Annotated in this window: 52 protein-coding genes, 1 pseudogene and 1 CRISPR repeat array (2 of these 54 running past the window's edge); of the genes and pseudogenes, 32 read left to right on the top strand and 21 right to left on the bottom strand. The window is 66.2% G+C overall.

Annotated elements, in window-relative coordinates; genetic code table 11:
- The 5 genes from cas1e to RQP53_RS09570 all read left to right on the top strand — a co-directional run.
- Nucleotides 1-108: the 3' end of a type I-E CRISPR-associated endonuclease Cas1e gene (cas1e, locus tag RQP53_RS09590; protein WP_315650352.1), read on the top strand. 807 nt of this gene lie to the left of the window's left edge; 108 of the gene's 915 nt are visible here — the last part of the coding sequence; its start codon lies beyond the left edge, outside the window; it ends in the stop codon at nucleotides 106-108.
- Nucleotides 89-388, top strand: coding sequence for a type I-E CRISPR-associated endoribonuclease Cas2e (gene cas2e, locus RQP53_RS09585; RefSeq protein WP_315650081.1), 300 nt, complete (start codon nucleotides 89-91; stop codon nucleotides 386-388). The genes cas1e and cas2e overlap by 20 nt, the downstream gene beginning before the upstream one ends.
- Before the next feature lie 83 nt (nucleotides 389-471).
- Nucleotides 472-5323: direct repeats of the CRISPR family, unit length 29 nt; unit sequence GCGTTCCCCACGTGCGTGGGGATGAACCG.
- A 175-nt stretch (nucleotides 5324-5498) separates the two neighbouring features.
- Nucleotides 5499-6767: a cytochrome-c peroxidase gene (locus RQP53_RS09580; protein WP_315650080.1), complete on the top strand. Its 1269-nt coding sequence runs from the start codon at nucleotides 5499-5501 to the stop codon at nucleotides 6765-6767.
- A complete protein-coding gene (locus tag RQP53_RS09575; RefSeq protein ID WP_315650079.1) occupies nucleotides 6764-7819 on the top strand; it encodes a glycoside hydrolase family 5 protein in 1056 nt (351 codons plus the stop codon). Before RQP53_RS09580 ends, RQP53_RS09575 begins: the two co-directional genes overlap by 4 nt.
- 140 nt (nucleotides 7820-7959) lie before the next feature.
- Nucleotides 7960-8613, top strand: a complete 654-nt coding sequence (locus tag RQP53_RS09570; protein WP_315650078.1) for a DUF2306 domain-containing protein — start codon at nucleotides 7960-7962, stop codon at nucleotides 8611-8613.
- Here the strand turns inward: RQP53_RS09570 and RQP53_RS09565 are convergent.
- The 3 genes from RQP53_RS09565 to RQP53_RS09555 form a co-directional block, all read right to left on the bottom strand.
- On the bottom strand, nucleotides 8607-9176 hold the full coding sequence (locus RQP53_RS09565) for a hypothetical protein (protein ID WP_315650077.1): 570 nt from the start codon (nucleotides 9174-9176) through the stop codon (nucleotides 8607-8609). The two genes, RQP53_RS09570 and RQP53_RS09565, sit on opposite strands and share 7 nt — an antisense overlap.
- Before the next feature lie 78 nt (nucleotides 9177-9254).
- Nucleotides 9255-10085 carry a carbon-nitrogen hydrolase family protein gene (locus RQP53_RS09560; RefSeq protein ID WP_315650076.1) on the bottom strand — a complete coding sequence of 277 codons (831 nt, stop codon included), beginning with the start codon at nucleotides 10083-10085 and terminating at the stop codon, nucleotides 9255-9257.
- 30 nt (nucleotides 10086-10115) lie between these two features.
- Complete coding sequence (locus RQP53_RS09555) at nucleotides 10116-14219, bottom strand: YhdP family protein (RefSeq protein WP_315650075.1); 4104 nt, start codon at nucleotides 14217-14219, stop codon at nucleotides 10116-10118.
- A gap of 141 nt (nucleotides 14220-14360) precedes the next feature.
- Between RQP53_RS09555 and glnE the strand changes: the two genes are divergently transcribed.
- Nucleotides 14361-17159: a bifunctional [glutamate--ammonia ligase]-adenylyl-L-tyrosine phosphorylase/[glutamate--ammonia-ligase] adenylyltransferase gene (glnE, locus tag RQP53_RS09550; RefSeq protein WP_315650074.1), complete on the top strand. Its 2799-nt coding sequence runs from the start codon at nucleotides 14361-14363 to the stop codon at nucleotides 17157-17159.
- Entirely contained in the window at nucleotides 17156-17743 is a 588-nt protein-coding gene (rrtA, locus tag RQP53_RS09545; protein WP_315650073.1) for a rhombosortase, read from the top strand. The genes glnE and rrtA overlap by 4 nt, the downstream gene beginning before the upstream one ends.
- Nucleotides 17744-17751: 8 nt before the next feature.
- Here the strand turns inward: rrtA and RQP53_RS09540 are convergent, their stop codons facing one another.
- Entirely contained in the window at nucleotides 17752-18696 is a 945-nt protein-coding gene (locus RQP53_RS09540) for a DMT family transporter (protein WP_315650072.1), read from the bottom strand.
- Nucleotides 18697-18798: 102 nt separating this feature from the next.
- Nucleotides 18799-19293, bottom strand: coding sequence for a GNAT family N-acetyltransferase (locus RQP53_RS09535; RefSeq protein WP_315650071.1), 495 nt, complete (start codon nucleotides 19291-19293; stop codon nucleotides 18799-18801).
- Between the two features lie 211 nt (nucleotides 19294-19504).
- Between RQP53_RS09535 and RQP53_RS09530 the strand changes: the two genes are divergently transcribed.
- The 7 genes from RQP53_RS09530 to RQP53_RS09500 all read left to right on the top strand — a co-directional run bounded on the left by RQP53_RS09530 (nucleotide 19505) and on the right by RQP53_RS09500 (nucleotide 24794).
- Complete coding sequence (locus RQP53_RS09530) at nucleotides 19505-20398, top strand: DMT family transporter (RefSeq protein ID WP_315650070.1); 894 nt, start codon at nucleotides 19505-19507, stop codon at nucleotides 20396-20398.
- Between the two features lie 301 nt (nucleotides 20399-20699).
- A complete protein-coding gene (locus RQP53_RS09525) occupies nucleotides 20700-21209 on the top strand; it encodes a hypothetical protein (protein ID WP_315650069.1) in 510 nt (169 codons plus the stop codon).
- Between the two features lie 27 nt (nucleotides 21210-21236).
- On the top strand, nucleotides 21237-21761 hold the full coding sequence (locus tag RQP53_RS09520; RefSeq protein WP_315650068.1) for a GFA family protein: 525 nt from the start codon (nucleotides 21237-21239) through the stop codon (nucleotides 21759-21761).
- A gap of 239 nt (nucleotides 21762-22000) precedes the next feature.
- Nucleotides 22001-22474, top strand: a complete 474-nt coding sequence (locus RQP53_RS09515) for a hypothetical protein (RefSeq protein ID WP_315650067.1) — start codon at nucleotides 22001-22003, stop codon at nucleotides 22472-22474.
- Between the two features lie 106 nt (nucleotides 22475-22580).
- Complete coding sequence (locus RQP53_RS09510) at nucleotides 22581-23153, top strand: hypothetical protein (protein WP_315650066.1); 573 nt, start codon at nucleotides 22581-22583, stop codon at nucleotides 23151-23153.
- Nucleotides 23154-23232: 79 nt separating this feature from the next.
- Nucleotides 23233-24009 (top strand): hypothetical protein, encoded by a 777-nt coding sequence (locus RQP53_RS09505; protein WP_315650065.1) that lies wholly within the window; start codon nucleotides 23233-23235, stop codon nucleotides 24007-24009.
- A gap of 119 nt (nucleotides 24010-24128) precedes the next feature.
- Entirely contained in the window at nucleotides 24129-24794 is a 666-nt protein-coding gene (locus RQP53_RS09500) for a glutathione S-transferase family protein (RefSeq protein WP_315650064.1), read from the top strand.
- 8 nt (nucleotides 24795-24802) lie between these two features.
- Here the strand turns inward: RQP53_RS09500 and RQP53_RS09495 are convergent, their stop codons facing one another.
- A complete protein-coding gene (locus tag RQP53_RS09495) occupies nucleotides 24803-25297 on the bottom strand; it encodes a GNAT family N-acetyltransferase (protein ID WP_315650063.1) in 495 nt (164 codons plus the stop codon).
- Between the two features lie 213 nt (nucleotides 25298-25510).
- Here RQP53_RS09495 and RQP53_RS09490 point away from each other — a divergent pair, with 213 nt between their 5' ends.
- Nucleotides 25511-25786 (top strand): HU family DNA-binding protein, encoded by a 276-nt coding sequence (locus RQP53_RS09490; protein ID WP_315650062.1) that lies wholly within the window; start codon nucleotides 25511-25513, stop codon nucleotides 25784-25786.
- Between the two features lie 22 nt (nucleotides 25787-25808).
- Here RQP53_RS09490 and RQP53_RS09485 read toward each other — a convergent pair whose 3' ends face one another.
- From RQP53_RS09485 to RQP53_RS09470, 4 genes are all read right to left on the bottom strand, one after another.
- On the bottom strand, nucleotides 25809-27833 hold the full coding sequence (locus RQP53_RS09485; RefSeq protein WP_315650061.1) for a DEAD/DEAH box helicase: 2025 nt from the start codon (nucleotides 27831-27833) through the stop codon (nucleotides 25809-25811).
- Nucleotides 27834-27885: 52 nt separating this feature from the next.
- Nucleotides 27886-28383: a NuoB/complex I 20 kDa subunit family protein gene (locus RQP53_RS09480; protein ID WP_315650060.1), complete on the bottom strand. Its 498-nt coding sequence runs from the start codon at nucleotides 28381-28383 to the stop codon at nucleotides 27886-27888.
- A gap of 90 nt (nucleotides 28384-28473) precedes the next feature.
- Complete coding sequence (locus RQP53_RS09475; protein WP_315650059.1) at nucleotides 28474-28839, bottom strand: GFA family protein; 366 nt, start codon at nucleotides 28837-28839, stop codon at nucleotides 28474-28476.
- Between the two features lie 43 nt (nucleotides 28840-28882).
- A complete protein-coding gene (locus RQP53_RS09470; RefSeq protein WP_315650058.1) occupies nucleotides 28883-29788 on the bottom strand; it encodes a LysR family transcriptional regulator in 906 nt (301 codons plus the stop codon).
- 73 nt (nucleotides 29789-29861) lie between these two features.
- Here RQP53_RS09470 and RQP53_RS09465 point away from each other — a divergent pair, with 73 nt between their 5' ends.
- Entirely contained in the window at nucleotides 29862-30878 is a 1017-nt protein-coding gene (locus tag RQP53_RS09465; RefSeq protein ID WP_315650057.1) for a sodium-dependent bicarbonate transport family permease, read from the top strand.
- Nucleotides 30879-30899: 21 nt separating this feature from the next.
- Here RQP53_RS09465 and RQP53_RS09460 read toward each other — a convergent pair whose 3' ends face one another.
- Nucleotides 30900-31364: a hypothetical protein gene (locus RQP53_RS09460; RefSeq protein ID WP_315650056.1), complete on the bottom strand. Its 465-nt coding sequence runs from the start codon at nucleotides 31362-31364 to the stop codon at nucleotides 30900-30902.
- Nucleotides 31361-32350 carry a class I SAM-dependent methyltransferase gene (locus tag RQP53_RS09455; protein WP_315650055.1) on the bottom strand — a complete coding sequence of 330 codons (990 nt, stop codon included), beginning with the start codon at nucleotides 32348-32350 and terminating at the stop codon, nucleotides 31361-31363. Before RQP53_RS09455 ends, RQP53_RS09460 begins: the two co-directional genes overlap by 4 nt.
- Nucleotides 32351-32637: 287 nt before the next feature.
- Between RQP53_RS09455 and RQP53_RS09450 the strand changes: the two genes are divergently transcribed.
- The 3 genes from RQP53_RS09450 to RQP53_RS09440 all read left to right on the top strand — a co-directional run bounded on the left by RQP53_RS09450 (nucleotide 32638) and on the right by RQP53_RS09440 (nucleotide 35469).
- Nucleotides 32638-33591: a CysB family HTH-type transcriptional regulator gene (locus RQP53_RS09450; protein ID WP_315650054.1), complete on the top strand. Its 954-nt coding sequence runs from the start codon at nucleotides 32638-32640 to the stop codon at nucleotides 33589-33591.
- 216 nt (nucleotides 33592-33807) lie between these two features.
- Nucleotides 33808-34617 (top strand): Crp/Fnr family transcriptional regulator, encoded by an 810-nt coding sequence (locus tag RQP53_RS09445; protein WP_315650053.1) that lies wholly within the window; start codon nucleotides 33808-33810, stop codon nucleotides 34615-34617.
- Nucleotides 34618-34728: 111 nt separating this feature from the next.
- Nucleotides 34729-35469, top strand: a complete 741-nt coding sequence (locus RQP53_RS09440) for a Crp/Fnr family transcriptional regulator (protein ID WP_315650052.1) — start codon at nucleotides 34729-34731, stop codon at nucleotides 35467-35469.
- 120 nt (nucleotides 35470-35589) lie between these two features.
- On the opposite strand, the gene RQP53_RS09435 is transcribed toward RQP53_RS09440, so the two are convergent.
- The 4 genes from RQP53_RS09435 to RQP53_RS09420 all read right to left on the bottom strand — a co-directional run bounded on the left by RQP53_RS09435 (nucleotide 35590) and on the right by RQP53_RS09420 (nucleotide 37849).
- A complete protein-coding gene (locus tag RQP53_RS09435; RefSeq protein WP_315650051.1) occupies nucleotides 35590-35772 on the bottom strand; it encodes a CsbD family protein in 183 nt (60 codons plus the stop codon).
- A gap of 48 nt (nucleotides 35773-35820) precedes the next feature.
- Complete coding sequence (locus tag RQP53_RS09430) at nucleotides 35821-36231, bottom strand: PRC-barrel domain-containing protein (RefSeq protein WP_315650050.1); 411 nt, start codon at nucleotides 36229-36231, stop codon at nucleotides 35821-35823.
- A gap of 228 nt (nucleotides 36232-36459) precedes the next feature.
- Complete coding sequence (locus tag RQP53_RS09425; RefSeq protein ID WP_315650049.1) at nucleotides 36460-37290, bottom strand: helix-turn-helix domain-containing protein; 831 nt, start codon at nucleotides 37288-37290, stop codon at nucleotides 36460-36462.
- 64 nt (nucleotides 37291-37354) lie between these two features.
- Complete coding sequence (locus RQP53_RS09420; protein ID WP_315650048.1) at nucleotides 37355-37849, bottom strand: cupin domain-containing protein; 495 nt, start codon at nucleotides 37847-37849, stop codon at nucleotides 37355-37357.
- Nucleotides 37850-38224: 375 nt separating this feature from the next.
- On the opposite strand from RQP53_RS09420, the gene RQP53_RS09415 reads away from it, so the two are divergent.
- From RQP53_RS09415 to RQP53_RS09380, 8 genes are all read left to right on the top strand, one after another.
- Nucleotides 38225-39199, top strand: coding sequence for a hypothetical protein (locus RQP53_RS09415; protein ID WP_315650047.1), 975 nt, complete (start codon nucleotides 38225-38227; stop codon nucleotides 39197-39199).
- A gap of 149 nt (nucleotides 39200-39348) precedes the next feature.
- Nucleotides 39349-39843 carry a hemerythrin domain-containing protein gene (locus RQP53_RS09410; RefSeq protein ID WP_315650046.1) on the top strand — a complete coding sequence of 165 codons (495 nt, stop codon included), beginning with the start codon at nucleotides 39349-39351 and terminating at the stop codon, nucleotides 39841-39843.
- Nucleotides 39840-40037, top strand: a complete 198-nt coding sequence (locus RQP53_RS09405; RefSeq protein WP_315650045.1) for a hypothetical protein — start codon at nucleotides 39840-39842, stop codon at nucleotides 40035-40037. The genes RQP53_RS09410 and RQP53_RS09405 overlap by 4 nt, the downstream gene beginning before the upstream one ends.
- Before the next feature lie 126 nt (nucleotides 40038-40163).
- A complete protein-coding gene (locus tag RQP53_RS09400; protein ID WP_315650044.1) occupies nucleotides 40164-40910 on the top strand; it encodes an alpha/beta fold hydrolase in 747 nt (248 codons plus the stop codon).
- 90 nt (nucleotides 40911-41000) lie between these two features.
- Complete coding sequence (locus RQP53_RS09395) at nucleotides 41001-41318, top strand: hypothetical protein (RefSeq protein ID WP_315650043.1); 318 nt, start codon at nucleotides 41001-41003, stop codon at nucleotides 41316-41318.
- Nucleotides 41319-41377: 59 nt separating this feature from the next.
- Nucleotides 41378-43717 carry a catalase gene (locus RQP53_RS09390; protein WP_315650042.1) on the top strand — a complete coding sequence of 780 codons (2340 nt, stop codon included), beginning with the start codon at nucleotides 41378-41380 and terminating at the stop codon, nucleotides 43715-43717.
- Between the two features lie 484 nt (nucleotides 43718-44201).
- The gene (gene truD, locus RQP53_RS09385; RefSeq protein ID WP_315650041.1) at nucleotides 44202-45227 is read left to right on the top strand and encodes a tRNA pseudouridine(13) synthase TruD; all 1026 of its coding nucleotides are present in this window, start codon (nucleotides 44202-44204) and stop codon (nucleotides 45225-45227) included.
- A gap of 258 nt (nucleotides 45228-45485) precedes the next feature.
- Entirely contained in the window at nucleotides 45486-45692 is a 207-nt protein-coding gene (locus RQP53_RS09380; RefSeq protein WP_315650040.1) for a cold-shock protein, read from the top strand.
- 459 nt (nucleotides 45693-46151) lie between these two features.
- Here RQP53_RS09380 and RQP53_RS09375 read toward each other — a convergent pair whose 3' ends face one another.
- From RQP53_RS09375 to RQP53_RS09365, 3 genes and pseudogenes are all read right to left on the bottom strand, one after another.
- A complete protein-coding gene (locus RQP53_RS09375; RefSeq protein WP_315650039.1) occupies nucleotides 46152-46862 on the bottom strand; it encodes a TIGR02391 family protein in 711 nt (236 codons plus the stop codon).
- 205 nt (nucleotides 46863-47067) lie between these two features.
- A pseudogene (locus RQP53_RS09370) lies at nucleotides 47068-47421 on the bottom strand (integrase core domain-containing protein); the annotation flags it as partial.
- Nucleotides 47422-47715: 294 nt separating this feature from the next.
- The gene (locus tag RQP53_RS09365; RefSeq protein WP_315650038.1) at nucleotides 47716-48909 is read right to left on the bottom strand and encodes a hypothetical protein; all 1194 of its coding nucleotides are present in this window, start codon (nucleotides 48907-48909) and stop codon (nucleotides 47716-47718) included.
- A 580-nt stretch (nucleotides 48910-49489) separates the two neighbouring features.
- On the opposite strand from RQP53_RS09365, the gene RQP53_RS09360 reads away from it, so the two are divergent.
- The 3 genes from RQP53_RS09360 to RQP53_RS09350 are packed head-to-tail and all read left to right on the top strand — an operon-like array spanning nucleotide 49490 to nucleotide 51655.
- Nucleotides 49490-49840, top strand: coding sequence for a GntR family transcriptional regulator (locus tag RQP53_RS09360; protein WP_315650037.1), 351 nt, complete (start codon nucleotides 49490-49492; stop codon nucleotides 49838-49840).
- The gene (locus tag RQP53_RS09355; RefSeq protein WP_315650036.1) at nucleotides 49837-50736 is read left to right on the top strand and encodes an ABC transporter ATP-binding protein; all 900 of its coding nucleotides are present in this window, start codon (nucleotides 49837-49839) and stop codon (nucleotides 50734-50736) included. Before RQP53_RS09360 ends, RQP53_RS09355 begins: the two co-directional genes overlap by 4 nt.
- A 19-nt stretch (nucleotides 50737-50755) precedes the next feature.
- Entirely contained in the window at nucleotides 50756-51655 is a 900-nt protein-coding gene (locus RQP53_RS09350) for a hypothetical protein (protein WP_315650035.1), read from the top strand.
- Between the two features lie 94 nt (nucleotides 51656-51749).
- On the opposite strand, the gene RQP53_RS09345 is transcribed toward RQP53_RS09350, so the two are convergent.
- A complete protein-coding gene (locus RQP53_RS09345) occupies nucleotides 51750-52619 on the bottom strand; it encodes a ferritin family protein (RefSeq protein ID WP_315650034.1) in 870 nt (289 codons plus the stop codon).
- Nucleotides 52620-52706: 87 nt separating this feature from the next.
- Entirely contained in the window at nucleotides 52707-53654 is a 948-nt protein-coding gene (locus RQP53_RS09340; RefSeq protein WP_315650033.1) for a MerR family transcriptional regulator, read from the bottom strand.
- A 50-nt stretch (nucleotides 53655-53704) separates the two neighbouring features.
- On the opposite strand from RQP53_RS09340, the gene RQP53_RS09335 reads away from it, so the two are divergent.
- On the top strand, nucleotides 53705-53980 hold the full coding sequence (locus RQP53_RS09335; RefSeq protein WP_315650032.1) for a hypothetical protein: 276 nt from the start codon (nucleotides 53705-53707) through the stop codon (nucleotides 53978-53980).
- Between the two features lie 389 nt (nucleotides 53981-54369).
- On the top strand, nucleotides 54370-54800 hold the start of the coding sequence (locus RQP53_RS09330) for an NAD(P)/FAD-dependent oxidoreductase (RefSeq protein ID WP_315650351.1). Its footprint extends 874 nt past the window's final position; 431 of the gene's 1305 nt are visible here — the first part of the coding sequence; the start codon lies at nucleotides 54370-54372; its stop codon lies beyond the right edge, outside the window.

Genomic DNA, 54800 nt, shown 5'->3' with positions numbered 1-54800 from the left:
GACATCTTGGCTGCTGGCGAGATCCCGCGCCCCGAAGCGCCCGCAGATGCCGTCGGCCCTGCACTCCCCAACCCGACGAGCCTGGGCGATGCTGGTCATCGTGCTTGAAAATGCCCCGCCACGGCTGCGCGGCCGTCTGGCCATCTGGCTGCTGGAAGTGCGCGCCGGCGTTTATGTCGGCAACTACGGCCGGCGCGTCCGCGAACAGATTTGGGCGCAGGTAGAAGATGGGCTGGACGAGGGCAACGCGGTGCTCATCTGGCGGAGCAAGGCAGAGGCCGGGTATGAGTTCCTCACAGCCGGTATGAATCGCCGCTTGCCAGCAGACTTTGACGGCGTACAACTGGTGCAGTTCTTGCCATCACGAGGGCAGGACGACGTTCTTTAACAAGCCGCAGCAGTTTGGCTTTTTTGATCGGTAGCTTCTTCCGATCGAAAAAAAGCCTTTCAAATTAACGAGATAGAGTTGGTGCGTTCCCCACGTGCGTGGGGATGAACCGAAATTTGCCACCGCAAAGATGGTCATTCAGATGCGTTCCCCACGTGCGTGGGGATGAACCGTCGCTCAGCGGTGCGCATTCCGAGCGCGAAACGCGTTCCCCACGTGCGTGGGGATGAACCGACTAACGATCAGAATGTGCCGGCTGGCTATGTGCGTTCCCCACGTGCGTGGGGATGAACCGACGAACACCGCGATCAGCGGTAGCAGGTTTTTGCGTTCCCCACGTGCGTGGGGATGAACCGACGGTCAGGTTTCCGCAGATACCTGATGCCGAGCGTTCCCCACGTGCGTGGGGATGAACCAGGGGCCAAGGGGCTCGCCGGTGCGGTGCTGCCAGCGTTCCCCACGTGCGTGGGGATGAACCGGCAGAGCGCTACAGCTGCGCCGTCGCTGCAAAGCGTTCCCCACGTGCGTGGGGATGAACCGCCATGGCGATGATCCTTTGACAGATCGAGAAGGCGTTCCCCACGTGCGTGGGGATGAACCGCGTGCAGCACAGTGCCGCAGCCATTGCCAGTTGCGTTCCCCACGTGCGTGGGGATGAACCGGCCATTGGCGGCGATGTGAAACAGCTGGTGCTGCGTTCCCCACGTGCGTGGGGATGAACCGCCCGGTTCATCATCTTTGGCACCTACGTGCAGGCGTTCCCCACGTGCGTGGGGATGAACCGTGGTCGGCGTGCGCTTGCAGCCGTGGGAAATGGCGTTCCCCACGTGCGTGGGGATGAACCGAACTTGACCAGGTCGCCGGCGTGAGGGATCACGCGTTCCCCACGTGCGTGGGGATGAACCGACGGCGGTGCCGACGAATTAGCTTTTCGCGCAGCGTTCCCCACGTGCGTGGGGATGAACCGCACTACTTGGCCACGGCCCGGCGCGTGGAGAGGCGTTCCCCACGTGCGTGGGGATGAACCGAACTTGTTAGCCCAGCGCTGCGGGTCAATCATGGCGTTCCCCACGTGCGTGGGGATGAACCGCAGACCGCCGACGGTTTGGTCATCACGAACTGGCGTTCCCCACGTGCGTGGGGATGAACCGCTGAGCCTTGCCCTGCCAACTACCCGCGAGGGGCGTTCCCCACGTGCGTGGGGATGAACCGCCCAGCCTTTGAACAAAGTTAAGCCCGAGTGGGCGTTCCCCACGTGCGTGGGGATGAACCGACACCGTGCCGTCGCGCCAATTCGGGGCCGGCGCGTTCCCCACGTGCGTGGGGATGAACCGGAGCAAGGAATGATTGACCTAGAAGCACTGGTGCGTTCCCCACGTGCGTGGGGATGAACCGCCCTGATGCAAGCCGGTCGCGGTTTGATCTAAGCGTTCCCCACGTGCGTGGGGATGAACCGCCTCAGGTTGTCATCATGCAGATGCCTGGCATGCGTTCCCCACGTGCGTGGGGATGAACCGCGCTGACGCCTGAGCAGGACAAGGAAGATGCGGCGTTCCCCACGTGCGTGGGGATGAACCGGAATACCAGTTTGCCAAGCAGCAGGGCTACCCGCGTTCCCCACGTGCGTGGGGATGAACCGTTCATATGGATCCAAAAACCTGGGGATACCACGCGTTCCCCACGTGCGTGGGGATGAACCGCCGGTGAACGGTGCGAGACCGGACAGGTACTGGCGTTCCCCACGTGCGTGGGGATGAACCGCCAATGGTGATGCCGGGGCCAGTCGGGAACGAGCGTTCCCCACGTGCGTGGGGATGAACCGCCTTGATGACGCTGATTTCATCGAGCAGATGAGCGTTCCCCACGTGCGTGGGGATGAACCGCGTGTCATGGGAACTTGAGGAAACCTACTGATGCGTTCCCCACGTGCGTGGGGATGAACCGGCCCTTCAGTCGGACCAGCCTCCAGCGCTTCCGCGTTCCCCACGTGCGTGGGGATGAACCGCTCCCCAACAACTTGACGCAGAAGATCAGCCAGCGTTCCCCACGTGCGTGGGGATGAACCGCATCTAGCGAACTGCTAGAGGATCAGACGCAGGCGTTCCCCACGTGCGTGGGGATGAACCGTTCCGTGACTGGTGCTGGGTGCTCACCCATTAGCGTTCCCCACGTGCGTGGGGATGAACCGACGAAACGCTGACTTGGGCTGGCAAGCCTTCCGCGTTCCCCACGTGCGTGGGGATGAACCGTCCGTGCCGAGCGGAATGTCGGGCTTGCCCTCGCGTTCCCCACGTGCGTGGGGATGAACCGAATCGCGCGAAATCTTCGGGGTGATTCTGCTAGCGTTCCCCACGTGCGTGGGGATGAACCGCCCCTAGGCTCTAATCGGCGTTTATGCTCGGCGCGTTCCCCACGTGCGTGGGGATGAACCGCGAGGCTCTGCCTTGTGGCCAGTCTCAAACAGGCGTTCCCCACGTGCGTGGGGATGAACCGACAACGCGATGCCATTCGGTTTCCTCTTGCTGGCGTTCCCCACGTGCGTGGGGATGAACCGTCAAAACCGGCAAGCATGCGCTACGTGTCGAGGCGTTCCCCACGTGCGTGGGGATGAACCGGCCGGCTTATTGACGGTGAGCTAGTCTTTCCCGCGTTCCCCACGTGCGTGGGGATGAACCGTAGTAGCCGGCGTCGTTCAGGGCTTTGCGAATGCGTTCCCCACGTGCGTGGGGATGAACCGGCGACCGCCGAGAGCATCGAGGGGCCTCTGGTGCGTTCCCCACGTGCGTGGGGATGAACCGGCTGCCGCCTGAACAACGGGGCGCGCCGGGCGGCGTTCCCCACGTGCGTGGGGATGAACCGGATTCCTTGACAACTGAGCAGACACAGGCTGGGCGTTCCCCACGTGCGTGGGGATGAACCGCCAATGCCGCTGATTTGGCGGGGATGGACGCCGCGTTCCCCACGTGCGTGGGGATGAACCGCTGGCCTTCGCATTCCTGTTCGGCCTGGTCGGGCGTTCCCCACGTGCGTGGGGATGAACCGATCCATGATCGAAGCGGCGCTGCTGTTACGGTGCGTTCCCCACGTGCGTGGGGATGAACCGGCGCGCGTGACCGGCTTGGCCTCCAGCCTCGGGCGTTCCCCACGTGCGTGGGGATGAACCGCTAGATGCAGATCCACACACTCACACGGAGCAGCGTTCCCCACGTGCGTGGGGATGAACCGCCTTTCCCGCTGTCCAGGCCGAGCATTTCGTTGGCGTTCCCCACGTGCGTGGGGATGAACCGCTCCAGATGTGTTTTGAATGAAGGGGTCAGCCGCGTTCCCCACGTGCGTGGGGATGAACCGCTACTCGCGAACACGGCCCAATCCCCCGCCGCGCGTTCCCCACGTGCGTGGGGATGAACCGGCTCCACGGTAGACCGCGACCTAAACCTGTTGGCGTTCCCCACGTGCGTGGGGATGAACCGCATCAGCCCGACACCCCGGCTGTGTGGCCTTTGCGTTCCCCACGTGCGTGGGGATGAACCGGAGTCAGTGACCGGTAGCACCTCGCCCAGACCGCGTTCCCCACGTGCGTGGGGATGAACCGTCTTCGTCTTGCTCCAGCCAATCCATGACAGTGCGTTCCCCACGTGCGTGGGGATGAACCGGATCTGATGCCAGAGCCATGGTCAATACACGAGCGTTCCCCACGTGCGTGGGGATGAACCGCCGTGGCAGTGCGCTACGTCCTTCGAGGGCTAGCGTTCCCCACGTGCGTGGGGATGAACCGGCTTCAGGCTCAGGCGCTGAGGTGTACCGCAAGCGTTCCCCACGTGCGTGGGGATGAACCGGAACTGCCGCAGCTTCCGGGCTGGGCCACACCGCGTTCCCCACGTGCGTGGGGATGAACCGCGCAAGGAACTGAAGGCGCCGGCCGTCGAGTTGCGTTCCCCATGTGCGTGGGGATGAACCGGCCTTGACCGTGGCATCTGCGCTCGAAAGCACGCGTTCCCCACGTGCGTGGGGATGAACCGCTCGACGCGCAGCTGCTCGACGCGACGGACAGGCGTTCCCCACGTGCGTGGGGATGAACCGGCACGGAGGCCTTCCCCTACGTCTTCAGCGCTGCGTTCCCCACGTGCGTGGGGATGAACCGTGGATTACCCGCGCTCTGTAAGCGCAGGCCCGGCGTTCCCCACGTGCGTGGGGATGAACCGAACCTTTTGCCGGGCTGCCAAACAGCACCGCAGCGTTCCCCACGTGCGTGGGGATGAACCGCTGGACAAGCAGCGCGCCATCACCGCCGAGTCGCGTTCCCCACGTGCGTGGGGATGAACCGTGCGCATCCTTGAAGTGCTTGCGCAGCCGCTTGCGTTCCCCACGTGCGTGGGGATGAACCGATCGGCTTCCTGCGTGGCGATAGCCTGGCGGAGCGTTCCCCACGTGCGTGAGGATGAACCGCCTGATGTCAGCAGCGAAACTCGTACTCGAGCGCGTTCCCCACGTGCGTGGGGATGAACCGGCTGTCTTCTTTCTGTCCATCGTTTGCCATCAGCGTTCCCCACGTGCGTGGGGATGAACCGCCCGGGGCGAATGAGGAGTGGCCGACGCTGGTGCGTTCCCCACGTGCGTGGGGATGAACCGATCGCAGACGATGCCCTGATCGCCGCCCGCCGGCGTTCCCCACGTGCGTGGGGATGAACCGAACTCTTCGAGGTCTTCGCCCTGCTCCGCAAGAGCGTTCCCCACGTGCGTGGGGATGAACCGGCTTGGCGAACTTGGGCGGTGGTGGGCATGGTGCGTTCCCCACGTGCGTGGGGATGAACCGTGTCATGGTGACGCGGACAAGGCGCCGGCTGTGCGTTCCCCGCGTGCGTGAGGATGAACCAATATGCGCGCATAGCGATTAGCTGCCACGCTGGCGTTCCCCGCGTGCGTGAGGATGAACCGGACTTGGGCCCGATGGAATCACATAGCAACAAGCATTCCACAGGCGCGTCCGTAGCGCCCGTAACCTCCTTGTACTTGCCGCCCCCACGTCGCGCTTGCATACTCCACGACCACTGCGTGGCCATCGCATTAACCGACAAATTACTGGGCTCGCAATACTCAAACGGGAGGGCGCATGGTGCCGCTTCGAGGGAATACGGGTCTGGGGGCCGCGCTGGTGCCCTTGCTGGCGTCGGCCCTGCTGGCGCTGACTGGCTGTGGTGGTGGCAGCGGTGGTGGAGGCTCGGCAGCAGCGGCCGTCGATCCGGCCTCGCCAGCGGCTTCGACGCCAACGCCAAGTACGCCTCCATCGCCACCGCTGAGCGCCCTGGCCCAGCTTGGCGCCCTGGTCTATGTGGACAAGACGCTCAGCGCCTCGGGCCAGCAGTCCTGCGCCAGCTGCCATGATCCGGCCGCCTTTCATGGCCCGCCGAATGCGTTCCCGGTGCAGCCAGGTGGTGCGGCGATGGAGCGGGTGGGCACACGCGCCACGCCGTCGCTGCGCTATCTGCAGCAACTGCCGGCCTTCTTTGCCGGCGACGGCAATCCGGCCAATGTGAGCGGCGGCCTGATGGCCGATGGCCGCGTCGACACGCTGGCGCAGCAGGCCCGGTTGCCCTTTCTGAATCCGCGCGAAATGGCCAACGCCAGTCCGGCGGAGCTGGCCGCTCGGCTGCGCCAGACCCGCTACGCGCAGCGCTTCACGGCCGGCCCCACCGGCAGCGATGAGGCCTGGATCAAGGAGGCGACCGACGCGCTGATGGCCTTCCAGCTCGAAGATCCACAGTTCCACCCTTACAGCAGCCGCTACGACTGGTTGCTGGCCAACAAGGGCCTGGCAACGCCGGCCGAGCAGCGCGGGCTGTCGGTCTTCATCTCGCCGCAGCAGGGCAATTGCATCGGCTGTCATGCCATGCCCGAGGGCGTGGCGCCGAAGGCGCTTTTCACCAACTTCGGCTATGCCGCGCTGGGGGTGCCGCGCAATTCGGCGCTGCACGACAACGCCGATCCCAGCTATTTCGACCTGGGCCTCTGCGGCCCTGTGCGCAGCGGCGTCAAGCACCAGGACTGGTGCGGCCTGTTTCGCACGCCGACGGTGCGCAACAGCGCCAAGCGGCCGGTCTTCTTCCACAACGGGGTATTCACCAGCCTCGCCCAGGTGCTGGACTTCTACAACAGCCGCGACAATGCGCCGCAGCGCTGGTACCCGCAGCGCGCCGGCCAGCCCGATCTGTACAACGATCTGCCGCTCGCCCTGCGCGGCAACGTCAGCCAACAAGCGCCCTTCGGCGGCGGCGCCACCCCGCCGATGAATGCCCAGCAACTGAAGGATCTGCAATGCTTTCTGGAGACGCTCAGCGATGGCTATGTACCGGGCAGCCCCCCCGGGCCCAGCTGCGATTGAGCCTGGCGCTTCGCTGCCTGACGGCCGCCGCACTGGCACTGGGCAGCTGGCTGCCTGACAGCGCCACGGCCGCGCCGCCGGCTGCCTCGCCGAGCACCGTGGCCAGCGCCAGCGCTCTCGGCCGCGGCGTCAACTTCGGCAATATGCTGGACGCCCCACGCGAGGGGGCCTGGGGCTTGTCGCTCAGCGATGAGTTCATCGCCAAGGCCTGGGCGGCGGGTTTCCGCTCGGTGCGGCTGCCGGTGCGCTGGAGCAATCACGCGGCGGCGACGGCGCCTTATGCCATCGAGCCGGCCTTCATGGCGCGGGTGTCGTCGGCGGTGGACGCGCTGCTGGCCCAGGGCTTCACCGTGGTGCTCAACATGCACCACTACCGCCAACTCGATGGCGACGCGCTGGACGAGGGCGATCTGGCTGTGCCCGAGGCCGAGGTCGACGCCCGCTTTCTGCAGCTGTGGGCGCAGATTGCGCCGCGCTTTGCACACCATGGCCCTCGGCTGCTGCTGGAGCTCTACAACGAACCGCATGGGCGGCTCAATGGCGAGCCCTGGAACCGGCTGGCTGAACAGGCACTGGCCATCGTGCGGCGGAGCCATCCGACGCGGCCGGTGATCATCGGCCCTACGCACTGGAACAACGCCAGCGATCTACCGCTGCTCAAGCTGCCGCCGGATCGAAATCTGATCGTCACCGTGCACAACTACGCGCCCTTCAATTTCACCCATCAGGGCGCCGCCTGGATACAGCCGCCGCTGCCCCTGGGCCTGCACTGCTGCGACCAGGCCCAGCGCGCCGAGCTGGACGCGCCGCTGGCCGCTGCGCAGGCCTGGGCCGCCGCGCGCGGCCTGCCGGTCTATCTGGGTGAGTTTGGCGCCATCGGCCTGGCCGACGAGGCCTCGCGCGTGGCCTTCACCCGCGCCATGCGCGACGCCGCCGAGGCCCGCGGCATGAGCTGGGCCTACTGGGAAATGGCCGCTGACTTCGGCGTCTATGACCCAAAAGCCAAGGCATTCAGGGCCCGGTTGCTCGATGCCCTGATGGGCCCGCGCTGAACTGGCAGGCGCGCAGCGCGCAGCAGAACTTTTGGCATATGGGCCAATCACGCCGCGCGCGCAACAATCGCCGCGCCGCGTTGACGCAGCATGCGGCCGATTGAGCCGTCCTTCTCAACGCTGCGGATTCGCTGCTCGCCATGCTTCGTACCTTGCGCCATTGCCTGTTGGTTTTCCTCTGCCTCGCCGTCGTCGCCTACACCGTCTATGTCTATGGCGTGCTGCCGCTGGGGGCGATGATGAACCCGACCATGCGTGCCAACTTCGAGCACAACTGGCTGGGCATCTACACCCATGTGTTCGCCTCGTCGCTGGCGCTGCTGCTCGGGCCGCTGCAGTTCTCTGCCCGGCTGCGCGCGGCACGCCCGCGGCTGCACCGCTGGCTGGGCAGGACTTACCTCGGCGTGGGCATAGGCCTGGGTGGATTGGCCGGGCTGTACATGGCCGCCCATGCCTATGGTGGCTTCTGGGCGCGCAGCGGTTTCGCGCTGCTGGCGCTGGCCTGGCTCTACACCGGCTGGCAAGCCTACAGCGCCGCGCGCGCCCGCGACATCAGTTCGCATCGGCGCTGGATGCTGCGCAATTTCGCGCTGACGCTGGCCGCCGTGAGCCTGCGCGTGCTGATTCCCTTGTCGCAGATTGGCGGCATTCCGTTCAGCCTGGCGTACCCGGCCATCGCCTGGTTGTGCTGGGTGCCCAATGCGCTGCTGGCCGAAGCGCTGTTGCGGCGTCAAAGCTCGCAGCGGCGCGGCTCAGGCCTGAGCGCCGCAGCCACGGCACGCGCCACTCAGTAACGCAGCTCAATCAGCTCGCGCAGCACCGTGTTGATCGCCTTCCTCACCACCGCCTCGTTGGCGATGCGGGTGCGCTCGTTCTGGTCCAGCATGGCCTGGCCGAAATCGGTGGTGTGCAGGCTGCGCAGGCGGCGCTGGTAGAGCGTCTCGCCGCTGCGCTGATCGCTCAAGCGCCAGTCCAGCGTGGCCGCCACCTTGATGTCCAGGCCCACCCAGGGCTGCTCCAGCTCGGCCAGCGTCAGCTCCAGCTTGTAGCGGGCCTGTGCCGGGCGCTGGGCCAGCATGCCGGTGCTGCGCAAGGAGTCTTCCAGCGCGGCCTGCATGGCTTCGTTGGCGATCTTGGAGCCCCACCACTTGCCGGTGGCTGCGCCACCATTGACCGGTGCCACGGCAACATTGCCCTTGAGCGCCTCGGGAATCCAGGCACGCAGTTGCAAGGCATCGCCGGCCGGCAGCATCAGCTGGGCGGGTTCGCTGGGCGTGCCGCAGCCGCCGAGCAGCGCCGCCGCCGTCAGCGCCGCCAGGCCAGCGGCCTTCAGCCCCCTGCTCACACCGCATTTCATCACCGCGCTCCTGTCGACTCTGCTCGGCGCAGTCTAGGCCGGCGGCCGCTGCCGCAATGAGTCAAAAAGGCGCAGGAATCAAAGGCGTCTGTGCTGCAGCGCCGGCAGCTGGCTGCGCACCGCGGCCAGGCGTTCGGCGTCGATCTCTGCGATGGCCAGGCCCTCGCCTTCGGCATGACAGGCGAGCACCTGGCCCCAGGGGTCGATGACCAGGCTGTGGCCCCAGGTGCGGCGGCCGTTGGCATGCAGGCCGCCCTGGGCCGGTGCGATCACATAGGCCTGGTTCTCGACCGCCCGGGCGCGCAGCAGCAGTTCCCAATGCGCCTCGCCGGTGGTGTGGGTGAAGGCGGCGGGCACGGCGATCAGATCACAGGGCGGCTGGCCCGGCGTGAAGCTCATCGCGCGATACAGCTCGGGGAAGCGCAGGTCGTAGCAGACCGAGAGGCCGACCCGCCAGCTGCGCCCCTCGGCCGTGACGTCCACCGTCACCGGCACATCGCCCTGCTCGAGCACGCGGCCTTCGTCGTAGTGCTCGCGGCCGTTGTCGAAACGGAACAGGTGCAGCTTGTCGTAGCGCGCCGCCAGCTCGCCCTGCGGGTTGTACACACAACAGGCGTTGCGCACATGGTCCGGCGTGGCGGCGCGAATCGGCAGCGTACCGCCGATCAGCCAGACACCCAGCTCGCGCGCCGTCTCGGCCAGCAGGCGCTGAATCGGTGCGGCGGCAGCGCCGAAGTCTTCGGCGATCTTGAGCTTGTCGTTGTCGGCCAGGCCCATCAGGCAGAAATACTCGGGCAGGGCGACCAGCTTGGCGCCCTGCGCCGCGGCCTCGGCCATCCAGTGGCGGGCACGGGCGAGGTTCTCAGCCACATCGGGGCTGGACACCATCTGAACGGCGGCGATCTTCATGGCAACGCTCCTTGCGAGGGTTTCGTGTGTTCAGGGCTGGCTGGCCGCACTGGCGGCACTGGCTGCAGGCGGCGCAGCCTCCACCGGCCGATGCTCGACCTTGTCGACCTTGGGATCTTCCCAGCTGCCGGTGACATGGAATTCGCTGGTGCCCGCGGCGGCCATGGGCTTGCGCAGGATCAGCTGGGCCAGGAAGGTGCCCAGGCCGATGGCCGGGTTGATCGCCGCATAGGCCAGCGAGGCGCCGCCGGCATTCACATCGGGCACCACCAGCACGCGCAGGTCCTGGGTTTCGGCGGCCAGGTCGGCGCGGCCGTCCATCAGCACGATGGCCTGCACGCCCTTCATGCGCAGATTGCTGCTGCTGGCCACGCCGCGTTCAATCTTCACATCGCCGCCAAAGCCGTCAAAGGCAAAGCCATCGGAGAAGACATCGCGGAAATCGAGCAGAAAGCGCCGCGGCAGCGATTGCAGGCTGAGCACGCCCAGCAGCCGCGCCGCGCCGGGCTCGGCCTTGAGGAACTGGCCGGCGTCCAGCGCCACATTGAGCTGGCCGGACAGGCTGCCGTAGTCCAGGCTCAGCGGCGAGCCCTGCCAGGCCAGCTGGCCGGCCAGCAGCCCCTTGCCACCGCGCAAGACCTGACCCTGACCCAAGCGCTCCAGCAGCCGGCCGGCATCGGCGACATCGAGCTTCCAATCCAGCACCGTGCGACGCTGCGCGCTGGCCGGGTCGAACAGCCACTGGCCGTTGGCGCTGAGCTGGGCATCGGGGTGCTTGAGCAGCAGCCGGGTCAGGGCCCAGTCGCGGGTCAAGGCATTGTTCTGCGCCTCCACCTCGAGCCGGCCGAGCTTCTTGCCGCGCAGCTCGAAGTCGTCGACGACGATGTCCAGCGCCGGCACGCTGCCGGGTTGCTTGTCCATCAGCTGGGTGACGGACTCGGCCTCGCTCTTGGGCAGCGCCAGCCGCGCCAAACGGGCATAGACACGCCCCGGCTGGGCCGGGCGGGCGGCGCGGTATTCAACGTAACCGCTCAGCTGCTCGGCATCGAGATTGGCCCGCCAGGCGCCGACCTCGGGCAACCGCGATATGCCGGCGGTGAGCTTGCTCAGCGGCCGGCCGCTGACCAGCAGCTGCTGCACCCGCAGCGTCAGCTGCGTGGGCGTGTAGCCGGCGCCCTCGATGCTCTCGACATGGCCGCTGCCCAGCAGACGCTGGGCCGCCTGCTGCCATTGATCGAGATTGACGGCACCCAGATTGGCCTGCAGCTGCACGCCACTTGCCGGCAACGGCGCCAGGCTGTCTTCCAGCGCCAGCGAGCCGCGCAAGACGCGCGGCTGCTCGCCGGACAGGTCGCGCAGATAGTGGGCCTGCACCGTGTTGCCCAGCTCCAGGCGCAGTTCGTCGCGCGGCCGGCCCATCGTGCTGTCGGCCGTCAGCTGGGTCTGGTAGCGCAGCGACAGCGGCGTGTCGGCGTCTTTCTTCAGCGGCGCCGGCAGGTCCAGTGCCATGCCCTGCAGCGTGCTGCTGATGGCGATCTCGCTCTGGCCGTCCTTGAAACCCAGCTGCAGCCGGTAGGCGGCCTGGCCATTCATCGCGCTGCCCAAGCGGGCCAGGCCACCGAGTTCGGTGGCGCGGCGCAGTGATTCAGCACCGACCACGCCCTGGCCGCTGAAGCGCAGGCTGCCATCCTTCTGGCTGCCGCCCTCGAAGCTGGCATCGCCGCCGAGCACGCGGGCTGTGCCGGCCTGCAGGCTCATGCCCTTGCGGTCGAAGTCGATGCGCGCCCGGGCGCCGGCCAGCAGCGGCACATCGGGGCGCAGCCGCACATCGTTGCCGAGCAACTGCACCGAGCCCTTGACCGTGCTGTGATTGATGTCGTTCAAGGGCAGCTGCAGCGCCAGCTTGAGCCCGGCGCTGCCGGTGGCCGTGGCCTGGTGCAGGGCCTGGCCGGTCCATTCGTCAACCGGCGAGCTGCGCACAAAGCGCAGCAGATCGCTCATCGCGCCGCGGCCCTGGCCTTCAATCTCCAGCACCTGGTTGTGCATCAGGTCCTTGATGCCGCCATGCACATTGCTCAGTTCATAGCCCAGCACCTGGGTGCGGCCGTTCCTGATGCTCATGCTGCCGCGATCAAACACCAGCTCGGCATTGAGCTTGTCCATCAGCGGCCAGGCCGAGGGCTGAGCCGGTTGATCGCCTTGGGCGGCCTGGCCGGGCACATAGGCCAGCTGCACATCCTCGGCCTTGGTGGCGATGCGGAACTGGCCGGCGCTGCTGCGCTTGTCAAAGGGGAATTCGTCGAGATCGCCGCGCACCCGGAACACCACATCGCGCGCCGTACCGGCAAGCACGGCCTGGCGCACATAGCTGCGCGCCTGCGCACCGACGGCCAGCGGCAGGTAGTGGACGACGCTGGCCGCCTTGCCCTCGGCCAGCCGGCCGCTGAGATCGAGCGATCCCGGCAGGCGCCCGCCATGGCCCACACCCTGGCCCGGCCCGGTGCGCCAGACGGCCTCCAGCTCGCCGCGCAAATCCTCGTTGGCCAGCTGCACATCGCCGACCCGCAGCTCGATCATCGGCGGCAGGCCTTCGCGCGGGTCGATGCGCCAGTTCAGATTGGCGGCGAACTGCTTCATCGCCAGCACCGGCTGTTCGAACACGCCTGGGAAGACGACGGCCCCGTCGGTGATCTTCAGCAGCGCCTGGCCGCCGCGCTCGCTGGCCTCGAAACGCAGCTCAGCCTGGTTGAAGCCGGGCCGGCCGGCACCACCGTTGGCCGGCGCCTCGCCCGGCTGCAGCGCAAAGTCGGCCAGACGGCCCTTGACACGGTAGCCCTGCGGCGCGGCCAGGCTGCCCGTCCAGCTGGCCGCGAAACCCTCCAGCTGGCCCACCGGCGCCAGCGTGCCGAACCAATGATGCAGCTCGGGCCCGAGCGGCAGTTTGCCGGCGATGCGGCCCAGCAGCGCCAGGTCCAGCTTGGCAATGCCCAACTCGCCGCCACTGATCGGCGCGCCCTCCAGACCCAGGCCCGGTGCCGACGCGCCGCGCGCGGCCGGCAGCGTCTGCTGCAGCACCAGGCTCCAGTCGCTGCGCGGCCAGCTCAAGCCACCATCGAGCTCGAAGCCCAGCTGGCTGGCGGCAAACTTCAGGCCTTGGCGGTCGCGCAACAGGCTCAGGCGGCCGCCGACCTGGTTCAGCTGCACGGGCTCGACCTTGTTCGACAGCCGCAGCTTGACCGCACGCAGCCCCATGTCCAGCGTCAGCGCCTGCGCCTGGCCCTGGCGGATCTCGGCCCAGCCGCGCAGCGCGCCATCGCCTTCGCTGAGCTCGAAGGGCAGATCGACATAGCGGCGCAGCTCGCGCACATCGGCGCGTGGCAGATCGGCATAGAGCTGGCCGCTCCACTGCGCCAGATCGCCGGCACGCTGCAGCAGCGGCTGGGTGAAGTCGCCGCGCAGGCCAAAGCGCTGGCCCCAGGCTTGCGGCGGCGTGGCATCCAGGCGCAGCTGGTGGCGGCGCAGGCCGTTGCGCATCACCAGGTCCAGATCGGCCAGCTCCAGCGGCGCGGCTTTCCGGCCCTCGTCGATCCAGCGCACCCGGCCGTGGCGGATGACGAATTCATGCTGGGTGAAGAACCAGTCGGCCAGCTCGGCGCCGCTGTCGGCGCGCTCGGCCTCCTCGTCGACGCTGAGGCCGGCCACGAAAATGCGGCCCTGCTTGTCGCGCCGTACCTCCAGCTCGGGGCCTTCGATCAACAGCTGCTCGAAACGCAGTTCCAACGTCAGCAGCGAGCGCGCCGACAGCGCCGCCGCCACCCGCGGCAGCCGCAGCACGATGCGGCCACGGTCATCGGCCAGGCGCAGGTCGCGCAGGTCCAGCGCCGGCATCCAGCCACCCGATCTGAGCTCGATCTGGCCAATGCTCAGCTGCAGACCCAGCGCCTTGGAGGCCTGTTGTTCCAGCGCCGGGCGCCAGTCATTGATGTGCGGCAGAATCGCCCAGTGCAAGGCCAGCCAGGCGGCAATCACCAGCCCCCAGGCCAGCAACACCAGCCACAGCGCCCAGCGCAAGCCGCGCCGCAGCCATCGGGCCGGGTGGTGGCATGCAGCGGAAATCGAGGCGATGAAGGACATGGAGAAGAAGGAAGACGCTGCCGCGTCAGTCAGGAAAATGAGCTACACCAAGCCTTGTGCCCATGTCAGCACGCCTGCCCGTCACCCGCGGGGTGGCAGGAAATCTAGCACAGCCCTTTGTTCTGCCTGTGGCAGCCACGCATGAACAGCGATTCCCAACACCCATCCGCCATTGTGCCGCCGGCACCGGCCGCTGCCGCCAGTCACAGCCGTTTCGTACAAAGGATACGGCGCCGTTACGAGGCCGAACTGAGCCTGCTGCCTCTGGGTCTGCCCGATCGCGCCGCGATGCAGGCGCTGATTGCGGCCCTGCAGGTGCAGGGCCGGCCGCTGGCCTCGGCGCTGCGGGTGGCTCGCCATCTGGTGCTGGAGCGGCTGGCGGTACACGACATCGAGCAGGCCGCGCCGATGAAGGCCATCACCGAGGCGATGACCACGCTGGCCGAGGTGACGCTGTGCGCCGCCTTGGCCCAGGCCCGCACCGAACAGGATGAGATCAACGGCCCGCCGCGCGACGCCTTGGGCGAGGTGATCGAGTTCTGGGTCGTCGGCATGGGCAAGCTGGGCGGCCGTGAGCTGAATGTGTCGTCCGACATCGACCTGATCTATGCCTACGACGACGAAGGCCAGACCGACGGGCCCAGGAAGGTCAGCGCCCACGAATATTTTTCTCAGGTGGCCAAGCGGCTCTATGCGCTGATCGGCGATGTGACCGAGGACGGCCAGGTGTTTCGCGTCGATCTGGCGCTGCGCCCCAATGGCAACTCGGGCCCGCCGGTGGTCAGCCTGGCGATGCTGGAGGAGTATTTCCTCGTCCAGGGCCGCGAATGGGAGCGCTTTGCCTGGCTGAAGAGCCGGGTGGTGGCGCCGCAGCAGCTCGATGTGGAGGCCACGCCGCCGGGGCAGCCGCCGGCCCGCGTGCTGCAACTGCGCTCACTGGTCACGCCTTTTGTGTACCGCCGCTACCTGGACTACGGCGTGTTCGAGGGCCTGCGCCAGCTGCATCGCAAGATCCGCGAGGAGGCCCAGCGCCGCGCCGCCGGCCGGCCCGAGCGGGCCAATGATGTGAAGCTGTCGCGCGGCGGCATCCGCGAGATCGAGTTCACCGTGCAGCTGCTGCAGGTGGTGCGCGGCGGCCAGTTCCCCGAGATCCGCACCCGCTCCACCGTCAAGGCGCTGGGCCGTTTGGCTGCCCGCGGGCTGATGAAGCCGGCCACCGCCGACAAGCTGGTCGAGGCCTACGACTTCCTGCGCCGCGTCGAGCACCGCATCCAGTTCCTCGACGACCAGCAGACCCACTGCCTGCCCGCGGCCGACGAAGACCTGGCCTGGATCGCGCGCAGCATGGGCCTGATCTGCTCGCAGGAAACCTGCCAGCTGCTGGACAAGCTGTGCGAGGTGCGCGAGCTGGTCGCCACCGAGTTCGATGCGCTGCTGCACGATGGCCAGGCCCCCAAGCCTGGCGGCTGCAAGGGCGGCCAATGCGGCGGCCCGGCGCTGCCCATCGATGCCGACGAGTTCCTGGAAAAGCTGCCCGAGCAACTGGCCGAGGCGGTGCGCCGCTGGGCCCAGCAGCCGCGCGTGCAGAACCTGCGCGAGGAATCCCGGCTGCGCCTGGCCAAGCTGGTCGGCCGCGCCGCCATCGGCGTGCGCGAGGGCGAATGCTCGATGGACGCGGCGCTGCGCTTCGTCGACTGGGTCGAGCCGCTGCTGCGCCGCGAAAGCTATCTGGCCCTGCTGGTCGAGCGCCCGGCGGTGCAGACACGGCTCTTGCGCCTCTTGGGCCTGGCGCGCTGGCCAATGCGCTATCTGATGCAGCATCCCGGCGTCATCGACGAGCTGGCCGACACCCGGCTGCTGCACGAACGCTTTGACGGTGCCGCCTTCATCGAGGACCTGCAGGGCCGCCACGATGCCTGGGCCCGCCACGGCGAGGCCGACGAGGAAGCGCTGCTGGACAGCGTGCGCCGCGCCCACCATGCCGAGGTGTTCCGCACGCTGGTGCGCGATGTCGAGGGCCGCATCAGCGTCGAGCAGGTGGCCGACGATCTCTCGGCGCTGGCCGATGCGACGCTGCAATGCGTGATCGGCTGGGCCTGGGACCGGCTGCGCCAGAAGCACCGCGAGCAGCCCCGCTTTGCCGTCATCGCCTATGGCAAGCTGGGCGGCAAGGAGCTCGGCTATGGCGGCGACCTCGACGTGGTCTTCCTGTTCGACGACGAGGACGAGACCGACCAGGACAACGCCACCGAGATCTACGGCGCCTTCGTGCGCAAGCTGATCACCTGGCTGACGCTGCGCACCGCCGCCGGCGAGCTGTTCGACATCGACACCGCGCTGCGCCCCAATGGCAACTCCGGCCTCCTGGTCACCTCGCTGGCCAGCTTCGAGAAGTACCAGACCGGCCGCGGCAGCAACACCGCCTGGACCTGGGAACACCAGGCCATCACCCGGGCCCGCTTCTGTGCCGGCGACGCCAGCCTGGCGGCCCGCTTCGAGGCGGTGCGGGGTCAGGTCTTGACGGCCGAGCGCGATGCCGAGGCGCTGCGCCAGGAGGTGCAGAGCATGCGCGAGAAGGTGCGGGCGGCACGGCCGGTGCGCGCCGGGCTGTTCGACGTCAAGCACAGCCCCGGCGGCATGATGGACGCCGAGTTTGCGCTGCAATACCTGATCCTGGCCCACTCGCGCCAGCATCCCGAGCTGCTCGCCAATGCCGGCAATATCGCGCTGCTGCAGCGCGCTGAAGGCGCAGGCCTGCTGCCGGCCGGCGTGGGCACGGCGGCGGCCAATGCCTACCGCGAGCTGCGCCGCGTTCAGCACCGGGCCCGGCTCGATGAACAAAGCACAGCCTTGGACGAGGCCGGGCAGGCCGCCCAGGGCATTGCGCCGCTGCGCGCGGCGGTGCTGGCCCTGTGGCAGGCGGTGTTCCCGGCCGCGTGAAGCTCGCCGCGCGCGCCTGCTGGCCGCTGCTGGCCGCCCTGCTGGCCCTGCTCGCGCTGGCGACCTGGGCCTTGCCGCAGGCCTGGTCCAGCGCGATCGACTGGCAAGCGGCACTGGCCATGCGCGAGCCCTGGCGCAGCTTCAGCGCCGCGCTGCTGCACCTGAGCGCCCAGCACCTGCTGGCCAATCTGGCCGGCTGTGCGGTGCTGGCCCTGCTGGGCTGGACCATCCGCATGCCGCCCCGGGCCTGCCTGGCCTGGCTGCTGGCCTGGCCGCTGACCCAGCTGGGCCTGCTCGCCCGACCTGCGCTGCAGCACTATGCCGGGCTCTCCGGCGTGCTGCATGCGGGTGTGATGCTGATCGTGCTGACCTTGCTGGTGCGGCGGGGCCGCGAACGTCTGATCGGTGCGCTGATCCTCGTCGGCCTGCTGGTGAAGCTCTACCTGGAAGACCCGCTGGGCCCGCTGCTGCAGGCGCGCGAGGACTGGGACATCCTGATTGCTCCCTTCGCCCACCTGAGCGGCGTGCTGGCGGCGCTGGTCAGCGCCGCGCTCGTGAGGGGGCTCGGCCTCGGCAAGGGCTGAGCCTTGGCTCAGTGCTGCGGCGCAGCAGCCGTGCGCCGCCCCAGCGCCAACAGGCTCAGCAGCAGCAAGGCGCCCCCCACGCATTGGCTGGGCCGCAAGGGCTGGCCCAGCAGCACGGCGGCCAGCACGACGGCCGTCAGCGGCTCCAGCAGCGTCGCGACCGTCAGCGCCGTCGGCTTCAGCCGAGCGGCGCCCCAGCTGAACGCCAGCAGGGCCAGCGCTGCGGTCACGACGCCAAGGTACAGATACCAGGCCTGCGGCGGCACATCGGTGGGCCAGACCAGCGGCCGGTACAGGCTGGACAAGCCCATGCCCGCGGCCGCCACCACGGTCAGACAGCTTGCCGCCGGCCCGGCGCCCAGCGCCACCGACAGGCGCCCGCTGACCAAGGAGAAGCCGGCATACAGCAAGGCCGAACCGAGCGAGAACAGCACGCCCAGCGTCATGCTGTTTGCCGCCGCCCCCGCCGCCCCCGCCGCCTGCGGCGCATGCTGGGCAACGATCAGCACGGTGCCGGCCAGCGCGCTACCCAGAATCATCAGCAGACTCAGATCCGCCCGTTCCTGGCCACGCAACACGGCCAGCAGCGTGACCAGCGCCGGCGGCAGGCACAGCGCGATCAGTGTCGGCACCGCCGCGCCCATCTGCTCGATGCCCAGAAACCACAGCAGCACATAGCCGGCCATGGCCAGACCGGCGCCCAGGACAGTCGGCAGCTGGGGCCGCAAGAGCCGCCAGGACAGGCGGCGCCCGAACACCAGCAGCAGCACCAAGGCACCCACGACAAAGCGCCAGAAGGAAATGCTGGCCGGCGCGATGCCGTACTGGGCGACCAGCACATTGACGACCAGGGCGCCCGTGCCCCACAGCACACCGACGCCGCAAGCGGCCAGGAAGGCCAGGCCCGCAGGCGCGGCGCTTTGGGAGCCTCGGGAGTTTTCAGCGTGGGGCATGGATCCGTTTCTGAGGCCTGGTGGGGGCAAACGGCCCATCCGACGAACCGCGACTGCCGGCATCATGCCAGCGGCCGCAAGGTCTGGCCGAAAGCCAGAACCTCAGCCCAGCAGCCGCGTCATGAACAGGCTGTGCGGGTCTTCGACGTAATCGCCGAACGGACCGCAGACCTCGAAGCCGGCCGCGCGATACAGACCGTGAGCCGGCTTGAAGAAATCATGCGGGCCGGTTTCCAGGCTCATGCGCTGCACGCCATGGGCGCGCGCATCGGCGAGCAGCTGCTGCAGGATCGCGCGGCCCACACCGCGGCCGCGGGCCGTCGTGGTGGTACGCATCGACTTCAGTTCGGCGTGCGTCTCGCCGGTCGCATCAATCCACTTCCAGGCGCCACAGCCAAGCAAGTCGCCAGCATCATCCCAGGCCGTCCAGAAGCGCACATCGGGCTGCTTGAGCGCCTGCAGGTCCAGTGCAAACACGCATTCAGGCGGCGAGATCCGGTACATGTCCGCCAGATGTTCCTCGAGCAGCACGGCAATGCGCGGGTCACTGAGCTCGTCAAGGCGCAGCGTCAGCGCCTCCTTGGGATTCGATGTCATGAAGAGATTGTCCTTGAAGCCTGTTCGGCCAAGCAGGACATGACGCAAGCGCCATGCCAATGCGGCGCCCCCCCCCCGGGCCCAGCGCGCTTGCCGCCATCCGCACAGCCACGCCAGACTGGTGCCGGCCTGGTTCGGCACTGCATTCACAATGCACAGTTCCGGTGCCGCTGCACCGCTTTGCCGCATTGCTTCGCTGCACCGTGCCGACATGACTGAACGCAAGCTCCATCTCGACGCGCTGGCCGTCACCCTGCTGCTGGCCTGTTGTGCACTGTGGGGCCTGGGCCAGGTGGCCATCAAGGCGGCGATGAGCGAGATCAGCCCGTTCTGGCAGTCGGGCCTGCGCTCCGGCCTGGCGGCGCTGCTGGTCTGGGCCTGGTCGGCCTGGCGCGGCATCCCGCTGTGGCAGCGTGACGGCAGCCTGGCCAGCGGCCTGCTGGTCGGCGCACTGTTCGCCGCCGAGTTCGGCTGCATCTTCTATGGCATGCAGTTCACCAGTGCCTCGCGGATGGTCGTGTTCATCTACCTGGCGCCTTTTGTCGTTGCCCTGGGCATGCCCTTCATCGCCCACAGCGAGCGGCTCAAGCCGCGCCAGCTGCTCGGCCTGAGCCTGGCCTTCGGCGCCGTCGCCTTCGCCTTCGCCGAGGGCTTTGGTGCTCATGCCGATGCGCAGCCGCTGCAATGGCTGGGCGATGCGCTGGGCCTCTTGGCTGCGCTGCTGTGGGGCGGCACGACGCTGACGATACGCGCCACCCGGCTCAGCCAGGCCAGCGCCGAGAAGACGCTGTTCTACCAGCTCGCCGTCTCCGCCGTGCTGCTGTGCGCGGGTGCGCTGCTGCAGGGCGAGCCGCTGCCGCTGCACTGGTCGCCCCGGCTGATCGGCCTGTTCGGCTTCCAGGCGGTGATCGTCTCCTTCGTCAGCTACCTGGCCTGGTTCTGGCTCGTCCGCCACTACCCGGCCACGCGACTGGCCAGCTTCACGCTCAGCACGCCGCTGTTCGGCCTGCTGGCCGGCGCGCTGCTGCTGGGTGAGCCGATCACGCCGAGGCTGCTGGCGGCGCTGGGTGGGCTGGCGGTGGGGATTGCGTTGGTGAACAAATAGGCGTCGGCTCTGGTGCAGGCCCGCCCCCGGGAGGCTTGAGTGCTGCGCTGACATGGACCTGTACGCTCCCTTTCTCGGAGTCAAACGAGGCTCAATGCTCGACGCGTCTCGAAGGGGCGCTCGCAGATGTCGCCCCGGCAAAAGGCTCCCATCAAATGGATGGGTTCCGAGTTCTAGCGTGGAGTCATAGACCTCGGACCTCACAGGCTGAGCGACATCGCCACAGGAGAATCCCTGCGCTTGTGAGCGTCATCGATGGCACCACAATCGGCACCCAACTGACAATCAAAATGGGCAGGCTTTGAACCACAGTACTACGGGTTTTGGCGACGAGGGCGCGCCACCCGATCTCGCAGTCACCGAGCAAGACATTCTCGCGAACGCGTCACGCCTCGCGCTGATGGCGCTTGAGCAATTTAACGTAGACGCCACTTACGACGCGAAAGGCGTTCTCTGGCTAGATCGCTTTCTCACTGGGATCCGTGCGATGGTGAACGAAGATCAAAGAGCCGTTCTATTGAACGCAGCGGGTTCATTTCTGGGAGAGTGCGTGCGTCAAACCTATGGCGGCTGCTGGGTCCTGGACGCGCAAACCGGCGCCTGGGGCGTCAAGGTCAACGAGCGCATGATCGTGCACCCCTTCGCCAAGGCTCACAAACAACTGGAGGGTGGAGAAGGCGACTCAGTGCTCGGCTTCTTTCTCACGATCCGCCACCTCATGAATGGCCTGCCATCCGAGGAAAGCGCTCACGAATCCAAGCGGGCCCCAGCAGTTCGTCGGTGGTGGCAGGTCTGGCGACGTGGCCGATGATCACCAGCCATTGGGAAAGGCGAAAAGATGAACCGCGATTCCTCCTTCCCCGCCGAAGGTGGCTGCGATTGCAGGGCCGTTCGCTATCGGATGGAGACGGCTCCGCTCTTCGTTCACTGCTGCCACTGCCACTGGTGCCAGCGCGAGTCCGGCGCTTCATTTGCGCTCAACGCGATGATAGAAGCCGATCGCGTGACCGAACTCGGTCAGCAGCCCGAACTGATCGACACCCCGTCGGCCAGTGGCAGCGGCCAGCAGATCGCCCGCTGCCCACGCTGCAAGGTCGCCGTGTGGAGTCATTACGCAGGCGCAGGCCCTGTGGTCAAGTTCGTCCGCGTCGGCACGCTCGACCTGCCCGAACTGCTACCGCCGGACATCCACATCTTCACAGCATCCAAGCAAGCCTGGCTCGTGCTCCCACCGGGCACGCCGGCGGTGACCGAGTACTACGACCGCGAAGCCTACTGGCCCGCAGAGAGCCTCGCCCGTCGACTGGCGATCCTTCCACTCATCGAGGCCTACCAGGCGGGCCGGCGTCACGATCCGGCGTGATGGTCTCAAGCCGAATTGCCCGCGCCCTGCTTTGGGCGCCCAAGGCATCAGCCCCAGGCCAAGCACACTGCACCCAGTGGCCGTTCCGGGGCGGTGAACGCTGCCACAATCGCCGGCACTCAAGCTAGGCCGCGCCGCGCAACGTGCCCAGTCACCGCAGCACGCCGGCGACGTGTCGACTCCAATATGGCGCCGCGCCATCGGCCTACAAATCCTGTATCAGATCACCGCGCACATTCATGGGCTTTCACACACAGCTTTCACTCTACTGGGACGACGCAGACTACGCCAAAGGCACGCTGTCCACCGAGCAGGTCATCGACGCTGCACGTGTCTTCATCGCTGAAATGGACTGGTCCGAGGACGTGCTCAAGGATCTGCGCGCGTCTTGCGAACGCAACTGGCTGGGTGAGCCGGCGTTCAATGGCGTCATGTCCTACGGGCTGATCGCATTGATCGAGTCCATCTCAAAGCAACTGCCGGACATCACCTTCTACGCCAAGGGTTCCGGGGAAGAACACTGGGACATCTGGTCGCGAACATTCAGGGCTGGCGTCGAACAACAAAGTCACGGGCCGTTTGACGCAGACCTGCCTCCGATTCCCGAGGAACTCATCGCCCAGGCCAAGGCGGCCCATGCCGCCGCCACTGAGCGTCAGGCCAAAGCCATCCAGTCCAATCGGCGGGGATGGCTGTCAAGACTGTGGGGCTGACTTGTAGCGCTTCGCCCAATCCTTGTCGGGCGATGCTGCATAGCCAGCGCTTCGGCACCCGCTACCTCGTTCTGCTGCCGACTCGCCACAACATCACAAGCCAAGAATGGCCACCAACATTCACGTCTTTTTCGAACTCCCCGACGACCTTGTGCTCGATGTCGGCCAGGTACTGGAGAGGCTTGAACCCAGCACGTCCGGCTGCGTATCGGTCAGGACGTACTGGTCCAGCGTGGGACCCCCCTACTCAGACCAGGAGGCCTGGACATTCAGCGATCGACGCTCGGAGCTCGCAGGCGATGTGTCAATCGAAGAGCTCACATTCTCGGCACCCGGGGCAATCTTCCTCGACATCCGGAATCGTCTAGGCATGATTCGCACCGGAGCAAGATGGCGGGGTTTTCTTGCCATCGACGAACTTCACGCGGTCCATTTGCGCGCCTTCAAGTCGATCGGAAAAGCGCTGGGCGCATCCCGGCTGGTGCTGACCTCAGATTTGGACGACCCCGCCTTGGATTGCTTTCTCGACGGCAAGTCGCTCAACGACTGCATTGCCGCGCTCGAGTTGGAATACGGCCCGGCCGCTGGCGACTGCGAAGCCATCGCGGAGAACATCAAGCTCGATGTCGAGCGCGGTGTGCCTGCTGTGTGGTTCCTGAGCGAGCTGGCGAACCAGTGATAGCGCCTGTCGAGCACTACGCTTCACAAGTGATGCATCGCTTGGTGCCTCGTTGAAACAACCCAATGCCAATCGAACCATGCTCGCCCTCAAGCTCTTCCTGGTCCCCAGCTTCCTGCTCCTCGTCAGCCTGGCCGGGGCCCGGTGGGGCCCCACCGTTGCCGGCTGGCTGGCCGGGCTGCCGGTGGTGGCCGGGCCTATCCTGTTCTTCCTGGCCATCGAACACGGGGCCGACTTTGCATCCGGCGCAGCGGCCGCGTCGCTGTCCGCCGTGTTTGCGTCGGTCTCATTCAGCCTGGCCTATGCCCACGCAGCCCAGCGCCTGGCCTGGCCACCGTCGCTGCTGATCGCCTTGTCTGCATGGGGCCTGGCAGCGGGTGCCCTGTGGTGGCTGGCGCCCGGCACCGGTCTTTCCTTGTTGCTGGCCTTGCTGACGCTGCTCGGCGCGCCGCGCTTGTTCCCGGCCTCACCGACTGCAGGCGCTGCGCATGTGGTCTCGGCGGCGGAATTGGCCACAAGAATGCTCGCAGGTGCCTGTCTGACGTTAGCGGTAACCGCCGTTGCAGGCAGGCTGGGGCACGGCTGGTCTGGCTTGCTATCGGTGTTTCCCGTGCTGGGCATGGTGCTTGCGGTGTTCTCTCAGCGCAGTGAGGGGGCCGGCTTTGTCGCCTCACTGCTGTGCGCCATGGCCACCGGCCTCTACTCATTCGCCACCTTTTGCCTGACGCTGTCGCTGGCCTTGCCGCATGCGGGTATCGCAGCCGCGTTCATGCTGGCGGCATGCCTCTCTCTCACCGTTCAAGTGATCAGCAAGCGGCGACTGGCTGCCGCGAGGATGCAGCCCGCCCGGCCCTAGACGTGCGTCGCGCATCAAGTGCCTGGCGAAGCGCGCGCAGCGTTTTCTGTCACCCACGCGCCATACCCGCCCTGCTCGTGGAACTAGACTCCCAGCCATTCCCCTAGGAGGCCATTCCCATGCTCAAGCTCTGCGGTTTTCCGCTCTCGAACTACTACAACAAGGTCAAGCTGGCCCTGCTGGAAAAGGGCGTCCCCTTCGAGGAAGAGCGGATCTTGACCAAGTCGGCCGACGAGGCGGTGCTGAGCTGCACGCCGCTGGGCAAGGTGCCCTTCATCAAGACGGCGCAGGGGCCGCTGTGCGAGAGCCAGGTGATCATTGACTACCTGGAGGCCGCCTACCCGGAACACCCGCTGACGCCGGCCGACCCCTACGCCGCCGCCAAGCTGCGTGAGCTCGTCACCTTCATCGAGCTGCATCTGGAGCTGGTCGCCCGCGAGCTTTACGGCCAGGCCTTCTTCGGCGGCAGCTGCAGCGATGCGAACAAGGAGCGCGTCAAGAAGCTGCTGGACAAGAACATCCCGGCCTTCAAGCGCCTCGCCAAGTTCGCGCCCTATGTGGCCGGCGACACCTTCACGCAGGCCGATTGCGCCGCCTGGGTCAGCCTGCCCTTGGTGGCCATGGCCACCAAGCTGGTGCTGGGCGAAGACATGCTGGCCGCGCACGGCATCGACTGGAAGGCCTACGCCAAGCTGATCGGCGATAGGCCAACGGCGCAAAAGGTCGCCGCCGACCGCAAGGCCGATGACGAGCGAACCCGCGCTGCGCTGATCGCCAAGGGCTGAGTGCCGAGTCAGCTCGTCGCGTAGTCCAGCAACAGCACATCGCCCTCGCGGCCATAGGGGTCCAAAAAACGTTGGGCGACACGCAATCGCGGGTCGGCCAGCATCGCGGCCCAAAAGGCCTCGGCCTCGGGCCAGCCGTCAAGCACGGTGATCGTCCAGGGCGTCTGACGCTGCGCCAGGAAGTGCCAGACGATGTCGCGCGCCAGGCCGCGCCGCCGGTAGCGCCGCAGGATGAAGAGGTCGGCGATTTCCTGCGCCTCGGGCACGACGTCCGAGGGCTCGATCAGCACAAAGCCGGCGATCGCGCCATCGACGCGAATCAGGTGCGCCGCCCAGCGCGGCAATTCCCAGTACTGACCGAAATAGCTCGGGCTCAGCGAGAAGAAGCCGTCGGCCTCGACGTCGACCTCATCCTCGCGCGAGGTGTCGTAGCAATAGAACTGGAACAGGTTCCAGATGACCGATTTGTCGTCCAGTTGGTGCGGACGGATCTCGACAGACATGGCGTGGGACAACAGCAATTCGAACAGCCGCCGACTGTGCCAGGGTGTCGAGCTGCGGCCGTTCGTCACGAACGCTCGCAAGCCCTGCCATCACACCGAATCGAGCTGCGGACGGCGCTTGTGCCGATTGCCGCGATAATCGCGCCCTTTTGCAGGCGCCCGCCTGCCCCACATGGCGCCGCCCCACGCAGCGCCGCAACTGAAGTACTGACGATGAACAAGAGTGAACTGATCGAAAAGATTGCCGACAAGGCTGGCATCACCCGCGCCGCTGCTGCGACCGCCCTGGACGCCACGCTGGCCAGCGTGAGCGAAGCCCTGGTGGCTGGCGAAGCCATTGCCCTGGTCGGCTTCGGCACCTTCAAGGTGAGCGAGCGCGCTGCCCGCACCGGCAAGAACCCCGCCACCGGCGCCACGCTGGAAATCGCCGCTTCCAAGTCGGCCAAGTTCACGGCCGGTAAGGCCCTGAAGGACGCTCTGAACGCTTAAGCGTCTGCGTCAGCGGGCGCGCTCAGGCTACAGTACCTGATGCCGCCCGCGCCCGCCAGAACTCAGCGTCGATCAGCTGCGTAGCGCCGCTGCGCTCATTGAGCAGCCAGAGCTGGCGCCCATCGGGGCTGACGCGGCAGACCTCGCCGATATGGCGGCCGGCCGCAACGCGCTGACCCATCGCGTTAGCCGGGAAGTCCTTGGCCGCCGCCAGCTGCTGCAAGGGCAGCACCGGCCGCGCATCGCCCGCCAGGCGCTGGCGCGCCAGCAGCGGCGCCAGCCAGGGGCAGGCCACATCACCGGCCGACAAGAACACCAGCAGCTTGGCCTGGGCTCGGCTCCAAGCCACATTGATCAGCCGCCGCGCCGCCTCGTTCTGCAAGAAAGGCTGGCGGCCATCGACCGGATCGAACAGCACCAGCGCCGCCTCGCTGCCCTGCGCCTTGTGCACGGTGCTGACCCGCAGGCTGTCATCAATGCCCTGCTCGGCCAGGCAGCGGCGGATCAGCGCGCGCTGGGCCCGGAACGGCGTCAGCACGATGATCTCCCCGGCCTGCCATTGACCGCTGTCCAGCGCCGCGCGCAAGAGCGTGGCGATTGCCTCGGCCGACTCGCGCCGCAGCGGCCCGCGCGCCTCGGCCACCCAGCCGCCATCGCGCTGCACCGGCATGATCTGCAGCGGGGTATGCGCGTCGATATCGCCTAGCGCTCGGGCACGCGCCTGCGCCCAGCTGGCGCTTTGCAGAGCCTCGTCGGCCACGCGCAGCCGGCCTTCGTAGAACACCTCGCTGACCAGTTCGCAGATTGCTGGCGCCATCCGCGACTGCTCGTCCAGCATCACCACCGAAGGCGCCGCACCGCGCGGCATGTCGGCAAAGGCCGAACGGCCCAGCCAGCGCCGTGCCAGCGCGTCCTCGCTGCGTTGCACCGGCGCCAGCTGCTCGGGGTCACCGGCAAACAGCCAGGCGCGCGCCAGCGGCATCAGCAGCAGGGCCTGCGCCAGGCTCAGCTGGCTGGCCTCGTCGATCACCAGCAGGTCGAAGAAGGGCTCGTCCGCCTCAGCGCTCAGCTCGCGCAGCGTCTTCAGCGTGAAGCAGGCACGCGCCGCCGTCATGCTGACCAGGCGCGCCTGACGCAGCACCTGCAAGGCGCTGGCACGCGAGGCCTCACGCAGCTGGCGCAGCCGTTCGCGCCAGGCCTGCAGGCGCTGCGCATCGCTGGCCGATGGCCGCTGCGCCTCGTGGCGCGCGAGCTGGGTGATCAGCGCCGCATCGCCGCGCGGGATCAGGTGCTCGCGGCCGGCATAGGCCTGCGCGTCGAAGCGCGAGCCCAGTCGCTGCACCGTCGCGCGGAAGGCCTCGCGCCGGCCTTTCTCCAGGGCCTTGTCGACCGCCAGCGTCGCCAGATCGACGGCGGTGTGCGTGCTGGCGATCAGCAGCACGCGGGCCTGTGGGCGCTGCTCCAAATACTCGGCCAGCAGCACGCCCAGCGTCGTCGTCTTGCCGGTGCCGGGCGGGCCCCAGAGATAGGCACAACGCTGGCCCACCAGCCCCAGCGCCTGGCGCTGGCCCGCGCGCAGCCAGCGAAACGGCGCGCCGCTGAGCGGCGGCGCGCCGGGCAGCGGCTCGGCACGTGACAGGGCCGGCCGCAGCGCCAGCGCGCGTTCGGCCCAGGGCGTGTCCCAGGCGGCGTCGGCCAGCGGCTGCAGAAAACGCGGCGGGTAGAGGCGGATCAGCTGATCGGGCCCGGGTGGCGCGCTGCTGGCCTGTTCCAGCAGCAGCTGATCCTGCTCGACCAGCACCGCCAGCACCTGGGCGCCGCCGCGCTCCGGTGCGCCCCACCAGGCGCTGGCGCCATCGAGGCTGTCGTCCAGCAGCGCCTGCGCGCCCTGCCCGGGCCGCTGGCCCTGGGCGAACACATAGTCACTGTGCAGCGTGACACGCCATAGCTCGCCCTCGCGCTCACGGCGCAGGACCTTGAAGTCGTAGTACTCGGGCGTCGCGGCCAGTTCGGCCTCGACCGCCGCACGCAGCTCGGTGAGGCTCATGCCAGCGCAGGGTATGCAGGGAGCGGCACTATAGCTGCGCCGGCGCTGCGCTTCAGCGCGCCAGCAAGCCGCCTCGATGCCCTTCCTGGATGCGCCGTTGCAGCTGCAGGATGCCGTAGATCAGCGCCTCGGCCGTTGGCGGGCAGCCGGGCACATAGATGTCCACCGGCACGATGCGGTCAACGCCACGCACGACCGAGTAGCCGTAGTGGTAGTAGCCGCCGCCATTGGCGCAGGAGCCCATCGAGATCACATAGCGCGGCTCAGACATCTGGTCGTAGACCTTGCGCAGCGCCGGCGCCATCTTGTTGGTGACGGTGCCGGAGACAAACATCAGATCGGCCTGACGCGGGCTCGCGCGCGGGATCATGCTGAAGCGCTCCATGTCGTAGCGAGCTGCGGCCGCGTGGATCATCTCGACGGCGCAGCACGCCAGACCAAACGTCAAATACCAGAGGCTGTTGCCCTGCGCGGCGCGCACGGCATCATCGAGGCGGGCCAGCACAAAGCCGTCGCTCTCCAAGGTGTAGGGGTGTTGAGTCGAAGCCATGGCGCCATGCTGCGGCCAAGGCAGCCCGCCGTATTGAACAAAAGCGACATCGCCATGCGCCCGGCGCGCGTGCGCGACTCATTGACCCACTCACTCGTCAATGAAGGTCCAGGTGTCCGCGCCATCAAAGCGGCGCACCCGCACGCTGGCCAGCAGCGCCGGGTCGAAGTTGCTCAGGTTGACGCCATGGCGCGCACCCAGCTGTCCATCGATCGGTTCCCAGTGCGTGACGCTGGCGCAGACGCTGCAGTGCATCGTTCGCAGCGTGCGGTCCCCCCAGACATAGGCGCGCAGGACCGACTGTGGATCGTCGATCTGCACGGTGCCGAACTCGTAATAGGCCCAGGGACCGCCATGGCGACGGCACAGCGAGCAGTTGCAGGAGATGCCGGTCTCCGGCGTGCTGGGCAGGCGCAGCTTGACCGCGCCGCAATGGCAATTGCCATGGTGTTCCATCAAAGCCCTCCGGGATGATCGTGCTGGGCCGACTGTAGCCCCATCAGCTGTGTGTCTCCCAGCCATCGGCCAGCTGTTCCAGATGGCGCAGAAACTCCTCGGCCAGCGGCGACAGCCGCTTGCCGCGCAGCCACAGCGCCGACCAGGACGAGGCCACCGGGAAGCGATCGGCATGCAGCACGGCCAGCCCCTCTTCGGCCGGCTTGGCGGCCAGCGCGTGGCGCGAAACCAGGCCCAGGCCCATGCCGGCCGCCACCGACTGCTTGACCGCCTCATTGCTGCCCAGCTCCAAGCGCACCCGCGGCGCGAGGCCCAGCTGCTTGAAATGCACATCGATGGCCATGCGTGTGCCCGAGCCCTTCTCGCGCAGGATGAAGGGCTCGCGCTGCAGCTGCGCGCTGCGCACCCGGCCGGCACGCGCCAGCGGGTGCTCGTTGGCGGCGATCACCACCAGCGGATTGGCCAGCAGCTCGCGGCGCTCGTGAGGGATGTCCTCCGGCGGCTGCGAGAGCACATAGAGATCGTCCAGATTGCGCCGCATGCGCTCGACCACGGCCTCGCGATTGAGCACCTGCAGCGAGATGTCCACCGCCGGGTGGCTGGCGCAGAAGCGGCCCAGCATGCGCGGGATGAAGTACTTGGCCGTGCTGGCGATGGCCACGCGCAGCCGCCCCTGGCTCATGCCCTTCAAGGCGGCGATGCGCTGCTCCAGCCCTTCCCATTCGGATTCGATCGCCCGCGCCGCATCGGCCACCGCCTGGCCCGCCTCGGTCAGGTAGAGCTGGCGGCCAACCTGCTCGTACAGCGGCAAGCCGATCGAATCGGCCAGCTCCTTCAGCTGCATGGAGACCGTCGGCTGGGTCACATGGCAGGCGCGCGCGGCCGCCGTGGTCGAGCCGGTATCGGCCAGCGCCAGCAGCAGACGCAGCTGGCGAAAAGTTGCATGCATAGAGATTCCTCGATGCCTTCAATCGAAACAATCGATTTTTCCTGAAGACTCATTGTGCCTAGCATGGCAGCCCATGAATACCCTCCTCGATCCTGCGCTGCTGTTCTTCGTTCTCGGCGTTTTTGCCGGGCTGCTCAAATCCAACCTGGAAGTGCCGGCGCCGCTGTCGCGCTTTCTCTCGCTCTATCTGCTGATGGCCCTGGGCCTGAAGGGCGGCTTCGCGCTGGCGCAGACCGGCTTTTCCAGCAGCATCGCCACCGCCCTGGCCTGCGCCGTGCTGCTGGCCGTGCTGGTGCCGCTGCTTGATGTGCAATGGCTCAAGCGCCGGCTGGCGCCGCATGACGCCTGGGCCGTGGCCGCCACCTACGGCAGCGTCAGCGCGGTGACCTTTGTGACCGCCACCCACATCCTGGAGAGCGCCGGCACGCCGGCCGGCGGCTATATGGCCGCGGCCATGGCGCTGATGGAATCGCCGGCGCTGATCATCGCCATCGCCGCCGCCCATGCGGTGCGGCGCCAGACCGCCGGCGGCGTGCAGACGGTCAGCATCGGCGCCGGCGGCAGCGCCACGCTGGGCGGCGGCGCGCCGCACCACTCACTGGCCCCGGTGCTGCGTGAGGCCTTCACCGACGGCGGCACCCTGCTGCTGCTGGGAGCCTTGGCGATCGGCCTCCTGACCGGCAGCAGCGGCGCCGCCGCGATGAAGCCCTTCACCGGCGATCTGTTCAAGGGCCTGCTGGCCTTCTTCCTGCTCGATATGGGTCTCTTGACAGCCCGCCAGCTCGGCGGCCTGCGCTCGCAGCCGCTCAGCCTGTTTGCCTACGCACTGATCGCCCCGCTGCTGCATGCGCTGCTGGCGCTGACGCTGGCGCGGCTGGCCGGCGTCAAGCAGGCCGATGGCACGCTGCTGGCCGTGCTGGCCGCCAGCGCCTCCTACATCGCCGTGCCGGCGGTGCTGCGCCATGCGATGCCGGAGGCCAAGGCCTCGGTCTATGTGGGCCTGTCGCTGGGCGTGACCTTCCCCTTCAACCTGATCGTCGGCATCCCGCTGTACCGCGCAATGGCGGAGGCCTTCGGGTTGCCAGGCTGAGCGGGGCCGCCACGCGGTGGCTCAGCCCCCGTAGTCGACGAAAAAGGCCTTCAGCGTCTGCCGATCGACGAGCATGAAGCAAGGCCGGTCGTGGCTGAATTCGACCACCAGCAGGTGATGGCGGGCGAGCGTCTTCAGGTAATGAAAGCGCTGTGAATCGCCGGCGTCGTCCTTGCCGCGATAGACGAAGTCGTTCAGGCGCAGTGGCGCGCGGCCGGGAGCAGTCAGCACCAGCCGCTCGCCCTCTCGGCTGACACCCGCCGGCAGCGCCGTATCGCGCTGCGAGCCCAGCGCCTCATGCAGCGGCAGGAAGCTCTCATCGACGTTCGCCACGCCCAGCAGCGTTGCAGCGGCCGTGGCCTGGATGCGGCTGACGTAGGGCTGCTCGAAGATCGGCCCTCGCCGCCCATCAAAAGTCTGCGCCACGCCCGTTGAGGCTTGCAGTGCTGCCATCAGGCCCAGGGCCGCGGCGTGTCGCTTCATCATGGCTTTTCCCCCTCGTTCACTGCCGGCTCCCCATCGGCGCCTGCTTGTGGCCCCGCCCGGTAGACCAGCACCTTCAGCGCCCGATCCGGGTCTGCATCGGCAAAGGCCGGCGGGTTGGCCAGGCGCTCAATGAATTGCAGTGAGGGCGCGTGCTCGGCCACCTGCTCGCGCAAAAAGGCCTCAGTGAGCTTGGGCGTGTTCAGCGCCAGCAAGACCTGACCCCCAGGCGCCAGCAGCTCAGGCAGGCGGCGCAGCAGCCGCGCATAGTCCTTGGTGGCGACGAAGCTGCCCTTCTGGTAGCTCGGTGGGTCGGCGATCACGAGCTCATAGGGGCCGCCGCGGATCAGCTTGCCCCAGGACGTGAACAGATCGTGGGCCAGATAGCTGGCGCCCTTGAGTCCGTGTTCCCCATTCGCCTCGTGGTTGCGCCGGCCTATGCTCAAGGCACCACTGGCCATGTCCAGATTGACCACCTGGCTGGCGCCGCCGCGCAGCGCCGCCACCGAGAAGGCACAGGTGTAGGCGAACAGGTTCAGCACCTTGATGCCGGGCTGGGCCTGGGCCTGTGCCCGCACCCAGCGCCGGCCCGCGGCCATGTCCAGAAACAGGCCGTGGTTCTGACCGCGCAGCAGATGCACCTGGTAGCGCGCACCGTCTTCCTGCACCCAGTGCGGCTCGGGCACCGCGCCGGCCATCAGCCGCGTCTCGCTCTGGCCCTCGTGCCGGCACTGGTAGACCCAGCTGAGCGGCTGTGCCTGCGCCAGCCCCTGCCAGCGCGCCTGCAGCGCCACGCCGATCTCGGCCAGCAGCGCCTCGTCCAGCGGCTCGAAGCTGGTCAGCATAACGACCGGCGGAAAGACATCGAGCGCCAGATGCTCGCAGCCCGGATACAGGCCGCCGCGGCCATGGAACAACCGGCCGACGTCTTCACCGGCTTGCAGGCGGGCGATGGCATCGAACAAGGGGGCGAGATGGGCGGCAGGCATTGAACCAGGGCGTTGAAGACAGCGGCCGATTGTCCCGCAAGGCATCCGCCCCCGCTCATGGCGAGCATCACTCTGCGCTGGCACGGCGCACTGGATCAGGCCGTTGCAAATGCGCCCGCATGGCGACGCTCATTCACGCTGGAAGGGGGCTCACCTCCTTGGCTGCGGCAATGCCGGCCAGAGGCAATGCTCATTCGCAGCGCAGCGAATATCGAATGCACTTTTTCTTGGAGGACAGTTGCCGTGGCAGCGGCAAGAATGAAAAACAAATAAGGACAGGATGATCGATGAACTTCCAGCAACTCCGCTCCGTCCGCGAGGCGCAGCGTCGCGGCTTCAACCTGACCGAGGTCGCTGCCGCCCTGCACACCTCGCAACCCGGCGTCAGCCGCCAGATCCGCGAGCTCGAAGATGAACTCGGCATCGAGATCTTTGTGCGTGCCGGCAAGCGCCTGACCGGCCTGACCGAGCCGGGCCGCACGGTGCTGCCCATCGTCGAGCGCCTGCTGCTGGAGGCCGACAATCTGCGCCGTGCCGGCGACGACTTCGCCCGCGCCGACCGCGGCGTGCTGCGCATCGCCGCCACCCACAGCCAGGCCCGCTATGCGCTACCGCCGGTGGTGCGCGACTTCCGCTTGAGCCACCCCGATGTCGAGTTCCACCTGCAACAGGGCTCGCCGCAGCAGGTCGCCCAGCTGCTGCTCGACGGCGAGGCTGATATCGGCATCGCCACCGAAGCGCTGGCGCAGTACGACGAACTGCTGGCCCTTCCCTGCTATCGCTGGACCCACACCGTGCTCACGCCGGTCAATCACCCGCTGGCCGAGGTGGTGCGCCAGGGCGAGCCGCTGACGCTGGACGCGCTGTCGGCCTACGCCATCGTCACCTACGAATCTGGCTACACCGGCCGCTCGCACATCGACGCCGCCTTCAAGGCCGCCAACGTGCCGTTGAATGTGGTGCTGGCCGCCATGGATGCCGACGTGATCAAGACCTATGTCGAGCTCGGCCTTGGCATCGGCATCGTCGCCGCCATCGCCTACGACGAGCAACGCGACCGCCAGCTCGCGGCGCTCGATGCCCGCCATCTGTTCGCCGACAACTTGACCCGGCTGGCGCTGCGTCGCGATGCCTTTCTGCGCGACTACGCCTATTCCTTCATCGAGAGCTTTGCCCCGCCCTGGACCCGTGCCGCGGTGCAAGACCTGCGCGAAGGCGTGTCGCTGCGCATCGCAGCCTGATTCCCCAGAACAGGGGCTGGCCTGAGCGGCCGGTGAGGAAATATCTGCAAATGTCAGCGCGGGCCGACGATTCTTCAATTCAAGCAAGGTCCATCCAGCCTAAGAATTCAGCATGACATAACACGTTTCCTGCTTGCCCTGCAAATTGAAACCGGGCGTGCCAGGCCGCGCAGTAAAGGTCCACCCCTCAAAGCCCAGATGCACGACACTGGGCCGATGGACGCCTCAACACCCGCGACTGACGACGCACCTGAACAAGTGCCTGCAGCCGCGTCGCGAGCGGCCAACGATGGCGATACGGCCTGCCGCAACTGCCCGCTGCGCGCGCTGCCGCTGTTCATCGAGCCCAGCGGCGAGGAGCTTGCCCTGGTGCAGTCGCTCAAGCGGCGGGAGCGCCGCCTGGCCGCTGGCGAGGCGCTGATCCATGAGGGGCAGACCGATGCGCCGCTCTACACCCTGCTTCAAGGCTGGGCCTTTCGCTACAAGACGCTCAGCGACGGACGGCGGCAGATCCTCAGCTTTCTGCTGGCAGGAGATTTCATCGGCGTGCAGCAGAAGATGGGCGATGCGGCCGCCCACGGCGTCGAGACGCTGACCGACGCACAGTTCTGCGTCTTCCATCGCGATGCGCTGTGGGAGCTGCACCGGCAAAGCCCGATGATGGGATTCAACATCACCTGGCTGACGGCCCACGAAGAGTCCATGGTCGACGACACGCTGCTCTCGGTCGGGCGCCGCAGCGCCGAGGAGCGCATCGCGTCGCTGCTGATTCTGCTGTTCAAGCGGGCCGCCGCGCTGCAGCCCGACGCGGGGGCCGATGGCATCGCCTTCCCGCTGACCCAGCAGCATATTGCCGATGGCCTGGGGCTTTCGCTGGTGCACACCAACAAGACCCTGCGCAAGCTGGAGCGGCGCGGGCTGCACCAGATCAGCAATGGGCGGCTGTATCTGCGCGACCTCAAGTCGATGGCGCGCCTGGCCGACCTCTACGGCGATGGCCGGCCGGCGCCACGCCCGCTGGTCTGATCGGTGCTGACAGCGTGGGGCTGCCCCTGTGTCTTTCGACGTAGTGACTCGCGCCCCGTAGCCCTAAATTGCCTCCGGTCGACCTCCGGGTCATCCACGAGGAGGCATTCCATGTGCGCTGAGCACCCGTCTTTGCTGAACAACGAGCTGCTGGCCGCCTTGCCCGGCGACGTCGCTGCGGCGCTGCGAGCGCAGCTCGAGAGCGTTGTGCTGACTGCGGGCAGCACCCTGTATGAGGCGGGCGTCGAGCTCAGCCACGTCTACTTTCCGGTCACCGCGGTGATCTCCCTGGTGTCACCGATGCAGGACGGCGCCTGCATCGAAGTCGCCGTGGTCGGGCGCGAGGGCATTGCCGGCGTGTGTGCCTTCATGGGCGGTGGCAAGGCCTTGAGCAATGCCGTGGTGCAGCGCGCCGGCCTGGCCTGGCGGATGAAGGCCGCCGACATCGCTCGCCTGGCCCGGGACGTTGAGCCGGCGATGCAGCAGCTGCTGCGCTACACGCAGGTGCTGTTCACACAGATGGCGCAAACCTCGGCCTGCCACCGCCACCATGCACTGGCGCCACAGCTGTGCCGCTGGCTGCTCGAGCATCTGGACCGGCAGGCCGGCGATGAAATGCGCGTCACGCAGGAGCGCATTGCCGTGATGCTGGGCGTGCGCCGCGAAGGCGTGACCGTCGCCGCGCTGCAGCTGCAGAAGGACGGCGTGATCAGCTACCGTCGCGGCTGTATTCGCGTGCTGGACAGACAGCGCCTGAAGACGCAGAGCTGCGAATGCTACGAGGTGCTTGAGCAGGCCTACGCCCGGCTGAGGTCCAGGGCCGCCCAGCAGCGCGAGGCAGAACTGGCTTGATCTGCGCCTGGCGAAAAGCCGAGGCGGCCCATCCTGCGGCCACCCCGGCGTGCGCTTCTTCGCAGCGGCACAGCGAATGCTGCAAATTCTGCAAAGGCTGCAAGCGCTGCGAAGGCTGCACTAGCCCTTGCTGGCGTCCTTGACCACCTGCTTGACGTCGCCCACCGTCTTCTGCACCCGGCCTTGCACCTGCCTCTTGATGCCCTTGGTTTGCTGATCCGTGCTGCCGATCACCTTGCCGGTGGTCTCCTGCACCTTGCCGGCGGCTTGCTTCAGCGTGCCCTTGACTTGATCCTTGTTCATGGCTTCACCTGTTTGCGTTGAGGTTGAGAGGGCTGGCAGCGCCGAGGCTCAGTCAGCCGCGTAGGCCGTGCCGTAGAACTTGTGCACGCCACTGGCCCAGGTCCTGTCAGACATCGTCGGCCAGTGGTCCTTGTCAAAACCCGGCGCGTCGCGCAGATCGTCTTTTGCGACATTGAGCGTGAAGCGCTTGTGCTCGGTATCCAGCGCCAGCGCCGCCCAGGGCACGGCGAACAGCTTTTCGCCCATGCCCAGCAGGCCGCCGAAGGACAGAACCGCATAAGCCACCTTGCCGGAGGCCATGTCGATCATCAGCTCCTTGATGTCGCCCAGATCCTCGCCGCTCTTGTTGTAGACGTCGTTGCCCATCAGGGTATCGGCACCCATCAGTGAAGGGCCAGGGCCTGAAGCGCTGTTGGCATACATGCCAAAGTTGTCGCGGGTCACGTAATTGGCTTGCATAGTCATTCCTTGCTCTTGGATGGAAGCGGGGCCATGCACGCAGCCGTTCATCGAGCTTGCAAGCGCTAGTACCCCGGTGAGATGGCCAGCAGGCCTGATGGCTCGCTGGCACTGCGCGAACCTTAGGCGGCGCGGGGTAGCGGGTCTGTGCGCAAACGCACGCGTGGGAAGGCCGATGGCGAGCGCTGCGGCCTCTGGCTCAGCCGCCTCGCCAGGCCCGCGCGCCGCTCACTCGCGGAAGCCGAACTGCCGCTCGGGGGCCCGCAGTTCCAGCTGCCGAAACTCCGAGGGCGACATGCGGGTGAAATCGCGGAAGTCACGCGCCAGATGCTGGTGATCGTGATAGCCAGCATCCAGCGCCAGGTCCAGCCAGCGTGCCTGCGGCGCGAGATTGGCCAGGCGCACCATGCGGTCAAAACGCGCGACGCGGCCGAACAGCCGCGGGCTCACGCCCATGCGCGCGGCAAATTGCCGGCGCAGCTGGCGCACGTCCAGCCCGTGGGCCAGCGCGAGCGCATCCAGCCCGCCGCCCTCTCCGCGCAGCAGCTGCCGGGCCACGACATCCGCCGCCGCCAGCGGCTTGCGCGCGCTGCTCAGCAAAGGCAAGAGCCAGGCCTCGACATGAGCGATCAGCGGCTCGGGCTCCTCATGCTGGGCCAGCCTGTCGACCAACTGGCGAAAGCTCGGCGGGAACAGCGCCTCGGCGTCCAGCCACTCGTCGGTCAGCGAATCCAGCGGCAGCCCGGTGAGGCGGTAAAGCGCGCCAGGCTCGAACTCGATCTGGTACACCGAGAAATCCAGCCCGCCCTGGCGCAGCGTGGCCACCGTGGGCTGACCGATGAGGGCGGCACGCGGCTTGCAGCGCTGCGGCGCACCAGGCAGCAGGCTCACCTGCTCGGGATCACGCAGGTAGAAGGCCAGCGCCGCGGCAGGCCGGGGCCAGTAGGGCTTGACGGGAACCGCCAGCCCGCCGGCAAAGCGCAGCCGGATCACCTGGTGCTGCCGCACCCAGCCGCGCAGCGCTGGCGAGGGCGGCGCGAAATGAAAGACGGGCGACATGGTCGGGCTGATCGGGCTGATCGGGCTGATCGGGCGGATGGGGCTGAGGGGGCTGATGAAGCGTTCAGTCGGCAAGCGGCGGCGCGACGACACGCATGCCATGGGCGGCGAACAGAGTATGCGCCGCCTCGGGCGTGGGCGGCCCCTCCAGCCGCGACAGCGCGGCAAAGAAGTCCTCCATCTGCCCGGCCGGCGTGTACAGAAAGCGCAACCTGCCAACGGGGCCGAGCTGGCGGAAGGTATGCGGCACGCCACGCGGCAAGAAGATGCTGTCGCCCGCCTTCAACAGGAACTGGGCCTCGCCGCACTGAAAGCGGTACTCGCCCTCGTCCACGATGAAGACCTCGTCCTGCTCCGGATGCAGATGCAGCGGCGGGCCGCCCGGGGCATGGCCCTGCCAGCTCATCACGCTGAGCGCCTGGCCGGTGGCGGCGGCGGGCACATTGACCATCCAGCGGTCAGCACCGACCGCCAGCGGCGCGCCCTCATGGCTGTGCCCGGCACGCACCAGGCAGGGCTGGGGGGCAGCAGGCGAGGTCTCGTTCAATGGGCTGGGCATGGCGCGCTCCTCAAGTTGGGGAACCTCCAGCATGGCAAGAAGCGCTCAGCCGCGCTGGTATGAATCGGACGTCGAGGGCTGGACGCACAAGGCCTTGAGTCTCCAGCCCGCAAGCGCATCACCACGGTGCCGTCGGTGCGCGGCAGATCGCCCTCATCAGGGCGATCGTCGCTGGCGGCGCATGCATCGTCAGGCACAGACAGTGAGCGGCGCGCTGCGCTTGCACAGGCCGGCTCGGCCGCCGCTGCAGGACGCTCGGGCCGTACGGTACTGCACAGACCGCCCCGGCTCAAAGCTTCAGTCTCCGCCTAACGCCAAGGGCACGGGTACTCGGAATCTCCGAAGCTCGACTCGCCCTCGCCGAAAGGAGCCCGGATGGAACTGTCTACACCCCTTGCCGCTGAGGATCTGTCTCGCCCCCGCGAACGCCGCAGCAGCCCCTCGGACAACACGCGCTCGCTCAACAGCGCCGTTTCATGGAGCGCGATCACTGCCGGGGCCGCGGCCGCGGCCTCGCTGTCATTGATACTGCTGATTCTTGGCGTCGGGCTCGGCCTCTCTTCGGTGTCGCCCTGGGCCCGTGATGGGGTCAGTGCCGCGGCGCTGGGCTTGTCGACCATCCTGTGGCTGACGCTCACGCAATTGCTCGCTTCCGCCGTGGGCGGCTACCTCGCCGGGCGGCTGCGCGTCAAATGGACTGAGGTGCATAGCGACGAGGTCTACTTCCGCGACACCGCCCATGGCTTCCTCGCCTGGGCCATGGCCTCGCTGCTCACCGCCGCTTTGCTCGGCTCGGTCATCGGATCGATCCTCAGCGGTGGAGTCCAGGCCGGCGCATCGGTGCTCGGGGGCGCTGCCACCACGGCAAGCTCCAGCGTTGGCGCCGCAGCAGCCTCATCCCGCAGCGCGCAGCGCGGTGATGCCGGACTGATGGACTATTTCGTCGATTCCCTGTTCCGCCGTGATGCGTCTCTTGCCGGCGGCGCGAGCGCGCCGACTGGCCAGGAGAGCATCGATCGCGGCAACGGCAAGGACAGCGCCGAGGTCAGCCGGATCTTCATGAACGTCAGCCGCTCCGACCCGCTGCCGCCCGAAGACCTTCGCTACGTCGGACTGATCGTGGCCCAGCGCACCGGCCTCTCACAGCCTCTGGCCGAGAAGCGGGTGGCCGAGGTCTATGCCCGAGCACAGGCCAAGGTGCGCGATATCGAGCTGGCCGCCCGCGAAACGACCGATGAGGCGCGCAAGGCCTCCGCCTACACGGCCCTGTGGCTGTTCGTCTCCTTGCTGGTCGGCGCCTTCGTCGCCAGCCTGAGCGCCACCTTTGGCGGTCGTCGCCGCGACGCTTGATGGCGGCACCTCATCCCTCCAACACCGAAAGCCACCATGCGCTCACTCCTGCTGCTGTTTCTCGGCATTCCCATCCCGATCATCATCTTGATCGCCCTCCTTGTGCATTGATTGCACGTCCCGCACCTGCATCGATAGAAAGCAACTCAATGACTTCCACCAAGACCCGCACCCCTGGCGAGAGCCGTGCTACCAACCATGGCAACGAGGACGCCATCGGCCTGCTCAAGGCCGACCATGAAGCGGTCAGCCAGCTGTTCGCCGACTACGAGAAGGCCCGTTCGGTCCAGAGCAAGAAGTCGCTCGTCGCCGAGATCTGCACGGCGCTGAGCGTGCATGCGCAGATTGAAGAGGAGATCTTCTACCCGGCCGTCAAAGCCGCGCTGAAGGACAAGCTGCTGGTGCCGGAGGCCACGGTGGAGCATGCCGGCGTCAAGAACCTGATCGCCCAGCTCAAGGGCGCCGAGCCCGATGGCGAGAACTACGACGCCAAGGTGAAGGTCTTGTCGGAGTACGTGATGCATCACGTCAAGGAGGAACAGACCGAGATGTTCCCGAAGGTCAAGGCGTCCTCGCTGGACACCGCCGAACTCGGTGCCCGTATGGCCGCGCGCAAGAGCGATCTGCTGGAGCAAGCCGCATGAGCCGGATCGTGAATCCCTTCATGAGCGCCTGGTTCAGCGCGGCGAACCGCATCGCTGGCGCAATGCGTAGCCAGGCTGCGGCCCAGTTCCAGAGGCAGTTCAACGCCATGGCCAAGCAAGCCAACCGCGACTGCTTCCGGCTGTGGTCCGAGGCCGTAACCGGCGCGGCGACCTGGAAGGGTCGCAAGCGCTAGCAAGCGCTGTGCTCGCCACCACCCACACACCCCTTCGTCGGTGAGACCGACGAACCATCCATCACGGCGACCGGGGCCCATCCAGGCGCCGTCCATCACTACGAGAACGCGAGCGAGAACAACAGCATGAACCACACCATTAACGGGCTTGTGAAGCGGCCCTCGCTTGCCTTGCTGGGCACCGAGCCCTTGCGGGCTGCGTTCGAGCTGGCCCGAAATTTTCTGGCCAGTCCTCGGCCCAGCAAGCCTGGCGACGGGCATCCGGTGGTGATCTTCCCCGGGCTGGGCGCAGACGGCCACTCGGTGGCCACGCTGCGTGATCACTGTCGCAAACTGGGCTATGACGCGTTCGACTGGGGCCAGGGCTTCAACACCGGGCCACAAGGCGATCTCGACGCCTGGCTACAAGCCCTGAAACTTCAGATTGAAGGCCTGCTCAGCAAGCACGAGCAGCCTGCCACGCTGATCGGCTGGAGCCTGGGCGGCCTGTATGCACGCGAAGTCAGCAAGCTGATGCTGCCGCGTGTGCGCCAGGTGATCACCATCGGAACGCCCTTCAATGCCGACGCCGACCACACCAACGCAGGCTGGCTGTTCCGGCTGCTCAGCAGCAGCTCCACCACGCTTGACCCGCTCTTGAGCCGCAGGCTGCGCACACCGCCGCCGCTGCGCACAAGCTCGATCTACAGCCGCAGCGACGGCGTCGTCGCCTGGCAGAGCTGCCGTCACAACAGGCGATCCCGGCTGGTGCAGGACATCGAGGTCGAAGGCAGTCATATCGGCATGGGTTGGAACCGCGAGGTGCTCGACGTGGTGACGGATCGCCTCGGCCAGGGGCCCGGCCTGTGGCGGCCTTATGCCAAGGCCTCGTGAATACCGGTATCGCCCCCTGTACTCAAGCACCCCGTCGGTGTTCCAGCCCGTCCCCCTCACGCACCACGCCACACGAATGAAAGCCCAGCCATGACACACCCCCCAGCCCCCAGCTCGCCAGACTCCAAGCAGGCACGGCCGCAAGACTCGGCCGCCCCCGCGCAGCCGGTGGCAGGGCCTCGGCGAGCCAAGGCGCCCCTCTCGGCACCGGATCTGCCCTTGCCGCATGAGCGTGACGAATCAACAGAGCCGGTGCTGGCCTCGCCCGACCCGGTGATCGTGCAGGCCAAGCGCGACATCGACGCCGGCCAGGTCGACACCGACATGCGCGCCACACCAGGCCTGGACGCCGGCTTGCGCGCCAGCCTGGTGCCTGGCCCCGGCGGCAAGCCCTCACCGGGCTGCTGATTTCCATCGCAGTCGCCGCGGCAGCCATGGCGGCGGCATCGACATCCAGAGGTACTCCGATGAAGTCCACCCCCAAGACCCGGGCCAGCGCCAAGAGCGTGGCCACGCCGCAGGACACGCCGCTGCAGGTGGCCGAGCAAATGCCAGAGCAAATGCCAGAGCAAATGGCCGAGCTGATGGCCGCGGCCATGCCGGAGAACCTCGGCAAGGCCAAGGAATTCGGCCGCGCGAACGCCCTGGCGCCGGCCCGCGGTGCCAGCATGGCGAGCATCCCGGCTGCCGCCCTGGCCAGCACCCTGAGCGAGGGCAATGCCTCGGCGAAAACGGCGGCGCTGGACCCGACACGCTCGAACGCAGGCCAGGCCCTGAGCAGCAACCAGGGCGTCCTGATCGGCGACAACCAGAACTCGCTGAAGGTGGGCCTGCGCGGGCCAACCTTGCTGGAGGATTTCCTTCTGCGCGAGAAGATCACCCACTTCGATCATGAGCGCATTCCCGAGCGCATCGTCCATGCGCGCGGCTCGGCTGCGCATGGCTACTTCGTCGCCTATGCCGCGCTGACGGCGCTGACGCGGGCAGCGCCCTTCCAGGCGGCCGGCAAGATCACGCCGGTGTTTGTGCGCTTCTCGACGGTGGCCGGCGAGCGCGGTTCCAGCGATACGGCGCGCGACATTCGCGGCTTTGCCGTCAAGTTCTATACCGACGAGGGCAACTGGGATCTGGTGGGCAACAACATCCCGGTGTTCTTCATCCAGGATGCGATGAAGTTCCCCGACCTGATCCATGCCGTCAAGCCCGAACCGCATCACGGCATGCCGCAGGCCGCGTCAGCCCATGACACCTTCTGGGACTTTGTCTCGCTGATGCCCGAGAGCACGCACGCGCTGATGTGGGTCATGTCGGACCGTGGCATTCCGCGCAGCCTGCGCATGATGCAAGGCTTTGGCGTGCACACCTACCGCCTGGTCAACGCCGATGGCGAGTCTCAGTTCGTCAAGTTTCACTGGAAGCCCAAGCTCGGCACCCACTCGCTGGTGTGGGATGAAGCGGTCAAGATCTCCGGCGCCGACCCCGACTTTCACCGCCGCGATTTGTGGGAGGCCATCGAGTCCGGCGACTACCCGGAATGGGAACTGGGCCTGCAGATCTTCTCCGAGGCGCAGGCCGACAGCTTCAGCTTCGACGTGCTCGATGCCAGCAAGCTGATTCCCGAGGAATTGGTGCCCGTGACGCCGGTCGGGCGCATGGTGCTCAACCGCAATCCGGACAACTTCTTTGCCGAAACCGAGCAGGTGGCCTTCTGTGCCGCGCACGTTGTGCCAGGCATCGACTTCAGCAATGACCCCTTGCTGGCCGGCCGCATCCATTCCTACCTGGACACGCAGATCACGCGACTCGGCGGCGCCAATTTTCACGAGCTTCCGATCAACGCCCCCTTGGCTCCGGTGCACAACAACCAGCGCGACGGTCTGCACCGCCAGACCATTCCGCGCGGCCGCGTCGCCTATGAACCGAACTCGCTCGGCGGTGGCTGCCCCTTCCAGGCCGGCGCGGCTGGCTTCGTCTCCTTCCCGCAAGCGCTGGACGGCGAAAAGCTGCGCGGCAAACCTGAGAAATTCGCCGACCATTACACGCAGGCCAAGCTCTTCTACGACAGCCAGACCGCTGTGGAACAGGCCCATATCGAGGCCGCATTCCGCTTCGAGCTGAGCAAGCTCACGGTGCCGGCCATCCGCGCCCGCATGCTGTCGTCACTGCGCCATGTGTCGACCAAACTCGCCTCAGGCCTTGCGGCCGGGCTGGGCATGGCCCTGCCGCCCGCCATGCCCAAGGTGCTGGAACAGCCGCCCACGCCTGAGTTCGCCGTGTCAGCGGCGCTGTCTTTGCGGGCCCTGCCGGGGGACGGCGGCGTACGCACGCGCAGCGTCGCCCTGCTGATTGCCGATGGGGTGGAGGGCGCCTCGCTGGCCATCGTGCGGGCGGCCCTGCAAAGCGCGGGTGCGACCGTGCACCTGATTGCACCGCGGCTCGGCGCCATCCAGCCCGCCCAAGGCGCGGTGATCGACGCCACCGGCTCGCTGGAGAACTCGGCGCCGGTGCTGTTCGACGGGCTGGTGCTGCCCGACGGTGCGGCCGGCATCAAGGCGCTTGGCAAACAGATGGAGCTGCGGGACTTTCTCGCCAGCCAGTACCGCCACGGCAAGACCCTGCTGGCGATGGGCGGCTCGACCAGCTTGTTGGAACAGGCCGGCGTGTCGGCATCGCTGGCCAATGGCGAGCCGGACCCCGGCATCGTCATTGGCGCCGCCAGCGAGGCCAAGCGCCTGGCCGCGGATTTCATCGCGGCACTGGGCAGGCACCGTCACCCCGAACGTGAGGCCGGCCTGCTGTTCGGCTGAGCGCTGTGCACCCTGTTCATCGGCATCGCTCGGGCTGGCGGGCCTGTCTCAGCATCGGCCTGGCCGCGGGTGTGGGCCTGAGCCTGCTGATGGCCCTGCTCGCCTGCGGCAGCAATGCGCGGCTGCCCATCAGTGCGGGCTATGGCCCCGATCCCGCGCTGGCTGTACACGCTGCCCAATGGCGACGTGCTGATGGCCGACGATGTTGGCAACACCATCTGGCGCATTAGCACCGGCAGGCGATGAATGCGGGTGGCCTGCGGGTTCACGGGCAGCGCCCCTCCTGAACTGCAAGCCTGAATCTGGCCTCATGCGCCCGCCAGCGAGGCGCCTGCCTCCTGCCACAGCAGTCTGCCACTGCAGGCTGCCACTGCAGTGGCATCCGCTGAGGCACTTGAAGACCGCCGGGCCGGGCGACAATGGCGGCCTGGTCTGCCCCTGGTCGGCTAGACGCACGCTCCCTTCTCTGTCGCCGCCAGCCCTCATGACCGCTACCCCCTACACCACCCTGCCGACCTGGCCCAAGGCCTATCCGGACAGCGGCGCCAGCGCCACGCTCAAGAGCCTCAACGAGGATTTCATCGTCACCGAACTGCCGCTGCAGCTGCCCTCAGGCGCTGGCGAGCACCTCTGGCTGGACGTCGAAAAGAGCGGCGCCAACACCGCCTTCGTTGCCCAGCAGCTGGCCAACGCCGCCGGCGTGAAGGAGTGGGATGTGGGCTATGCCGGACTCAAGGACCGCTATGCCCTCACCCGCCAGTGGTTCAGCCTCTATCTGCCGATCCCCAAGGGCAAGGGCGAGACGCCCGACCTGACCCAGCTTCAGCACCCGGAATTCAAGGTCCTGAGCCAGAGCCGCCACGTCAAAAAGCTGCGCCCCGGCGATCTGCAGGGCAACCGATTCCGCATCGTGTTGCGCGACGTCGTCGGCGATCGCCAAGCCATCGAGGCCAATCTCCAGGCCATTGCGGCGCAGGGTGTGCCCAACTACTTTGGCGCCCAGCGTTTCGGTCACGACGGCGGCAATGTCGAGCAGGGCCGCGCCATGCTGGCGCGCGAGATCCGCGTGCGCAACCCGAAGAAGAAAGGCATCTACCTGTCGGCGGTGCGCTCCTTTGTTTTCAATGAAGTGCTGGCACTGCGCATCCAGCAAGGGCTCTGGGGCCAAACCCTGCCCGGCGACGTGATGGACGAAGCCGGCCGGCCGACCGGGCCACTCTGGGGCCGGGGCCGCCTGAGCAGCGGCGATCAAGCGCAGGCGCTGGAAATGGGCGTGGCCTCACGCCACGCCAGCCTGTGCGACGGCATGGAGCACGCTGGCCTGGATCAAGAACGCCGCGCCCTGGTGGCCATCCCGGCCGGCCTGTCCTGGGAATGGCCGCAGGCCGATCAGCTGCTGCTCGATTTCTCGCTGCCGGCCGGCAACTACGCGACCTCCGTGCTGAACGAAATCCTGCGCACCACGGAGCCTGAGCGGCACGCCGAGAGCGAGTCAGCAGCGCCGGAATGACGCGGCGGATGATCACAAGCACCGCGCTGTCGCTTTGCGCTGAAGCTTGAACTGCGGCTTCCATCAAATCCGGTACATGGCGGCGTTCCAGTACCGCTCCAATCGGCGCCTTGGCGGGAGGTCTCACTAAGGGAAAAGACGGAAACGACGCCAGCGGAATCGGTGCCTAATCAGTTAGATTCGACACCTGCCCCAGATTTCGCGATCAGGGGAGGCGGATTGCACGACGACCCGACGCGAATTCCTTGAAAGGCTGATATGGCAACAGGCAAGGTGAAGTGGTTCAATGACGCCAAGGGCTTTGGTTTCATCACCCCGGACGATGGCGGCGAAGATTTGTTCGTTCGTTTCTCCGCCATCAGCATGAATGGCTTCAAGACCCTCAAGGAAGGTCAGCTGGTCTCTTTCCAAGTGGTGCAGGGCCCGAAAGGCAAAGAAGCATCAGATGTCACGGCACCACAGTGAATTCGCTTGGCGCCCGAAGCCGCGACTGAGCTCCAATGCAAAAGCATCTGTTGACCCGCTCAGGGTCGCGTGGACGGATGACTGCATCAGCCCTTAGCCCCGTCTAGTAGCAGACAGCCGCCGCAGTCTGACGCAGCAGGCGGCGGCCAGACCGCTTGGATGGCTGCTTCAGCCCCGATAGCGCTCATCACTGCTTGCACCGCGCCAGGCGAGCCGATGACAGCTTCGCGTCGCGGTGCGTGAGCGCCGCACTACGGTGCAAACCGACACTGATAACTGTCGGTTCACGCTGGAGCTTAGACCGATGCTTCTATCTAACCAGGTGCTTGGCGCCGCCTGTATTATCGAGATTTGAATCCTTGTCTCGTTGAGTTTGAATTCATGGCAATTTGAATCGTTGAACATTGAACTTCGGGGCACCAGGCCAATCTTCCGCCCAACCTCGAATTTCCAACCGGATCAGACCAATGATCGGATTTCGACGATGCGGAACAGATGCGAAGCAATCACCAGCATTTCGCGTGCCTCCCACGCAGCCAGATCAACTTTCCTGTGACTCTGTGGGTTCTTGAAGTACCCCACAGCCCCTGCCATTAGGTTCGCGAGCGCTTGCCGCTCCCCACCCTCTTGATTGAGGTCGGACAGTTCACCATCCACGGGATGGAAGGCGCGCGAGGCCAACTTGACGCCCAAAAATTCAGGCCCTAGGCCCGCAGCTTGACGTATGGCTACCTCAAGTGCTTTGAAGGCCTCAAAGACCGCCGTGTCGAACTTCCCCGCACGATAGCTATCCATACACTCGGCTGCGATCTGCGGATGCAACAAGGTCTCAGGCAGGTCGCGCTCGGCGCTCCAAGTTGGAAAGTCGTGGACCCGAGCAGCCTTCATGCCGTCGCGAGTTAGCAAACACCAGCCAATGTCACTCTCTGGCGCTTGGCAAATGAAGTTGCGAGCCTGCAGCCAACCAAAGGCCTCAGATACGGCCCGAGCAGCTTCCCACGCTCGAGTCTCGTAAAGCCCCCTGATCTCGCCGATTACGTTCCGGATGTGAAAGGCACTTTCGCCATTCGGACTCTTGGCCAGCAGCGTCTTCAACAGAACGCCGGCAACAGCCGACACGCTCGCCTGCTCTAAAGCCTCGGGGGTTGGATAGGCAGCTCGGACATTCATCGGGCTAGTTCCTTCTTGTTGACTTGGCAGTCTAAGCGTCAGTGGTTGGCCAACGCCCGGACCGCCCGTTCAAAGCTCAGCGCAACTGTCGGTTCGCGTTCAACCCAGAACTGAAAACCGACGCTGAAGGTCGAACAACAACAGCAGCGGTCGAGACCTGCGTACGTAATTTGTAGCCACTCAGGCGGTTAGTCTCGGGGTGCCGTTATCGGTGTTGACCTGTCCACTCTCGGCGCATCGCGGCCATAGGCCGGCAGCCCAGGGCGCTGTGCGGCCGGCGCTCGTTGTAGAACTGGCGCCAGGCTTCGATCAGCACTTTGGCCTCAGCAAGGGTGCGGAACCAATCCCGGTTGAGCAGCCCTTCCCGCAGCATGCCATTGAAGCCCTCCACGAAGCCGTTCTGCCAGGGCTTGCCCGGCGCGAAGAAGGCCGGGCCAATGGCCTAGTCGCGCAGCCAGTGCATCAGCGAGCGCGCCGTGAAGTCCGCGCCGTTGTCGCTGCGGATGTGTTCAGGCTTGCCGTACAGGCTCATCAGCCGCGACAGCGTCAGGATCACGTCCTAAGAGCGCAGACGGCTGGCCGGCACGATGGCCAACCATGGCGTACTTCTGGATCAGGCTGAGTATTGCCAGTCAAGCTTGTCAAGCGAGCGGCAGCTATTCCGCACAGAGCAGTCAATTGTGATGGACCTATCTATGAGGATCAGAACTCGCTTTCGATGCGGATGGTGAGCTTCTCACCGAATAAAGGTATTGACAGGCCATTGGGCCGATACAGCGAGGTGGCAAGTATCGTGGGCGCCATCTTATCTACGCGTTCCCTGTTCCCCGCTGAATTTATCCAAGCGGCTTTCTCACAGTGGCGGACGAGTACGGAATTGAAGGCGCGGGTAAGTCCGTCGATCTCTGGCGTGCTCAAAGATTTGATGGAACGCGCTCAAGAGTGTTGATTCTGACGGACAGTGACGGCTCATGACGTCCAGTTCGGCATAGTCGAAGACCAGAGTGGGGATCTGATATCGATCCATGAAGTCGAGAATGTGGCTTCCGTACTCTTCATAGGAACACTTGAAAAGTTCTTTCACAATGACGACTCCCACTATCGGCTTGGAATTGAGTTCAACGCTGAGTTCTTTCCCACTGACAAGTTTGAGTTTCGGACTGCCCTCACGACGAATCGTCGAGAGCGCCCCGCGCACCTGCGAGAGGCCTTCTTTCAATTGACTGATCGCTTTGCGTTGTTTCCGTTCGAGCGTTGTGTTCAGCGTTTTTGCGGTGTTGGGGCTGTCTTTCGCCTGTAGAAGCACGGTTACCTCATCACCCAGGATGAGTACATCGACCAATTCCTCACCATCGGAAATCTTCACTGGGCCATGAACAATACGGTCAGCTGCATAGATCCGCTTAAGCAAATAGATGATGTCCATCTCTTGCATGGGCCCAGGCTCCTGCCGCTCCAACTCGCTGGTTGCAAATCCAGCCCAGCCCTGGAACCCTTGCTGTGTCATGTCGGTAATGACGTAATTGCTCGGAAACAAATCCTCACCAAGATACACCGACGTTGCCAACATATCGTCGGCAGCGGTGCTCTTGGCAAACCATGATTCTCCTTGATCCAGCATTTCAAGGAAGTGCTCTTCTCCTAGCAGCGGACTCGCTGTAATGCGCGAGCGAAAACCACCAAGCTCCGCATGGGCTTTGCAACTGAGCAGTTCACGGTTGTGCTCATCAAAAAAACATACCTTGAACTGGTTCGGAAGAGTTTGAATCGTTTCTGTAAGCGGGGCGTCTGCGGCAAGTGGAGTCGTGATGGTCAGAGGGCTGACTGGATCGTCAAAAAATGCTGATATCAGCGTCAATCCACGCCGTCCATCGGCGACACAAGGTGCCAAGTAGAATTTAAATTCGCGCTTCTCTCGGGCGGTGAGGATGATCTCCTTGCGTGTCTTGATTACCAGTATCGGCTCATCCGTGGCGACAGCTCCAAGTCCTCTTGCCAATTTACGGACGTGTGACAATGCGTCAGGATGCACTATTGAAAGGTACACAAATCTACTCCCTATGCGGACACTTATTTTGGCGATTTTTGTGCGTATTAATGGGTTGCTGAATTTCCTCCCCGCGCTCCCAAAACGATGGGGCGCCCGCACTTGTAGCACTGGTGGTCCGCTCGGTGGCAGTTAGCGTGCGTTCGCTGTGCCTCTGCGATCGGCTGCACCCGCTGCAAGTCAGCCCCTCGCGCGACCAGTTCGCGCACGGCAATTAGGTTGCTCCCCCTCCTCCTCCAGAATCTTGTGCAGCGCTCCCAAAATCGTGCATATGTGCAGCGGGCGATCTACACAGCCATGGCCACACAATGTCCTCACAGCAAGAAAACACCCATCAAATCAACAACTTGCGCCCAGGGCAAATCCGCAAACTGCGGCCTTCCGAGTTCAAACTAAAGCGCAAATAGTTCGAACTACAGCGCAAACCGACAACCGGCAACCAACACTGGGCGTCAAGCAGCATGACGCTTCATCCCCGACTTTTGACGCCCTGTCGCGCCGCGCTTGGGGCAGACTCTGGGGGCTTGATATGGTGTGCTACATCAGCAACACACCTCAGGCCTCGGGCCGATCAAGAGACATGCACAGCTGGAACGACAATGCGCCGATTTACCAGCAGCTGGCCGACCATCTGGCCACCCAGCTGCTGGACGGCACCCCTCCCGAGGGCGATGCGCTGCCCTCGGTTCGCAACCTGGCAAGCCGCTATCTGATCAACCCGCTGACCGTCAGCCGGGCGCTGCAGGCGCTGGTCGACACCGGCCTGGTCGAGAGCCGCCGGGGCATGGGCATGTATGTGCGGCCCGGTGCCCGCGAGCGCTTGCTGCAGACCGAGCGCGAGCGCTTTCTGCAGGAGGAGTGGCCGCTGCTGCGCGCCCGCCTGCAACGCCTCGGCCTGGGTGCCAATGATTTGAACTGGGGAACGCAATGAGCACGGGGGACGCCATGGACAACAAGACCCATCTGGTCGAGGCGCAGGGCTTCAGCCTGCACTACGGGCGCAAGACCGCCGTCGACAATATCTCTTTCAAGATCCCCAAGGGCCGCGTGGTCGGCCTGCTGGGCCACAACGGCGCGGGCAAGACCTCGCTGATGAAGGCCATGGTCGGCCTGATGGGCGGCAGCGGCCAACTCAGCGTGCTGGGGCTGGATCCGCGCAGCCAGCGCAACGAGTTGCTGCAATCGCTGTCCTACATCCCCGATGTGGCCGTGCTGCCGCGCTGGGCCCGCGTGGACGAGCTGATCACGCTGATGAGCGGGCTGCAGCCGCGCTTCTCGGCCGAACGTGCCCGTGTGCTGCTCAAGCGCACCAGCGTCGGCCCGCGTGACAAGGTCAAGAGCCTGTCCAAGGGCATGGTCACTCAGCTGCATCTGGCGCTGATCGCGGCCATCGACACCCGGCTGATGATTCTCGACGAGCCGACGCTGGGCCTCGACGTGATCTCGCGCAAGAGCTTCTACGAGATGCTGATCGATGAATGGTGTGACGGCGAGCGCAGCGTGATCATCTCGACGCACCAGGTCGAGGAAATCGAGACCCTGTTGTCCGACGTGATGATGCTCGACGAGGGCAAGCTGGTGCTGAACATCAGCCTGGAGGAGATGGACTCGCGCTTCGTTGCGCTATCGCACGACCCCGCCGCCGCCGATGCGGTGGCCGACGCCCATCCGCTGCTGCGTTACCGCCAGCAGGGCCGCTCGGCGGCACTGTTCGATGGCGAGCCGCCCGCCCATGTGCAGGCACTGGGCCAGCGTTTCCGCCCCAGCCTGGTGGACCTGTTCGTCGCCCTGACGCGCAAGCCCGAGCTGCAAAGCCAGCAAGCCTGAGTCGATGAGGAGAACCAAGATGACATCACAACGATTCAAGACCCTGCTGCACCGTGAATGGATGCAGCACCACGCTGGCTGGCTGATGGTGATGCTGGCCGTGCCGCTGATTGCGCTGTTGGCGCTGCCCTGGGGCAAGGTGGAGCTTGCTCCCGACGATCACATGCCGCCGCCGACGATTCTGGCCCTGCTGGCGCTTACAGGCGTCGTCATGGCCACCTGGGCCCTGAGCTGGATGGTGACGATGTTTCAGCTGCCCGGTCTGGCCCGGCGCGATCAGCAGGACCGCTCGATCGAGTTCTGGCTGTCGCTGCCCGGCAGCCACAGCGAGAGCATCGCCGCCACGCTGCTGATGCACGCACTGTTCGTGCCGCTGCTGGCGGTGCTGGTCGGTGCGGCCGCCGGCCTGCTGCTGTGTGCCGGCGCGCTGATCAAGGTTTATGGCTTTGCCTCACTCGCCCAGGTGTCCTGGGGCATGGTGCTGGGCGCTGGTTTCGCTGGGCTGCTCCGACTGCTGCTGGGCGTGACGCTGATGACGCTGTGGTTCGCGCCGCTGTTCATGATCCTGATGGTGGCCTCGGCCTGGCTGAAGCGCTGGGGCACGCCGCTGGTGATTGCCGCCACGGTGATCGGCGGCAATGTGCTGACACGCGTCTACGACAACCGCATCGTCTGGGAGCTGCTGCAAGCGCAGGCCCAGGGGGCCGGCAAGGCCTTCTTCGATGCCAGCGACACCTTGCGCCATGGTTTGAAGGAGCCGGCTGACCTGGGCAGCTTCATCACCGAGGCCTCGCGCTGGATGCTGGAGGACAGCGTCACCGCGATCAGCCAGCTGGCCTCGCCGCATCTGATCGGTGGCCTGCTGATCTCGGCAGCCTGCTTCTACCTGCTGGTGCTGTACCGCCGCCGCGCCAACTGAAACGCCGGCAGACTGAAAAGAGAAAGAGCCCGCATCAGCGGGCTCTTTTGCATGTGGGGTCAGGTCTTGCCTGGCTGCGTGCTCAGCGCCGGCTTCAAGCCGCGGGCAGGGCCTCGCCGCCGCCTGCGGCACCCGCCACCCGAGCGGCCATTTCCTTGCGGAAGCGGTTGAGCTCCTGGACGCTGGCAAAGCTACGCTCCATCAGCAGGCTCATATTGTGAAGAATGCGGTCGACGACTTTGCCTTCCCATACCGCATCGAACTGGATCTGCTTGTCCAGCCACTGCTCCAGCCAGTCAGGATCGGGCAGCCGGCTCTGGATGGTGTCGCGTGGGAACAGGCTGGCGTTCACGTGCAGATTGGTGGGGTGCAGCGCCTGTGCGGTGCGGCGGGCGCTGGCCATCAGCACGCCCACCTTGGCGAAGGCAGCACGGGCTTCGTCGCCGAACTTTTGCATCGCACGCTTCATGTAGCGCAGATAGGCGCCGCCATGGCGGGCCTCGTCACGGGCCAGTGTTTCGTAGATGGCGCGGATCACCGGCTCGGTGTGCCATTCGGCCGCGCGGCGGTACCAGTGGTTCAGGCGTATCTCACCGCAGAAGTGCAGCATCAGCGTTTCCAGCGCCGGTGCCGGATCGAAGTCGAAGCGGATCTCATGCAGCTCCTGCTCGGTCGGCACCAGGTCGGGCCGGAAGCGGCGCAGGTACTCCATCAGCACCAGCGAGTGCTTCTGCTCCTCGAAGAACCAGACGCTCATGAAGGCGGAGAAGTCGCTGTCATCGCGGTTGTCGCGCAGGAACATCTCGGTGGCGGGCAATGCGGCCCACTCGGTGATCGCATTCATTTTGATCGTGCGCGCCTGGTCTTCACTGAGCAGGCTGGCATCGAATTTGTCCCAGGGGATGTCCGTGTCCATGTTCCAGCGCACGGCTTCGAGTTGCTTGAACAGTTCGGGGTAGAGCATGGTTCTTCCTCGTTGGGAAAGTAAATTCTAGTCTTCACACCGGGCACCACGCCGTTCGGCGGGTCTTGCCCGGCTCGACGGTGTCACTCAGGGTCGTGCCAGCGCGCCTTCACGCCAACGTTGCACTTCAGCAGCAACGTCTTGCAGCCGTGTGACAAGGCGCAGCCCCGTCGCGTCCTCACGACGCAACAAGGCCGGCGAGCTGCCGCCCGCCCACAGCGCCACGCTGTCCGGCAAGGCCGAACGCAGCTGGCTCAGGCCTTCGTTGACAGCCACCGTCGACAGATAGCCGCTGAAGCTCAGCGCGACCACATCGGCGCGCGTTGCCCGCGCCGCCAGCACGATGTCGGCCAGCGGCGTCTGTACGCCGACCGACAGGCAGTGGCAGCCCTCCAGCGTCATCATTGCCTCTGCCATCAGCAGGCCCAGTCCATGCGCTTCACCAGGGAAGGTCGTCAACAACACGCGGGGGTGTTCATGCAGCAGCTGCTGCGGCAAGGACTGGATGGCCTGGCGCAAGGTTTGCTGCACGCATTCCGAGAACAGGTGCTCCTCGAACACTGCCCAGACGCCTGCCATCCACAGCTCGCCTACCCGACGGGCCAAGGGCGCAATCCACTGGGTCACGCCCACAGCCAGGCCTTCGCGCAATAACTGCTGCGTCAGCTGGCGACGGAACTCGTCGAGCCGCTGCTGCTTGATCAGGTCCAGCAGCTCATTCTGAGCAGCGCTCAAGCCCTCGGCGTCACCCGCCGGGCCGGGAACGATGCTGGGCCGGCTCGCCTGACGCTGGGCCAGCAAGGCCTGCAGCTCAGCTTCGCTCGCGCCGACGATGCGCCCCGGCCGGTGCCCCTGAGCCAGCAACTGCTTCAGCAGGTGCAGGCGCCGCACCTGGGCGGCAGGGTAGAGGCGGTCGCCAGCCGCATCTCGCTCGGGCTGCGGAAAGCCGTAGCGTCGCTCCCAGACCCGCAGGGTGTCCTTGCTCAGACCGGTGTCGCGTTCGACGGCCGTGATGCCCAGAGCCTGTTCAGTCATTGCCACGCTCTGACGATGCGCTACCCCAGCGAGCGCCAGGCCGGGTCGAAATGTCCATGCAGATCACGATGTTTGTCCTAGACAAATACAAGACAAAAACAATTTGTTCGCCTAATATAGGTGCCAGAGCCGTATTTGACCAGGACAAACGCTCAGCAGAAAGCCTGCCTTCCTCGGCAATCGCCGCAAAGGGCAAAGCAGATGCAGTGATTGGAAAGGGTCAGCCGCTCGCCGATTCGCTGGTGATGGGCACCGCCGGACCGCGTCCAGACAGCAGCTTGCCGACGACCAGCTGTCGTCAACCCGACTTGAAAATCTTGGTGTAAGTTCTATGACCGATACTGTTGCTGACGCGCTGATCAATGTCCCTGCTAGGAGGGACAAAGCTGTCAAATCAGCTGCATTCAGCTTCTTTGGCGCCGAGATCGGTCATCATGGCGGGGCTTGCAGTGAATTCGAGGGAATTCACGCCCACGCTGAGACTAAAGGTCAAGAAACCAGTAAAGTATCAACCAGATTTCAGTCGCAAGATCTCCCCCTTAGTGGGGAAGCAATCCCGGGACCTTTCTCCTCCTCCTCCCTCCCTCCCTCGTTAGTCTCGGGGCGTCTTGCGACTATTTTTATGCACAGGGCTTCCGCCATCGGCGGGAGCCCTTTTCGCTTGTCGCGCCAATCGCTGGGCGCGGCCGACCACGCCACCACCCTGCTGCCCTTTCTGCGCGAGCGCGCCCAGCGTGAAGCGCCACGGCCAGGCCCGCGCCGCCGCGTGGCGGTCATTGGTGCGGGCATCGCCGGCCTGAGCGCCGCCTGGGCCTTGGCGCGCGATGCCGAGGTCAGCCTGTTCGAGGCAGGTCGCTATTTCGGTGGCCATGCCAACACGGTGGAGGTGACGCTGGACGGCATCAGCCACGGTGTCGACACCGGCTTCCTGGTCTTCAATGAACGCACCTACCCGCTGCTGATCGAGCTGTTCAGCCAGCTCGGCGTGGCCACGACGCCGAGCGAGATGTCGTTCTCGGTGCAGGCCGGCGGGCTCGAATGGAGCGGCAGCGACCTGAACAGCGTCTTCGCCCAGCGGCGCAATCTCCTGCGTCCCGGTTTCTGGGCCATGCTGGCCGATCTCTTGCGCTTCAACCGCCTCTGCAC

Origin of the sequence: Roseateles aquae (genome assembly GCF_032337115.1) — a bacterium.
GTDB classification, from domain to species: Bacteria; Pseudomonadota; Gammaproteobacteria; order Burkholderiales; family Burkholderiaceae_C; genus Roseateles_C; species Roseateles_C aquae.
The sequence above is the reverse complement of the archived record's forward strand: the minus strand, read 5'-3'. Positions and strand labels throughout refer to the sequence as shown.

Excerpts from the sequence above, each read along its gene's own strand:
- cas2e (WP_315650081.1), top strand. The coding sequence starts at position 89 with ATGCTGGTCATCGTGCTTGAAAATGCCCCGCCACGGCTGCGCGGCCGT.
- RQP53_RS09580 (WP_315650080.1), top strand. The coding sequence starts at position 5,499 with ATGGTGCCGCTTCGAGGGAATACGGGTCTGGGGGCCGCGCTGGTGCCC.
- RQP53_RS09570 (WP_315650078.1), top strand. The coding sequence starts at position 7,960 with ATGCTTCGTACCTTGCGCCATTGCCTGTTGGTTTTCCTCTGCCTCGCC.
- RQP53_RS09565 (WP_315650077.1), bottom strand. The coding sequence starts at position 9,176 with ATGAAATGCGGTGTGAGCAGGGGGCTGAAGGCCGCTGGCCTGGCGGCG.
- RQP53_RS09560 (WP_315650076.1), bottom strand. The coding sequence starts at position 10,085 with ATGAAGATCGCCGCCGTTCAGATGGTGTCCAGCCCCGATGTGGCTGAG.
- RQP53_RS09555 (WP_315650075.1), bottom strand. The coding sequence starts at position 14,219 with ATGTCCTTCATCGCCTCGATTTCCGCTGCATGCCACCACCCGGCCCGA.
- glnE (WP_315650074.1), top strand. The coding sequence starts at position 14,361 with ATGAACAGCGATTCCCAACACCCATCCGCCATTGTGCCGCCGGCACCG.
- RQP53_RS09540 (WP_315650072.1), bottom strand. The coding sequence starts at position 18,696 with ATGCCCCACGCTGAAAACTCCCGAGGCTCCCAAAGCGCCGCGCCTGCG.
- RQP53_RS09535 (WP_315650071.1), bottom strand. The coding sequence starts at position 19,293 with ATGACATCGAATCCCAAGGAGGCGCTGACGCTGCGCCTTGACGAGCTC.
- RQP53_RS09530 (WP_315650070.1), top strand. The coding sequence starts at position 19,505 with ATGACTGAACGCAAGCTCCATCTCGACGCGCTGGCCGTCACCCTGCTG.
- RQP53_RS09520 (WP_315650068.1), top strand. The coding sequence starts at position 21,237 with ATGAACCGCGATTCCTCCTTCCCCGCCGAAGGTGGCTGCGATTGCAGG.
- RQP53_RS09515 (WP_315650067.1), top strand. The coding sequence starts at position 22,001 with ATGGGCTTTCACACACAGCTTTCACTCTACTGGGACGACGCAGACTAC.
- RQP53_RS09510 (WP_315650066.1), top strand. The coding sequence starts at position 22,581 with ATGGCCACCAACATTCACGTCTTTTTCGAACTCCCCGACGACCTTGTG.
- RQP53_RS09505 (WP_315650065.1), top strand. The coding sequence starts at position 23,233 with ATGCTCGCCCTCAAGCTCTTCCTGGTCCCCAGCTTCCTGCTCCTCGTC.
- RQP53_RS09500 (WP_315650064.1), top strand. The coding sequence starts at position 24,129 with ATGCTCAAGCTCTGCGGTTTTCCGCTCTCGAACTACTACAACAAGGTC.
- RQP53_RS09495 (WP_315650063.1), bottom strand. The coding sequence starts at position 25,297 with ATGTCTGTCGAGATCCGTCCGCACCAACTGGACGACAAATCGGTCATC.
- RQP53_RS09490 (WP_315650062.1), top strand. The coding sequence starts at position 25,511 with ATGAACAAGAGTGAACTGATCGAAAAGATTGCCGACAAGGCTGGCATC.
- RQP53_RS09485 (WP_315650061.1), bottom strand. The coding sequence starts at position 27,833 with ATGAGCCTCACCGAGCTGCGTGCGGCGGTCGAGGCCGAACTGGCCGCG.
- RQP53_RS09480 (WP_315650060.1), bottom strand. The coding sequence starts at position 28,383 with ATGGCTTCGACTCAACACCCCTACACCTTGGAGAGCGACGGCTTTGTG.
- RQP53_RS09475 (WP_315650059.1), bottom strand. The coding sequence starts at position 28,839 with ATGGAACACCATGGCAATTGCCATTGCGGCGCGGTCAAGCTGCGCCTG.
- RQP53_RS09470 (WP_315650058.1), bottom strand. The coding sequence starts at position 29,788 with ATGCATGCAACTTTTCGCCAGCTGCGTCTGCTGCTGGCGCTGGCCGAT.
- RQP53_RS09465 (WP_315650057.1), top strand. The coding sequence starts at position 29,862 with ATGAATACCCTCCTCGATCCTGCGCTGCTGTTCTTCGTTCTCGGCGTT.
- RQP53_RS09460 (WP_315650056.1), bottom strand. The coding sequence starts at position 31,364 with ATGATGAAGCGACACGCCGCGGCCCTGGGCCTGATGGCAGCACTGCAA.
- RQP53_RS09455 (WP_315650055.1), bottom strand. The coding sequence starts at position 32,350 with ATGCCTGCCGCCCATCTCGCCCCCTTGTTCGATGCCATCGCCCGCCTG.
- RQP53_RS09450 (WP_315650054.1), top strand. The coding sequence starts at position 32,638 with ATGAACTTCCAGCAACTCCGCTCCGTCCGCGAGGCGCAGCGTCGCGGC.
- RQP53_RS09445 (WP_315650053.1), top strand. The coding sequence starts at position 33,808 with ATGGACGCCTCAACACCCGCGACTGACGACGCACCTGAACAAGTGCCT.
- RQP53_RS09440 (WP_315650052.1), top strand. The coding sequence starts at position 34,729 with ATGTGCGCTGAGCACCCGTCTTTGCTGAACAACGAGCTGCTGGCCGCC.
- RQP53_RS09435 (WP_315650051.1), bottom strand. The coding sequence starts at position 35,772 with ATGAACAAGGATCAAGTCAAGGGCACGCTGAAGCAAGCCGCCGGCAAG.
- RQP53_RS09430 (WP_315650050.1), bottom strand. The coding sequence starts at position 36,231 with ATGCAAGCCAATTACGTGACCCGCGACAACTTTGGCATGTATGCCAAC.
- RQP53_RS09425 (WP_315650049.1), bottom strand. The coding sequence starts at position 37,290 with ATGTCGCCCGTCTTTCATTTCGCGCCGCCCTCGCCAGCGCTGCGCGGC.
- RQP53_RS09420 (WP_315650048.1), bottom strand. The coding sequence starts at position 37,849 with ATGCCCAGCCCATTGAACGAGACCTCGCCTGCTGCCCCCCAGCCCTGC.
- RQP53_RS09415 (WP_315650047.1), top strand. The coding sequence starts at position 38,225 with ATGGAACTGTCTACACCCCTTGCCGCTGAGGATCTGTCTCGCCCCCGC.
- RQP53_RS09410 (WP_315650046.1), top strand. The coding sequence starts at position 39,349 with ATGACTTCCACCAAGACCCGCACCCCTGGCGAGAGCCGTGCTACCAAC.
- RQP53_RS09405 (WP_315650045.1), top strand. The coding sequence starts at position 39,840 with ATGAGCCGGATCGTGAATCCCTTCATGAGCGCCTGGTTCAGCGCGGCG.
- RQP53_RS09400 (WP_315650044.1), top strand. The coding sequence starts at position 40,164 with ATGAACCACACCATTAACGGGCTTGTGAAGCGGCCCTCGCTTGCCTTG.
- RQP53_RS09395 (WP_315650043.1), top strand. The coding sequence starts at position 41,001 with ATGACACACCCCCCAGCCCCCAGCTCGCCAGACTCCAAGCAGGCACGG.
- RQP53_RS09390 (WP_315650042.1), top strand. The coding sequence starts at position 41,378 with ATGAAGTCCACCCCCAAGACCCGGGCCAGCGCCAAGAGCGTGGCCACG.
- truD (WP_315650041.1), top strand. The coding sequence starts at position 44,202 with ATGACCGCTACCCCCTACACCACCCTGCCGACCTGGCCCAAGGCCTAT.
- RQP53_RS09380 (WP_315650040.1), top strand. The coding sequence starts at position 45,486 with ATGGCAACAGGCAAGGTGAAGTGGTTCAATGACGCCAAGGGCTTTGGT.
- RQP53_RS09375 (WP_315650039.1), bottom strand. The coding sequence starts at position 46,862 with ATGAATGTCCGAGCTGCCTATCCAACCCCCGAGGCTTTAGAGCAGGCG.
- RQP53_RS09360 (WP_315650037.1), top strand. The coding sequence starts at position 49,490 with ATGCACAGCTGGAACGACAATGCGCCGATTTACCAGCAGCTGGCCGAC.
- RQP53_RS09355 (WP_315650036.1), top strand. The coding sequence starts at position 49,837 with ATGAGCACGGGGGACGCCATGGACAACAAGACCCATCTGGTCGAGGCG.
- RQP53_RS09350 (WP_315650035.1), top strand. The coding sequence starts at position 50,756 with ATGACATCACAACGATTCAAGACCCTGCTGCACCGTGAATGGATGCAG.
- RQP53_RS09345 (WP_315650034.1), bottom strand. The coding sequence starts at position 52,619 with ATGCTCTACCCCGAACTGTTCAAGCAACTCGAAGCCGTGCGCTGGAAC.
- RQP53_RS09340 (WP_315650033.1), bottom strand. The coding sequence starts at position 53,654 with ATGACTGAACAGGCTCTGGGCATCACGGCCGTCGAACGCGACACCGGT.
- RQP53_RS09335 (WP_315650032.1), top strand. The coding sequence starts at position 53,705 with ATGTCCATGCAGATCACGATGTTTGTCCTAGACAAATACAAGACAAAA.